Raw genomic sequence first — 53224 nt, 5'->3', positions numbered from 1 at the left:
GAACGACGCGCGCTCCGAGGAGAGGAACGCGACCACGTCGCCCAGCTCGCGCGGGTCGCCGATGCGGTCAAGCGGGATGTCGCTTGCCCAGTCGGCGACGCCCTCCTCGTAGCTGTCGTACTCGCCGCGGTCGAGCGCGTCCTCGACGAGTTCCTCGATGCGGGTCGTCTCGTGTGCGCCCGGGAGCACCGCGTTCGCGCGCACGTCGGGCGCCCACTCCCGCGAGACGGTCTTGACGAGGCCGATCACCGTCCGGCGGACGGCGTTCGAGAGCACGAGCCCGTCGATGGCCTCCCGAACCGAGGTCGAGGTGATGCACGTGACCGTCCCCGCGTCGCTGTCGGTCAGGTGCGGGCGCGCCTCCCGGAGCGTCCAGACGGCGCTCATGACGAGCGTGTCGAAGGCGCCGCGCCACTGGTCGTCGGACGTCCCGTCGAAGGTACCCGGCGGGACGCCGCCCGCGCTCGTGACGACGTGGTCGAGGCCGCCGAACTCGTCGACGGTCGCCTCCACGAGCGCGGCCACGTCGTCGCGGTCGGTCACGTCGGCCTCGACCGCGAGCACGTCGCCGGGCTCGTCCGCCAGCGCCGCCTCGGCCTCCTCGAGGCGTTCGGGCGTTCGACCGCAGATCACCACGTTGGCGCCCTCGGCCGCCAGCGACGCCGCCGAGGCGAAGCCGAGGCCGCTCGAGCTGGCCGTCACCAGCGCCGCGTTTCCGTCGAGTCGGAGATCCATACCTGCGGTTGCGGCCGTCCGGCACAAAAAGCCGCCAGAGGCGGCAGGACGTGCGGTCAGTCGGCGTTCGGCTGCTCCGAGCGTCGGACCCGGACGGTTCCGGCGCCGGTGATACCGACGAGGATCGGGTCGACGACCTCCCGACCCTGAACCGCGTCGCCGGCGTCGTCGCTCACGAGCTTCATCAGGTCCGGCGCGGTGTGGTTGACCTTCACGTCGGCCTCGTCGCAGGCGTCGTACACGCGGTCGGGCACGTCGTAGAGGTCGGTTCCGGCGGCGATCTCGATCCGGACGGGCGCGGACAGCGCCTCCGCGAACGCGACCGTCTCGCGCGCCTTCTCGACGTTGTCGCGGGCGGACGACTCGACGCTCGACACGTTCGCGCGGGAGGTCCCGAGCAGGTCGGCGATGTCGGCCTGCCTGACGTCGCGCTCGCGCAGCGCGAGCACCTCCGCCTGTCGACGGGTGAGGACGCTGCGGTCGGCGTCGAAGCCGGCGCGGTCGAGCAGTTCGGCGACGTCGACCGCGTCGACGCTCCCCTCAGTGGTCATGAGAGTCGATCGAACCCCGGTACACAAAAAGGATAGTACGGACTGTCCAGCCGCGACTTCCGGGGCGGGTCGGCGCTACGATCCCCAGAAGTTGTCGCGCGATCCGAGCCGTTCGCCCCGCTTGGCCTCGGTCTCCTCGTCGATCTCCGGGTTCTCCCCCTCGCCCTCGACGCCCCCGTCGCCCTCCTCCGGCTCGTCGGGGAGTCGCTCGACGACGTGTTTCGCCTTCGCGTGGTTGTGCTTCACCCGATCGATGCGGACGACCGCCCGAGCGGGCGGGAGCAGGCCGTCGACCATGACGATGAAGCCGTCGTCGGTGCGACCGACGCCCGCGCCGCTCTCGTGGATGTCGTCGACCTCGACGACGACTTCCTCGCCGGGTTTGACCGGCTGCTGCTTCAGATCCGAGATCGGCATGTCGTACTCGTTGCACCACTCGGCGCCGCCGCGGTCGCCGTAGTGCTGACAGCCCATCCCCTGGATCCGCTCGGAGAACCGGGGGCAGTCATCCGCAAGTGGACAGTCCGCCATGCGGAGTGATACCTCCGGCACGGTCTAAACGCTTCCGTCTGGTCGAGTCGATCGGACGCGAGGGATGCGGACGGACAGCGATCCAGCCGAAAGACGGCGACGGGGAGCTTTTGCTCGCTCCGCCCGTACCGCGACCGTGAACCGCCGCGCTCCAGAACTCGCGCTGTTGACCGGGGTGCTCCTCGCCGTGCCCATCGGCGCGTTCGCGCTGTGGGCGACGGGCGACCTGTCCCGGTCGCTTCTCACCGGAGTTGCCCTTCTGTACCCGTTCTCGGTGTACGCGATCTACCACGACGACGATCCGACCGCCGTGTTGCCGCCGCGGGCCGTGGCGGTCGCCGGCACACTGGTGGGTGCCGTGCTCGTCGCCGACGCGGCGGCGACCGGCGGAACCGCCGCCGCGACGCTGCGCGGCGCCCTCATGGGACTGCTCGTCGCCGCGCCGGCGTGGATATACGCCGTCACGTACGCGCCGGTCCGCACGCTACCGGACGGTCGGGCGCTCCTGCTCGCCGGCGCGGGAGGCGGCGTGGCGCTGCTGCTGGCCGGACTCCTCCTCGGGACGCCGTTCGGCGCGGCGGCGGCACTGGTGCTGTGGATCACGGGCGCGATCGCCGCCCGAGCCGCCGGGTTCGCCGCGACGCCGACCGCCAGGCTCGGCGCCGTCGCCGCCGGCGCCGTCCTCGGCGTCGCCGTCCTGTTCGCGGCGCTGTTCGCCGGGTCGGTGTCCCCGGCGGCGGTCCTCTCGGCGGTGGCGCTGGCGCTCGCGCCGGCGCTGTACTACGGACTCACGGTCGAGACGGCGTCGTTCGAGTGACCAAGCGCTCGGCGTCGTCCGGGCGTGGGTGCGACCGTGTCGCTATGCGGCGGCTCGGTCAGAGGAACTCGGCGACCTCGGAGTACCACATGTCGTGGTGGTCGACGCGGTCGACGCGCTCGGCGACGTCGACGGCGAGCGCGTGCCAGCAGCGCTCGCTCGGGTCGGAGGTGTCGAGGTTGTAGGTGGCGTCCCGGCAGTCACAGCCGCCGTCCTCGACGACGTGCTCGTCCCGATAGCCGACGACGACGGTGAAGTCGCGGTACCGCTTCACCCGTCCCTCCCCGACGGCCTCGATCGCCCGGCGACCGCGGTCGCCGTGGAGGGTGATGATCTCGGCGACGACGGGCGGTCGAAGCTCGCCGGCAGCCGCGAGCGCCGCGCGCCAGTCCTCCGCCGCGAGATCGGCGAGCGCGCCCGGTTCGAGGTCGGCCGCGTCCGCCGCGGTCGGTTCCTCCTCGTCGGTTGCGGCGGGGTCGGCGGCGGCGGCAGGGTCCCCGTCGGTTGAGTCGGGTCCCTCGCCGGTGGCGGCGGCCTCGGGTGTCGCGTCCGGGTCGCCGTCGCCTCGGGTCACGTGGCGCCGGTTGGCGTGGCCCCGGCAAAACGCTTCGGTCCCGCCGGGGGCCGGCGAACGGGATCGCCGTCGACTCGTGGGCGCGCGTCGATTCCGCGCCAGTTAACCCCGGGGGCGGCGCACGTCCGGCAACGATGGAGGTCACGGAGGGCGGCGTCACCGTCGAGGTCGAGGGCGCGCGCGACGGCGCGAGCGAGGGCCGCGCCGACGAGGTGTTCTACAACCCCGAGATGGAGTTGAACCGCGATATCACGGTCGCGACGCTCCGGGCCTACGCCGACCGCGAACCGCGCGCGGAGACGTACCTCGACGCGATGGCTGCCTCCGGCGTCCGTGCCACCCGCGCGGCCGCCGAGGGATGGGACGTGACCGCCGCCGACGTGGACGACGACGCCGTCGCGCTCGCGGGACGAAACCTCGCGCCCTACGACGGCGAGGCGGTCCAGCGCGACGCCAACGCGCTGCTGCACGAGGGGTTCTTCGACGTGGTCGACGTCGACCCGTACGGCTCGCCGATGCCGTTCGCCGACGCCGCGGTCGCGGGCACGCGAAACCTCCTGTGTGTCACCGCGACCGACACCGCGCCGCTGTGTGGCGCCCACTTCGAGTCGGGCGTCCGCCGGTACGACACGCTCCCTCGAAACACCGAGTACCACCCCGAAATGGGACTTCGCGTGCTGATCGGCGCGCTCGTGCGTCGGGCCGCCAGCCGGGACAAGGCCGCCGTTCCCATCTGTTCGCACGTCTCCCGGCACTACGCCCGGACCTACCTCGAACTGGAGGCCAACGCCACCGAGGCGACGGCGACCCTCGACTCGCTGGGGTTCGTCCACCACTGCGAGGACTGCCTCGAACGCGACCACGAGTTCGGTCGGCTCCCCGACGCGCCCGAGTCGTGCCCGTACTGCGGATCGAACCGGGTCCTCACCGCCGGACCGATCTGGCTGGGAGCGGTCGCCGACGCCGAGTTCGCCGGGCGGGTCGCCGGCGAGGTGACCGACGACATGGGCGAGGCGAAGCGCGCGCGGACGTTGCTCGACACCGTCGCCGACGAGTTGGACACGCCGACCCACTACGACCAGCACCGCCTGTGCAAACAGTGGAGCCGTCCCGCGGTCGGCATGGACGTGTTCGTCGACGCCCTGCGCGAGGCCGGCTTCGACGCCTCCCACGCCCACTACTCGGGGACCGCGTTCAAGACCGACGCGACGGTCGCCGAGATGCGCGAGGCGACCGCCGGTCTCGCGTGAGGCGGCCGAACGACCGCTCCGGTCCCGGTCGCCGCCCTCTTTGACCTCGGTCGACAACGCCGCCGACATGTCGAACGACGCCCGTGGCTCCGGGCCGGCCGGCGACGGAGGATCACAGGTCGACGGCGACGGTCCGATAGCGGTCGCGGGCGCCGTCGTCCGTGCCCTCCGCGCCGCGGACGCCACGTTCGTGGCGGGGAGCCTCGCGTACTACAGCGGCGTCGCGACCCTCCCGGTCGGGGTGCTGATCGTCGCGTTCCTCACCCGGGCCGGGGAAGGGGTGGTCGCCCCCGGAGCCGTCACCGCGGGGGGAGAGCTGCTGACGCCCCGGGGGCGAGCATTCCTCCGCGCCTCGCTCGCCGACGTGACGGAGCGACGCGGGATCGTCGTCGTCGCGGGAACGTTGGCCGCCTTCTCGGTCGTGCAGCTGTTTCGGGGGTTCGATCGCGCGTTCGCCGCCGTCTACGGGGTCGAGAAGCGGGGCGTGCGGTCGCGCGTCCACGACACGGCGTTCGCGATCGGCGTCGGCGGGCTGGGCGTCCTCGCGGTGCTGATCGCGGCGGGAGCCCTGTCGCTGTACACCAACGAGTCGATCGCCCGCGGGGGCGTCCCCGTCGCGGTGTTGCTGCTGTCGACGGTGGCGCTGTTCCCGCTGTTCTACTCGCTCCCGGCGACCCCGGTGTCGCGCACGGAGGTGATCCCGGGGACGCTCGTCGCCGCGGTGGGGTGGACGGTCACGGGCGCCGTACTCGGCGCGTACGCCGCCGCCGGCAGCGGCGTCGGGATCTACGGCGTCATCGGTGGGCTCGTCGTGCTCGTCGCGTGGTTCTACGCGGCGAACCTGCTCGTGCTCGTCGGAGCGGCGACGAACGCGGTGATCGCCGGACACGCCTGATCCGACGATCGCTCCAACGGGCCTCCCGTCCGGGTGGGGGAGTCGCGGGGCACCGATCACTCAGTTCTCACCGTCCCGACACGAACCATGCGTTTTTCTCTCGGTCGTGTGAACACCCTGGCGTGCAGGCAGAATCAGAACCGGCGGGAGCGACGGGGTCGCTCCGGCGAGCGGCGTCGTTCGTCCGCGAGGTCGCCGCGCGGACGAGCGACGGGAACGTCACCTTCCTCGCGGCGAGCGTGGCGTACTACGCGTTCGTCTCGCTGTTGCCGGCGGCCGTCCTGGCGCTGGTCGTCGCGGTGACGGTGGGCGGACAGCAGCTCGCCTCCGCGGTCGTCGACGCGAGCGGGGAGTTCCTCACCGCCACCGGGCAGGAACTGCTCGTGGCAGCGCTCGTCAACGGTCCCGGACAGGGGTCGGTGACGCTCATCAGCCTCCCGCTGACGCTGTGGGGCGCGTTGAAGGTGCTTCGCGGCCTCGACATCGCCTTCTCCCAGGTGTACGGGATCGAGGGCGCGGTCGGACTCGTGGACCAGCTCCGCGACTCGCTGGTGGTCGCCGCGAGCGTCGGCGGGAGCATCGGCGCGATGGTCCTGCTCGGGGCGGTCGTGGCGATCGTCGACGTCGGCGCCGTGACCGTCGTCGCGAGCGTCCTCGCGCTGCCGGCGCTCCTCACGGCCGCGTTCCTCCCGATGTACTACAACTTTCCCGACTCGGAGGTGACCGTCCGCGACGTACTCCCGGGCGCCGTCTTCGCGGGCGTCGGCTGGACCGTTCTCCGGGTGGTGTTTCAGGCGTACGTCGAGTTCAGCGCCGGCGGCGGCGGCGACGAGGGGGCAGTGTACGGCGTCCTCGGCGGCGTACTGCTGTTCGTGACGTTCCTCTACTTCGGCGCGACGCTGGTGCTGGTCGGCGCCGTCGTCAACGTCGTGCTCCGGGACGGCGGCTGGGGGAGCCGGAGGAGTGGCGGCGAGGACCCGGCGTCGACGGGACAGACCGGCAAGATAAAGGGACGGACACGCGTGCGAGGTGACGAATGAGCGGCGAGACCGCGAGCCCCGAGACGGCGGCGGACGGCGAGGAGGACGAGGGTCGTCCGGCGCCGGACATCGGGGAGTTGGACGAACGCGTCGCCGAGCTCCGCGCGGACCTCGACGCGATCGACGACCGGACCGTGGAGAAGCCGGCGTTGGAGGCCGAACTGAAGCGGTACGTCCGCCGACGGATGCGCCGGGGCCACGCCCGGGGATGGGGACCGTACCTGGTGCTGCTGTACGGCACCGTGATGACGCTGGGCGCGTTCTACTTCCTCCGGGAGTGGGTCGCGATCGCCGCGATGCTCGTGGTGTTCCTCTCGACGCTGGGGCTGTACACGCTGTTCCTCCTCGTCGGCGTCGGGTTGAACCTCGTGGAGGTGCCCGGACGCGCGCTCGACGTCGTCCGGGACCGGCGGTGAGGCGGGCGGATGTTCCGCACGATCACCGCCGGCGCGGCCGCGCTGCCCGACTGGGTGGTCGCCGTCGCCGCCCTCCTCACCCAACTGGGCGACGCGTGGTTCCTCTATCTCGGCCTCGCGCTGTTGTACTGGATCGGCGACGACCGGCTGGCCGCCAACCCCCGCCGCGTCGGCGCGACCGTCGTCGCCGTCGGCCTCGGCGCGCTCGCGGTGACCGTCGGCCTCAAGAGCCTCTTCGCGTTGCCGCGGCCGCCCGGCGCCGGCGAGGCGACCGCCCCGCTGTGGCTCCCTGAGCTGCTTCACGGCGTTTACGTCAACACCGCCACCGGCGACGGGTTCGGCTTCCCCTCCGGGCACGCGATCGGCGCGACGATGGTGTACGGCGCGCTCGCGACGTTCCTCGACGTGGGAACCCGTCGGAACCGCCGACGCGTCGCCGCGCTGCTGATCGGCGTCGTGGCGCTCACCCGGGTCGCGCTCGGCGTCCACTACCTCGCGGACGTCGTCGTCGGCATCGCCGTCGGGCTCGCGGGGCTGTGGCTGTTCCAGCGGGTCGCCCGGAGGGGGTTCCGTCCGAACCCCGACCGGGCGTTCTTCCTGTCGGCCGGGCTCGGCGCGGTGGCGCTGGTCGTCGCCGCGGTCGGCGGGCACGGCGGCGAGGTGCTCGAGGCCGGCATCGTCCTCGGCGGCGGGCTCGGCGGGTACGCGGTCTGGCGGGTTCGCGGGACGGACACGACGGCCGTCGGCCCCCTCGCTGCGGTCGTGGGCCTCGTGCTCATCGCCGTCGTGTTCGGCTCCGCCTACGCCGTCGCCTCGATCGGGCTCCCGTACGTGTTCGGCGTCGTTCCGGACACGACCCCGTTCCGCCTGCTGGCGGCCGTCCCCCTGTCGTTCGCGGGCGTCGCGCTCGTCGTCGCCTGGCCGACGGTCGTCGGGCGCGTTCGGGCGATGCGAGACGACGAGGCGAGCGCGGAGTCCATCGAGGACCTCATCAGCGAGGCGGAACCCGACGGCGACGGGGGAGAAACGGGCCGAACGGATCGGTCGGAGTGACCGACCGAATCGAGCGATTCGAGCGTTGAGCGAGAGGGGGGGGGGGGACGGGCGGCGGGGGTCGGATGACCTCAGAACGTCTCGAGGTAGCGGTCCAGCTCCCAGTCGGAGACGTCGACCCGGTAGTCGTCGTACTCGGCGGACTTCGCCTCGACGAACTTCTCGCCGACGTGGTCGCCGAGCGCGTCCTGCACGACCTCGTCCTCTTCGAGGGCGTCGAGCGCCTCGCCGAGGTTCGAGGGGAGCGTGGTGATGCCGTACTCCTCGCGCTTCTGCTCGTCGAACTCGTAGATGTTCTCGCGGACCGGGTCGTCGCAGTCGAGCCCGCGCTCGATGCCGTCGAGGCCGGCGTGGATGAGCGCCGCGAACGCGAGGTACGGGTTACACGAGGGGTCGGGGAAGCGCGCCTCGATACGGGAGGCAGCCGGCACGCGTGCGGCCGGCTTGCGGATGAGCGCCGAGCGGTTGCGGTCGGACCACGCGACGTACACTGGCGCCTCGTAGCCGGGGACGAGCCGTTTGTAGGAGTTCACCGTCGGATTCGTCACGGCCGCGAGCGCCTCGGCGTGGTCGAGGATCCCGGCTGTGAACTGCTTGGCCGTCTCCGAGAGGTCGAACTCGTCGTCCTCGTCGTGGAAGGCGTTCTCGCCGTCCTCGGTGAACAGCGAGATGTGCGTGTGCATCCCCGAGCCGTTGATCCGCGGGATGGGCTTGGGCATGAACGTCGCGTGGAGGTCGTGCTGGGCCGCGATCGCCCGGACCACCGTGCGGAACGTCGCGACGTTGTCGGCCGTCGAGAGGGCGTCGTCGTACTCGAAGTTGATCTCGTGTTGGCCCTGCGCGACCTCGTGGTGGGACGCCTCGATCTCGAAGCCCATGTCCTCGAGCCCGTAGATGATGTCGCGGCGCACGTCGCTCGCGAGGTCCTTCGGCGCGAGGTCGAAGTAGCCGCCGTGATCACCCGTCTCGGTCGTCGCCCGACCGTCCTCGTCCTCCTCGAAGAGGAAGAACTCCGGCTCGGGCGCGGCGTTGACCTCGTATCCCATCTCCTCGGCGCGGTCGAGCGCGTTCTTGAGTACGCGCCGGGGGTCGCCCTCGAACGGCTCGCCGGTCGAGGTGTCGATCACGTCGCAGATGAGGCGGGCGGCCCCGCCCTGGTCGTCCGCGCGGGTCCGCCACGGGAGCACCGCGAACGTCTCGGGGTCGGGCTTGAGGCGCATGTCGGACTCCTGGATCCGGACGAACCCGTTGATCGAGGAGCCGTCGAAGTAGATTCCCTCGGTGAACGCCTTCTCGGCCTGCGTCGCCGGGACGGAGACGTTCTTCACCGTCCCCAGGATGTCCGTGAACTGGAGGCGGAGGAAGTCGATCCCCTTCTCGTCGATCTCGTCGATAACGTCCTGCTCGACGGCGCTGAGCCCGCCGTCAGCCTTGGTGTTTCCGTCCGTCATGTTGTGACGTTTGACTCCATACACTCCCGGTATATAGGAGTTGACGGTCCATGCAATTTCCCCTTCCCTTCGCTCGTAGTGGACATCCGTCAAATTCTAAAGGGTGGCACCCGTGGTCGATTGTAATGACGTACGAAAACCTCGATGCCAAGCTCGTCAACGCGCTCCTCGGGAACGGTCGCGCCAGCCTCCGCTCGCTGGGGGAGGACCTCGACGTGTCGGTGACGACCGTCTCGAATCACCTTCGTGACCTCGAGGACGAGGGCGTGATCGAGGGGTACACACCGCGGGTGAACTACGGCCGACTCGGCTACGACGTGACGGCGATCGTTCAGTTGAAGGTCGAGGGGAGCGCGCTGCCGGAGATCGTCGATCGTCTGCGCGACCAGAAGCAGATGGTGTCCGTCTACGAGGTCACCGGCGACTACGACGTCATCGCGATCGGCAAGTTCCACGACACCGACGAGATGAACGAGGGGATCAAGGGTCTGCTCGCCGATCAGGACATCCGCGAGACGAACACCTCGGTCGTGCTCAACACGGTCGTGGAGAACGCGCAGTTCGACCTCGACGTCGAGGAGTGAACTGTCGTCCGCGGCGGGCCGCGAACGGTGAGAACGGTCGATAGCCGAACGCCGGGTTCAGGCCATGAGCTCGGTCACGTCTTCCATGTCCGTCTGACAGAACGGACAGCGGTACCGGGTCGAGAAGCCGCCGGACTGCGCCGTCGTCTTCGCCTCGAGTTCGTGCATTCCGATCTGACGGCCGCAGTCGGGACAGTTCACCTTGGGCACACCCGAGTGACATGGTCACACACTCATAAATCCCGGTACCGGCGTACAGAGAGAAATATATTAGTACATGCACTTCCGTGAAGGTTGTCGGCTCCGTCGGTCCGCAGTACCGCGAACGGCGTCGCCGACCGCGGACGCGGTACGTGCTATACGGACGCACTGACGGCTCCGGAGCGGACCCCCGTCGCCTCGGCTGGAGCGGTCGGAAGCGCGCCGCTGTCCTTCCGAGGACTCGTGCGCACGCTACGCTCGCTTACTCGTCCTTGCACTCTTCTTGGGCGGCTCGGGCAACGCGGACTCACTTCGTTCGACCGCGTTCACCTCGCCGCCGTCCTTCCGAGGACTCGTGCGCACGCTACGCTCGCTTACTCGTCCTCGCGATCCTCGAACGTGAACGTCCCGTCCCGCTGGACGACCTCGCCGTCGAGTTCGATCACGGAGTCCTCGCTCATGTCGACGATCATGTCGACGTGCTCGGCGGACTCGTTGACCTCGTTGCCCTCACCGACCGTCTCGGGGTACGCCGAACCGACGGCCATGTGGACGGTGTCGCCCATCTTCTCGTCGAACAGCATGTTGTACGTGAACCGGTCGATGGCGCGGTTCATCCCGATCCCGAGCTCGCCGAGGTAGCGGGCGTTCTCGTCTGTGTTGAACACGCCCGCGAGCACCGACTCGTTGCGCTCGGCGGAGAACTCCTCGACGCGACCGTCCTCGAAGGTGAGCCGGACGCCCTCGATCTCGCGGCCCTGGCGGTACAGCGGCAGGTCGAAGTACACCTCGCCGTTCACGCTGTCCTTCACGGGCGCGGTGAACACCTCGCCGCCCGGGAGGTTCGCCCGCCCGTCGTCGTTGAGGGCGGTGTTACCCGCGACCGACATCGTGAGGTCCGTCTCCTCGCCGGACCTGATGCGGACCTCCTCGGCGTCGTCGATCAGCTCGACCATCTGTTGCTGGAACTCCGCCTGCGCCTCCCAGTCGAGGCTCACCGCGTCGTACACGAAGTTCTCGTACTCCTCGGTGCTCATGCCCGCCAGCTGGGCGTGCCCGCTCGTCGGGAACTGGGTGAGACACCACGTCTTCGAGAGCCGCTCCCGCTGGACGGGCCGGCGCGCGCGGTTGTAGTCGGCGGTCGTCTCCGGGTCGATGTCGGCCTTCTCCGAGACGTTGCCGCCGCTGCGGGCGATGACGAACGCGTCGGCCGCCTCGTACAGCGCGAGCTCGTGGTCGGGCAGCTCGAAGTCGTCCTCGCGGGCACGGAGGTACGCACGGGTGGCGCGCTGGGAGTTGTTCAGGTAGACGGGGTTCGCGCCGATGTCGCCGGCGTACTCGTGGAGGGCGACCGCCAGGTCCTCGGCCTCGGCGGGGAGCTGGATGACGAGGTCGTCGCCCTCCTCGAGCTCGATGGAGTGGTCGACGATGGTCTCGGCGTGTTCGCGGATTCGCGGGTCCATGTCACGCGCTTGCCGTCCGGCCGAGTAGGGGTTTCGGTCGCCGACGGATCGACCGCGAGCCCCGCCGCGGTCACCTCACTCGGCGGGCTCGACCCGTTCCAGCACGATCCCGTCGGCGAACGCTCCCCGTTCGGCCGCCTTCTCTCGTCGCAACCGTGCTATCCGTTCGCGACCGCGGCGGTCGATGGCCGCGTCCAACGCCGCCGCGAGGTCCGCGAGTTCCGCGTCGACGGACTCCACGGGGTCGTCGGCCGCGTCGCGGGCCTCCACGGCCTCCTCGACGAGTTTGTTGAGCAGATAGCGGTCCAGTTCCGCACCCGAAACCGACCGGGTTACCGGCGTCTCGTCGGCCGCGCGGATCACGTCGGGGACCTCGTCGCGGACGAGCTTGTCGTACTCGCGAACCGGCTCCGCGTCGTCGTGTTCGTCGGGCACGCTCGAACCGGACCGGCCGCGGAGAGAAAGTCGGTTCGGTCGGGAGTCAGGGGCCGCCGTACCCCTGCTCGGTCGCCCACTCGCGGAGCTCGGCGTACACCGCCTCGCGGTCGTCGCGATCGCCCGACGCCAGCACGCGGTAGCGCTCGGCCTCGGGGTCCTCGACGACGGCGAAGGACCTCGTCTCGGTCGTGATCAACAGCGCCGGCACGACCTCGGTCCCGGAGCGCTGTGCGATCACCTCGTGGTGCGCCTCGACGATCCGGTCGGAGTCGGTGAGGCTCCGCACCGCCGCGGCGCCCATTGGGTACGGGAGCGCGTCGATCAGCGACATCGGGGACGGGTCAGGCCTCCAGCTTCTGCCGGAGTACGTCCGCCGCGTCGTCGAGCGCGTCGTCGAGCGCGTCCACGTCTGGGCCGCCCCCCTGCGCGAAGTCCGGCGGACCGCCGCCGCCCCCGCCGACGCGGCCCGCGAGTTCGCCGACGACCTCGCCGGCGTTCACGCCGACGTCGTCGGGGACGCCGACGACGAACGTCGCGGCGCCGCCGTCGCCGGAACCGAGCACGGCGATCCGGCCGTCCTCGACGTGGGCGTTGGCCGTCGCCCGGAGCTCGTCGCTGTCGGCGTCCATCCGCTGGACGACCGCGACGGCGTCGCCGACCGCGACCTCCTCGCCGCCCGCGGCGGCGCGAAGCTCCGCGAGCTCCTCCTTCAGGCGGTCGATCGTCTTGCCGCGCTGCTTCCACTCGGTGAAGAAGCGCTCGGCGGTCTCGGGCACCTCCTGAGGATCGACGCTGAGCACGTCGGCGGCGTCGTACAGCGCGTCCTCGATGCGGTGGGTCGCATCGAGGGCGGCCTCGCCGGCGGCGAACACGAGGCGCTCGACGCCGTCCTGCACGGGCTCGGTTTTCAACAGTTTGATCGCGCCGATGTCGCCCGTCCGGGCGACGTGGGTGCCGCCGCACGCCTGCACGTCGTCACCGACCCGGATCAGCCGGATCTGCTCGCCCGGGGGGATCCCCCCCTGATAGAGGTCGAAGCCGTGCTCGGACTCGGCCTCGTGGCGGTCGGGCCACTCCTGTTTCACCGGGACGTTTCGGCGCACGAGTTCGTTGGCGACCTGCTCGATCGCCTTCACCTGCTCGCGGGTGACGCGGTCGTAGTGGGCCACGTCGAGGCGGGACGACTGGAGCCCCTTCTGTGCGCCCGCCTGCCGGACGTGATCGCCGAGCACCTGCCGCGCGGCGTAGCCGACGATGTGGGTCGCGGTGTGGTGCCGCATCAGCCGCCGGCGACGCTCGCCGTCGACCTGTCCGGTCACGAACTCGCCCTTCCCGGGGTCGTCGTCGGTGCGGTGGAGCACCACGTCGCCGCGGAGCTGGACGTCCTCGACCTCGACGGTGGCGTCGTCCGTCGAGAGCGTTCCGCGGTCGGCGGGTTGGCCGCCGCCCTCGGGGTAGAACATCGTCTGATCGAGCACCACGTCGTAGCCGTCCTCGCGCTCGAACACGTCCAGCACGACGGCCTCGAACTCCGTCCGTTCCTGGTCGTCGTAGTAGAGCCGCTCCGTCGTCGGGAGGTCGTCGATCCGCTCGTCGCCCGACTCCTCGCGGTCGAACGCCTGTGCCGAGTCGTGTCGGGAGGCGACGAGCCCGTAGAAGTCGTCGGGCACCTCGACGGTCGCGCCCCGCTCGGCGGCGATCTCCTCGACCATGTCCGGCTGGATGCCGTGGGAGTCGTACAGCTCGATCAGTTCCTCGACCGGGATCGGCTCGCCGGTGCCGGCGTACTCGTCGGCCAGCGACTCGACCTTGCGGCCGCCCCGTTCGAGCGTCTCGCGGTACTTCTCGACCTCGGTGCGCACCATGTCGCGGATCGTGTCGCGGTTCTCGTAGCCGAGGCGGTCGGCCTGCATGTCCACCAGCTCGTCGAGGGGGGCGTCGACGCCGACCTCGTCGACGAGGCGCTTCGTCCGCCGGAGCACCATCCGTGCGAGGTAGCCCGTCCCGACGTTCGAGGGAACGATCTCGTCGCCGAACATGTACGCGAGCGTCCGGCAGTGGTCCGCGATGGCGTAGATGTCCTCGAGCGGCTCCAGCAGCGCGGTCAGCTCGGCGGCGTCGACGCCGAGCTTGTCCGCGATGTTGTCGCGGGCGGCCTCGACGTCCTCCGCCTCGTCGATGTCGAGGTGGCCCGCCAGCGTCGAGGCTCGGCGGACCAGCTCCTCCTCCTCGTCCGTGAGGTCGATCCCGGCGTTGTCCTTCAGGAACTCGATCGTGTCCGGGTAGATGGCCTCGTAGACGGTCGGCGTCCCCTGGCTCATCCAGGTCCACCGCTCCAGTCCGTACCCCGTGTCCACGATGTACGTGTCCATCTCGGAGTAGGTGTTGCCGTCCTTCAGCTCGTAGTCGCCGTCGGGGTCCTGCTCCAGCGACATGAAGACGAGCGTCGCCAGCTCGGCCCCCTTGTAGATGACCTCGATGGCGGGCCCGGCGTTGCCGCCGCCGACCCACGGGTCCTCGATGTAGGTGATCTCCGAGAGGTCCGCCCCCATCTCCTCGAACAGCCCGTCACACAGGCGGACGGTCTCGTCCTTCCAGTACACCTCCCCGGAGTAGGCGTACTCGTCGCCGACCTCCTCCTTCGCGTTGAACGCGTGGTGGGCCATCATCTCGAAGGCCATCGTGTGGCGGCCGGTCTTGCCCACGTTGTCGATGTCCTGCATCCGGATACACGGCTGACTGACCGTGAGCGGGTTCGCCGGCGGCGGCGTCTCCCCGGAGGTGACGAGCGGCTGGAAGTCGTAGATGGACGCCTGCGTTAACAGTACGTCGTCGCGCCAGCGGTTCGCCGCCACGGGGTACGGCTCGATGCGTTCGTGGTCGTGGTCCTCGAAGTACGAGAGGAACGCCTCGCGCATCTCCTCGAGGGTGTACGCCTCGTCGAAGCCGGGGTCGCCGATGAACGAGTAGTCCTCGCAGGGCGGCTCGCCGCACAGCTCCCGCTCGTCGTCGCGGGTCCAGAAGTGGTCCCCGCAGGAGGAGCACTCCCGTCGGGAGAACCCCTCCTCCTCGAAGTAGTCGAGGCGATACTCCGCGGTAAGGTCGCTCATTACCACGTTGTGCCCCGTCGCCGCGCAAAAGGGTTCCGGGCCGCGCTCGCCGCCGGTCTCGACCCCGTTACTGTTATGTGAGGAAGGGACAACATCGAGTACCAATGGCGGATCCTGTCGCGGAGCCGTCGATCGCCGTCGTCGTCGTGACGGCGACCGACGCGACGGTTCCCGACGGACTGCTCGATTCGCTCGGTCGCGCGTTCGACGGCGGCGTCGAGGCCGTCGACGCCGCCGGGCTCGTCGAACGGCTCGACGATGACCGACCGCCGGACGCGGTCGTGTTGGTCGGCGACCTCCCCCCGTCGGCGGAGGTAGCGGAGGTGCTGTCGACGACGAGGGCGTCGGTCGTCGCGTACGCGGAGCGCGCGCCGGATCCGGACCTGCAGTACGTCGACGGCCACGTCTCGCGGGCGGCCGACGCCGATCGGCTCGCCGTGGAGATCGACCGCGCACGCACCGGCGAGACGCGTCGACAGCTTCGGGCGGCGCGCCGGCGGATGACCGAGTTGCACGCCGGAACCGCCGACATCGCGGCCGCCGAGGGCGTCTCGGAGCTGTTCGACCGGACGATCGAGGTGGCGCGACGCGTGCTCGAGTTCGACCACTGCGCGATCGCCGTCCACGAGGACGGCGAGATGGTCGTCCGCGCCCGCTCGGAGAACGCCGACTGGCTCCGGACGCGTGTCGACGTCGAGGAGTCGGTCGGCGGGCGTGCGTTCACGCGCGGCGAGACCGTACACGTCGACGACATCTCGACGCGGGACATCTACGACCCCGACGCCACCGGGTCGGGGATATCCGTCCCGTTCGGCAGCGACGCCGTCTTTCAGGCGATCTCGCGGACCCCGTACGCGTTCGACGAAACCGATCGCGAGCTGGCGGAGCTGTTGGCGACGCACGTCGGGCAGGCGTACGAGCGCCTGCGAGCCCAGGCGAACCTGATGCGCCGCGAACGGGTGATGACGGAGCTTCACGAGGCGGCGCCCCGGCTCGTCGACGCCGACAGCGAGGACGAGCTGTACGAGCTGGTCGTCGAGATCGCCGAACGAGTGCTCGCGTTCGATCGGTCGTGCGTGTACACGGCCGACAGCGAACGGTTCACGATACGCGCAACGACCGACGACAGCCTCCCGAAGGAGCTCTCGCGCGGCTTCGGCGCCATGGAGGTGAGCCACGTCGAGGACCGATCGTTCGTCTTCGACGACGTCTCCGACCACGAGTTCGCGGAGTCGCACGACGGGACGGCGCGTGGGCTCATCTCGGTCCCGTTCGCCGCCGACGCCGTGTTTCAGGCCGTCACCGAGCACGTTGGCGCGTTCGACGACGGCGACCTGGAGTTCGCGGAGCTGCTCACGTCGTACGCGACGGCGACGCGCGAACGGATCCGATCGGAGCGGGCGCTCCGGAACGCACGGCGCGTGACCGAACAGCTTCACGAGGCGACCGCCGACCTCGCGGCCGCCGACGACGAGCGGACCCTGATCGAGCGCGCGATCCGCGCCTCCGAGGAGGTGCTCGAGTTCGACAAGTCGACGATCACGCTCAGGGAGGGAGACAAGCTCGTGCCCAAGGCCGACTCCACGGGCAGCCCACACGACGGCTCCCGGCCGATGGAGCTCGACGAGGGGATCGCCGGTCGGACGTTCCAGACCGGCGAGTCGGTGCTCGTGAGCGACGTGGCGGACGACGACGACGCGGCCCCGGCGCGATCGGAGTACCGATCCGGGCTGTCGGTGCCGATCGGCGATCTCGGCGTGTTTCAGGCCGTCGCAACCGTCCCCGACTCGTTCACCCGTGACGACCTCAACCACGCGGAGCTGTTGATGTCACACGTGGCGGTGTCGCTGCAGCGGGTTCGGGCGCAGGCCGACCTCCGCGCCGAGCACGACCGGCTGTCGGCGCTGTTCGAGAACATCCCCGACGCGGCCCTGTCGTTCGAGTTGGTGGACGGCGAGCCGGTCGTTCGGGAGATCAACTCCGCGTTCGCCGACACGTTCGGCTACGGGGACGAGGTCGTCGGCGAGTCCATCGACGATTTCATCGTTCCCGAGGGGGAGGAGGCGGAGATTCGGGCGGCCGAGTTCAACGAACGGCTCCACGCGGGGGAGAGCCTCCGGAGCGAGTGTCGCCGCGCGACCGCGGACGGCCTGCGCGACTTCCTGATGTACGTCGTTCCGCTGGAGTTGGGCAGCGAGAACGTCGGCGGGTACGCCATCTACTCCGACATCACCGAGCGAAAGGAGCGGGAGCGGGCGCTCCGCCGGCAGAACGAGCGGCTCGACGAGTTCGCCAGCGTCGTCTCACACGACCTCCGCAACCCGCTGTCCGTCGCCGAGGGGTACCTCGAACTCGTCCGGGAGACGGGCGAGCTCGAGCACCTCGACACCGTCTCCGACGCCGTCGAGCGGATGCGCGCGCTGGTCGACGACCTGCTCAGGCTGGCCCGCGAGGGACGCGTCGTCGGCGACACCGAGTCGGTGGACGTGTCGGTCGTCGCCCGCGCGGCGTGGGGGATCGTCGAGACCGGCGACGCGACGCTCGCGGTCGACGACGACCTCGCCGTCGAGGCCGACGGGGACCGCCTCCGTGAACTGTTCGAGAACCTGTTCCGCAACAGCATCGAGCACGGCGGGGACGCGCCGGCCGTCCGCGTGGAGGCGACGCCGACGGGGTTCGCCGTCGCCGACGACGGGCCGGGGATCCCGGCCGACAGCCGCGAGGAGGTGTTCGAGGTCGGCGTCTCCACCATCGATGACGGCACCGGGTTCGGGCTCGCGATCGTTCGCCGTATCGCCGAGGCCCACGGCTGGTCGGTGACGGCGACGACCGGCGAGGACGGGGGTGCACGGTTCGAGTTCGTCACCGGCGACGGATAGCCCTCGGTCGGTCCCCCGACCGGAGCGAGTGTCGCGACGGGGACGGAGCGCTCGACCGCAGTTGCTCGGCCATCCGACGGCGCCCGCGGCTCAGTTCAACGCGATGAAGCGGTAGTTCAACACCGCGGCGAAGCAGACCCAGGCGAGGTACGGGAGCAGGAGCGCCGCCGCGCGGCGGTCGACGCGGGCGAACGCGACGACCGTGCCGGCGAGCAGGACCGCGAGGACGACGACGATCGCCAGCGCCGCCGCGATCCGTTGAAACGCGAAGAACGTCGGCGTCCACGCGACGTTGACCGCGAACTGGAGGACGAACGCGCCGAGCGCGAGCCGGCGCGCTCGCGACGGCTCCGCGCGGACGAGGAGCCACACAGCGACGGCCGAGAGCGTGAACAGCCCCGTCCACACGACGCCGAACAGCCACGACGGCGGGTATATCGCGGGCTTGGTCAGCGCCGCGAACCACGCCGAGTCCGGGCCGCCGACGACGGCCGGAACCGCGCCGGCGACATTGACCGCGAGAACCAGCGCGACGAGCCCGAGGAACCCGTCGAGGCGCTCGTCGAGCCCAGAGATCGGACCGCCGGAGCCGCCGGAGCCGCGGGTCGTCGAGGTGTCGGCCATGCACCTCCGTCCGTCGTCCGGCGGCATAAAACGGTCAGCCAACGAACCGGTTCGTCGGCGGTCGGCCGATTTCGCCCCGATCCCGTCTGCCGTCGACCTCGTTCTCCGCGGTCGACCCCTTCAGGCCTCGGCGACGACCGACTCGATTCGGTCGAGCCCCTCCGCCACGTCGCCCTCGTCCACGTCGAGGTGGGTACACAGCCGGCAGGTGTACTCGCCGAAGGCGTGGAACTTCACGTCGCGCTCCTTGCAGGCGGCCGAGAGTTCCTCGCCCGTCAGCCCGGCGGCCTCGCTGTCCACCATCACGATGTTGGTGTCCGGCTCGGGCGCGGACAGCCCCTCGATGTCGTTCAGCCCCGCCGCGAGGCGGGCGGCGTTGGCGTGGTCCTCCGCGAGCCGGTCGACGTTCTCCAGCGCGCGCAGGCCGGGCGCGGCGATCATCCCCGCCTGCCGCATGGCGCCGCCGAACAGCTTCCGGGTTCGGCGGGCGCGCTCGATGAACTCCTCGCTCCCCGCGAGCACCGACCCGACGGGCGCGCCCAGCCCCTTCGAGAGGCAGAACATGACCGAGTCCACGTGCTCGGTCATCGCCGCGGGGTCGGTGTCGAGCGCGACGCAGGCGTTGAGGAAGCGCGCGCCGTCGAGGTGGACCGGAACGTCCAGTTCGTGGGCGGCGGCGGCCGCCTCGTCGATGTCGGCTTTGGGGACGGCGACGCCGCCGCGGGAGTTGTGCGTGTTCTCCAGACACAGCAGGCCCGTGCCGGGGCGGTGGAGATCCTCCTCGACGTAGCCCTCGCGAACCTGCTCGGGCGTCGGAACACAGCGGTCGCCGCAGTCGAGGATCCGCGGCTGTACCTGCGAGAGCTGCGGGATGCCGCCCAGCTCCCACTTGTACACGTGCGCCTGTTCGTCACACAGCAGTTCCTGCCCGCGGTCGGTGTGCGTGCGGATCGCGATCTGGTTGCCCATCGTTCCCGAGGGGACGTACAGCGCGTCCTCGAAGCCGGCGAGGTCTGCCGCGCGGGCCTCCAACTCGTTGACCGTCGGGTCGTCGGCGTACACGTCGTCGCCGACGGCGGCGTCGCGGGCGGCGTCGCGCATCTCGTCGCTGGGGCGGGTCACCGTGTCCGACCGGAAGTCGATCATACGCGAACCGTCCGCCCGACGAGAGAAATAGGGAGCGGTCGGGGAAGGCGAGCGCGACCCGCTGGACGGCCGCCGATCCCGTCTCCCCGACGGTCGAGGGGACGTCCGAGGGATTCACGGCCCGTGGTCGCGAACAACCGACCAGTGCCTCACGCAGCGAACGGAGACGTTGACCTGTACTACGAAGTCGACGGCGAGGGCGGCGACCGCGACGTCGACGCCGTCGCGTTCTGCGGCGAGATCGGCTACGGACCGTGGCAGTGGGGCTGGCAGCACGCCGCCGTCGCCGGCCCGTACCGGGCGGTCGTCCCCGCGACCCGCGGCACCGGCGACTCCGACGCGCCGCCGGGACCGTACGCGGTCGGTCACCTCGCCGCGGACCTGGACGCCGTACTCGCCGACGCGGGGATCCGCGCGGCCCACGTCGTCGGCGTCGGCCTCGGCGGGATGGTCGCGCTGCACGCGGCGCTGCACTCCCGACGCGTTCGGAAGCTCGCGCTCGTCGGCACCGCCGCCTACGGCTCCGGGATCGATCCGGACTCCCTGTGGGCGGATCCCGCCGACCCGGCGGCGTTGGAGTCGTCGCTGCGGGCGGCCGTGACCGACGAGTTCCTCGACTTCCAGCCGTCCGTCGTCTCGCGGATCGTCGAGTGGCGCGCCGCCGAGGACGCAGACCGCGACGCCTGGGAGGCCGCGCGGGCGGCCGTTCGCGAGTTCGACGTCGCCGACCGACTGTACGAGGTGTCCAACGAGGCGCTCGTGCTCCACGGGAGCGAGGACGCGGTGTGTCCGCCGACGAAGGGGGAGGAGCTCGCCGAGGGGTTGCCGCGCGGGGAGTTCGTCGAGGTCGACGGCGCGGGCCATCTCGCCAACGTGGAGGCGAGCCGGGAGGTGAACGATCGCGTTCTGGCGTTCCTCGAGGGCGAGGAGTGACTCGTCGGCCGCGTCGCACCCCCGCACTCCACCGCGTCCACGCCTCCCCGGTCCCGAACCCCGGAGGAACTCGGCGATGACACAAACCATTTTAACGAGAGCGCCTCAGCACGTTCAATGACAGGCCTTCGGTTGGCTCTTCTCAACGCCGCCCACGACGGCGCGAACACCGCCCGTAACTTCCGGCGGGAGCTCGACGCCGACCTCGTCGAGTTCGACGCGAACGCACAGCAGCTCCCCGACGACTTCGACTTCGACGGCGTGGTGATCACCGGCTCGCGCTCCTCCGTGTACTGGGACGAGGAGTGGATCCCGCCGCTGGTCGAGTGGACCGCCGAGGCGGCCGAGCACGGCCTGCCCATCCTCGGCGTCTGCTACGGCCATCAGGTGCTCGCCGAGGCGCTCGGCGGCCGCGTCGGCGGGATGGACGACTTCGAGATCGGCTACAACGAGGTCACCCACCACGGCGACGACGAACTGTTCGACGGCATCGACCGCGAGTTCACCGTCTTCACCACCCACGGAGACACGGTCGTCGAGCTCCCGCCGGGCGCGGAGCTGCTCGCGGAGAACGAGTTCGGCGTGCACGCGTTCCGCAAGGGCAACTGTTGGGGCGTACAGTTCCACCCCGAGTACGACATCGAGACCGCCCAGACGGTGAGCGAGGGGAAACGCGACCGCATCGGCGACGACCGGGTCGACGAGGTGCTCTCCGAGATCACTCCCGAGCGCTACGAGGCCGCCTGCCAGTCGAAGACGCTGTTCGACAACTTCACCGCGCACTGCCGCCGCGTCCGCGATGCGGCGTCGGGCGACGGCGTCGAGGCGTGAGCCCCCGTCGGTCGCGGTCACGCTGTCGAAACCCCTATGGCTCGCACCGTCGCATCCGCGGGTATGGCAGTTGTCGACACGCTGATCGACGCCGTCGCCGCGAACCCGGGGCTGACGATCATCCTCGTGGTGCTGCTCGCGCTGGTGTTCGGCGCGTACCTGTTCATCCGCCGGATCGTCGTCAACGTCGCCGAGGGCTACGATCAGGGGCGACAGTGAACGCGTCCGCGGCGGCTCGGGGTGCCGCCGCCCGACGCCGGACCCAACAACGACTTACCCGCGGGGCCTGACGCCCGGGTATGGTCGCAGCCGGCACCCTCGCTACGCTCCTCGTCGCCGCCCTCGCCTCGCTGTTCATGGCGTGGGCCATCGGCGCCGGATCGTCGGGATCGACGCCGTTCGCCCCCGCGGTCGGCGCCAACGCCATCTCGGTGATGCGCGCGGGCCTGATCGTCGGCGTGCTCGGGTTCCTCGGGGCCGTGCTGCAGGGCGCGAACGTCACCGAGGCGGTCGGGAACGACCTCGTCGCGGGGGTGTCGATCACCGCCGCCGCGGCGATCGTCGGGCTGCTCACCGCCGCCGTGCTCGTCGCGATCGGCGTGTTCGCCGGCTACCCGATCGCCACCGCGTTCACCGTCACCGGCGCCGTCGTCGGCGTCGGCCTCGCGCTCGGGGGCGACCCCGCGTGGGGGAAGTACCGCGAGATCGTGGCGCTGTGGGTCGCGACCCCGTTCGTCGGCGGCGGCATCGCCTACGCCACGGCGCGACTTCTGCGCGCGGACCGCGTTCCCGAGCGGATCGCCGTACCGACGCTCGCGGGCCTCGTCGCCGCCCTCGTCGCCAACATCGGCTTCACCGTGCTCGGCCCGCCGGGCGTTCAGCGCTCGCTCGCGGGCGCCGTCGCCGACGCGCTTCCGGCCGTCGGCGTCGGCGGCGTCGACCTCGGCTGGGTCGCCGTCACGGTGGCGTTCGCGATCCTCGTCGCGCTCGCGCTGTTTCGCGACATGACGCTCGACGAGGCCCGCGGACAGCGTCGGTTCCTGCTCGTGCTCGGGGGGCTCGTCGCCTTCTCCGCCGGCGGCTCGCAGGTCGGGCTCGCGATCGGCCCGCTCGTACCGCTGATCGGCGGCGAGGGGTCGGCCGTACAGATCCCGCTGATCGCCGTACTCATCGGCGGCGGGATCGGTCTGCTCGCTGGCTCGTGGACGGGCGCCCCGCGGATGATCAAGGCGCTCGCGCAGGACTACTCCTCGCTGGGGCCGCGGCGCTCCATCGCCGCGCTCATTCCCAGTTTCGCGATCGCACAGACCGCGGTCGCGTTCGGGATCCCGGTCTCGTTCAACGAGATCATCGTCTCCGCGATCATCGGGTCCGGGTACGCGGCCGGCGGCGCCGGCGTGAGCACACGGAAGATGGCGTACACCGTGCTGGCGTGGATCGGGTCGCTGGCGCTGGCACTCGGGATCGGCTACGGCGCGTTCACCGCCGTCGACGCGGTGATTTGAGTCGGGCGAGGCTATACATCGACCACGAGTCCGTCGTGTGCGAACGTCACGTCCTCGTAGTCGGCGCCGCCGGCCAGTTCGGTCAGTTGGGCGTGACTCCACCCGTAGTGGTGGCCGATGTGGCTGAGGAACGCCGCGTCCGGGTCGACCCGACGAACTCTGTCGAGGATCTCCGGATGCGAGAGGTCACCCTCACCGGGCGTGGGATCGCGGTGTCGGTCCCCGTCCGGAGTCCGGGTGAGATACCCCGACTCGAACACGACCGCGTCGAGATCCGCGGGGAGTGACGCCGCCGGGAGGCCACGGGCGTCGTCGGCGACGACCGCGAGCGTCGCGTCGCCGTCGTCGAACAGGAACCCGGTCGCGTCCTCGATCCCCGATCCCGGCTCCAGCGGGTACGGAAGCGCGTCGACCCGCCACCCGTCGGTCCGGAGCGGGCCCGCCTCGTCCCCGTCGAGCAGGTGGAGGTCCACAACCCCCGTATCGACGTAGTGGCCGACGACCCCGACGCTCTCGCGGGCGCGCTCGTACACCGGGCGGGTGGTGACGAGCGTCGGCGCGGTCCGCGCCTTCGCCTCGGAGACCGTCTCCCCGGGTCCGGGATCGGCCGGCCGCATCCCGAGCACGCGGAGTCCGCCCGCGTGGTCGGCGTGCCAGTGGGTCAGGAAACAGTACTCCAGCGATCGGATTCCCGACTCGGACAGCGTTCTCGGCGCGAACTCGGAGGCGTCGACCAGCCCGGCGATCCCGGGGAGGAACAGCTCGGAGCCTCGGCGGGCCACCGGCGGCCCCGTCCGCCTCGCCTCCCGACACAGCCGACAGTCGCAGGTCGGCAGCGGGATCGGCTGGCTCCCGCCGGTACCGAGGAACCGAACGCGCATACCGTCGAATGGTCCGACCGGGACAAAAGCGCTTCCGCCCCCCATCACCCGAGACGGACGCGACTCAGTTCTCCGCCTCGGCGCCGACCTCGGCCTCCTCGTCGTCCGTCGCGAAGTACTCCTCGGTGACGGTGACGCGGGCCCGCATGATCCGGGTGTTGTCGACCTCCTCGATGCGGATCTTCACGCCCTCGTAGTCGATCTCCTCACCCTCCTCGACGAGCCGACCGGCGCGGTTGAACACGAAGCCCGCGAGCGTCTCGAACTCCTGTCCCTCCGGCAGGTCGATCTCGAGCACCTCGTTCACCTCGTCGATGTTCACCTCGCCGCGCACGAGGACGGTGTCGTCGTCGACGAACTCGAACGGCTCCTCCTCGTCGCCCTCGAGGATCTCGCCGACGATCTCCTCGACCATGTCCTCCAGGGTGAGGATCCCCTCGGTGGTGCCGAACTCGTCGATGACGACGACCATCTGCATCCGAGTGTCCTGCATCTCCTCGAGCAGCTCGTCGGCGTTCTTCGACTCGGGGACGTGCAGCGTCGGCTGCACGACGCTCGCGAGGTCGTTGTCCCCCTCGCCGTAGTAGCGAGCGCGGACGAGGTCGCGGATGTTCACGACGCCGATGATGTTGTCCAGGTTGCCCTCGTACACCGGGACGCGCTCGTGGTCGGCCTGCACGCACGTCTCGATCGCCTCGTCGATGGAGGCGTCCTTCGGCACCGCGTTCACGTCGAGCCGCGGCGTCATCACCTCCTTCGCGATCGTCTGGTTGAACCGGAAGATGCGGTCGAGCATCTCCCGCTCCTCCTCCTCGATGACGCCCTCGCGTTCCCCGGTCTGGATCATGTTCTGGATCTCGTCGCGGGTGACGTACGAGGTCTCGATGGCCGACCGACCGCCGGTCACCTTGTTGACGACACGGGTGAGGTAGTCGAAGACGACGATGAGCGGGAAGAGGACGTACTCGGAGAGCTTCAGCGGCTTGGCGATCCGCAGCGCCCACGACTCGGTGTTCTCGACCGCGTAGCTCTTGGGCGCCGACTCGCCGAACAGGAGCACGAGCGCGGTGATCCCGAACGTCGCCGCGACGACCGCCTGCCCCTGGCTCATGTAGATGGCGAACAGGCCCGTCGCGATGGAGGACATCGCGATGTTGACGATGTTGTTGCCGACGAGGATCGTCACCAGCAGGCGGTGGGGGTCGGACTTCAGCTCCTTGACGACCTCCGCGCCGATGCGACCGTCCTCGACGAGCTGTTCGACCCGGTGACTCGCCAGCGAGAACATCGCGATCTCCGAGGAGGAGAAGAACGCCGACAGGCCGATGAGCACGACTATCGCGAGGACGCCACCGACGGTGATCGTGGCGTCGTTGATCGGCACGGCGTTCGCGAGCCCGCCGAACTGCGCGGGCGTGACTACTGGAGCGGATACCGGCGACAAACCCATGCGATACGACGGCTTGACGGTCCCCCGAATTAAGCGTTGTCCTCGGGCGGCGCGGCGGCGTCCGCTCTCGGCTCGACCCTGTCCGCCCCACGCGAGTGTCAGGGCGCCGCGAGCGGCCACGGCGGCACGGACGACGGGAGTGCCGCGGGCGAAGACGTTACCAAACTCGCCGTCGTAGTCGTATCCATGACAACACCCGAGATCACGCTGTATCGGCTTCAGGCGTGTCCCTACTGCGAGCGCGTCGTTCGAAAGCTCAAGGAGCACGGGCTGGAGTACGAGTCGCGGTTCGTCGAGCCGATGCACTCGGACCGGAACGCGGTCGCACGGCTCACCGGCAAGCGTTCGGTGCCCGCGATCCGCGACGAGAACACCGGCGTGACGATGTCGGAGTCCGGCAACATCGTGGAGTACCTCGACAACACCTACGGCGACGCCGCTGCGGGAGGTGCCTGAATGGTCGACTTCGACGTCGTCGAGCTCCCCGAGGCGGATCACGTCGCCGTCGGCGAGGACGCGCCCGACTTCACCCGCCCGCTCGTCGGCGACGAGTACTGGAGCGACACTGCCCTGTCGGACCTCGACGGGCCGATCGCGCTCGTGTTCTTCCCGATGGACGGCGCGTTCCCCGCCACGTACGTCTGGAACGAGATCCGCGACCGCGGGTGGGGCCACGGCGACACCGACGACGTGACCGTCGTCGGCGTCTCCGTCTCCACTCCGTACGAGCACAAGACGTTCATCGAGGAGCGCGAGATGGACTACGAACTGTTCTCCGACCCCTCAGCCGAGGTCGCCGAACAGTACGGCGCGATCCACGACCTCGACGGGATGACGGGGATCCGCGAGCACCGTCCCGCGGTGTTCCTCCTCGACGAGGACCACACGGTCGAGTACGCGTGGGTCGCCGCCGAGTGGCCGGAGTTCCCGGACTACGACGAGGTCGAAGCGCAGATCGAGCGCCTGTAAGGCTCCAATGAACGCCGACGGACCGAATCACGAGCCGGATCGCGAGTCGGACCACGAGCTGACGGACGACGACATCGAGCACGCCGCCGAGGCGATCCGTTCGGGCGAGTCCGTCGTCTATCCGACGGAGACCGTGTACGGCCTCGGCGCCGACGCGACGGACCCGGCCGCCGTCGAGCGCGTGTTCGCGCTGAAGGATCGCCCGCGGGACAAGCCGCTGTCGGTCGGGTTCGGGAGCGTCGACGCGGCGCTGTCGCTGGTTCCCGCGAGCGACCGCGCCGCCCGGTTCACGCGGGGGTTCCTTCCCGGTCCCGTGACCGTCGTCGTCGACCGCGGCGACACGCTGGCGGCGGAACTCACCGACGGCGAGCCGCGGGTCGGGATCCGCGTGCCGGACCACGGGACCGCACGCGCCCTCGCGGATGTGGCCGGACCGATCACCGCGACGAGCGCGAACCGCTCGGGCGCCGGGAGCGTCCGCCGGGTCGCCGAGCTCGATTCCCGGATCCGCGACGGCTGTTCGGTCGTGCTCGACGGCGGCGAGACGGCGGGCGGCGAGAGCACCGTCGTCGATCCCGACCGCGGGGTCATCCACCGGGCGGGTCCGCTGGTCGACGAGATCCGCGAGTGGCTGGCGAGCGAGCCCTGAGTCGGGCGGGGCGCTCGCTCCGGAGCTACAGCCCGATCAGGCTCCGGAGACTCCGTGTTTTCACCCCACAGTTCGACCGATGACGGCAGTCGCGACACTTCGCGCTGCTCGATAGCCTCGCCGGGGGACCGTCCAGCTCCCGAACCGACCGGAGCACCCGTCGGTACGTCCCGGAGCGGCGCACGGACAGCGACACGTCCCTGACGACGCCGTGGGTCGGGTACTCGACGATCGCCCGCCGGATCCGTCGCCCCTCCTGCCACGAGAGCGCGTGCATCGCCGCGACCGCCTTCACCGACTGCGGTTCCCACACTCCCCGCTCGGGCGGGTCACCCGGCGAGACGATCACCGGAACCGGGGGATCGCCGGTCGGGTTCTCGTCGTCGTCGCGCGGTGCGTCCGCGCCGGTCTCGCCGATCACCTTGTGCGCGACGCCGCGGGCGTCCTTCCCGTCGAGGAGGACATGCGTGTCGGTCGGATCCGACAGCGACTCCCAGTCCGCTCGGTCGGCCAGCCGAGCGAGCGCCGCGCGGTACTCCTCGGGCGGGCGATCGATCGGTTCGGCCGCCAGGGCCGCGTCGTCCAGGTCCCGCAACTCGGGATAGCGAAAGGCGAGGTCGATCCGGGCGGTCGCCTCCGGCGGCGGCTCGCGGTCGTCCTCGCGCCGGTCGTAGTACAGTTGGCGCGGGCAGTACGTCGCCGTCGCGAGGTCCGTGAACGACACCTTGTCCCGGGACACGTGAGTGGTGGTTCCGTGTTCGTATTTGAACGTTCGCCGTGGGAAAGAGAACAAGTGGAATGCGGAGGCAGTGCGGAGGCAGTGCAGTCACGGTGCCGTCGCGGAGTCACCTGCGATCCTACCGCGAGCGAGCCAGCCGATAGGCTGGCGAGCGAGCGGCCGTTTGGCATGAACGGGTTTTCGCCGAGCGGTTCCCGCAGGCCGCCGAAGGCGGCCGAGGAAACCCGAGGCGAAAAGAGGTTCCTCAGAAGGAAACGTTCGTCTCGATGTCTTCGGCCGCCTCCCTGAGCCCGTCCTCGCGGGCGTCCTCGGTGTGGCCGCCCTTGAGGTCCTGCTCCGCCAGCAGGTCGGCGAACTCGTCGCGGAAGCGGTCGTTCGCCCGGGTCGACTCCAGGTTCGTGGCGACGACCGTCGAGTAGTGCTCGACGGTCGTCTCGTCGACGCCGAGCTCGGCGGCCCGATCGGCCATCGGCACGTCATCGACGTGCATCGAGCGGAGCCGCGAGAGGTCGAACGGCGCCTCGCGGTCGCCGTCGCGGACGAGATGGAGGTCCATCCGCGCGTCGAAGACCGTCCCCTCGTCGACGTCGAGGTCGGCGGCGATGGCGGCGTCGTCGGCGCCCCGGAAGTACAGCCGGACGACCCGGACGAGGTCCTCGTCGGAGCGGTCGGAGTCGAACTCGAAGCGCTCGCGCATCCGCGCGACGAGGTCGGCGAGCCGCTCGGCGGCGTCGCTCTCGTCCGCGAGCGAGCCGTGCCCCTCCTCCTGACGCTCGGTGACGGTGTCGCCGCCCGTCGTGTCGAGGAAGATTTCGCGGAGTTCCTCCGTCTTCTCGTCCATAGACTGAAACGATGACCGTCGTCGGACAAAAGGGTGTTGCCGGCGACGGCCCGCGCAACCGTGCTGACGGGAGCGGAGGAGGCTCGACGCCCGGAGCGGGCAGGTGCGGACGGTATCAGGGGCGGGTGCTGACAGTCGTCGTGGACCGTCATGGACGTCGGTGTGAGAAGATTTAATCGGAGGCGGCGACGGGCTATCGACATGCAAGCCGACGTGACGCGCGAGACCTTCTGGACGATCGGTCCCGTCGGGAAGGCCGCGTTCTACTACCTCGCGGCGGTCGCGATCGGGGTGTTCCTCTACGGCACGTACGCGCGGTTCGCGCGCTACGCCGCCGGTGAGGACGACTGGTTCGACCGCCTCGACGACCTCCCGGGACGGGTACTGCGGGCGGCCCGGATCGTGGCGTCGAACCGCAACCAGTTCGACCGCGACCTGTACGCGGGCGTGATGCACGCGTTCATCTTGTGGGGCTTTCTCACGCTCCTCATCGGGACGACCATCCTCGGCATCGACCTCGACTTCTGGCGACCCGTCACCGGCGAGTCGTTCTTCGTCGGCGACTTCTACCTCTCGTACTCGTTCGTGATGGACGCGATGGGGCTGCTGTTCGTCGTCGGCGTCGGTATGGCCATCTACCGACGCTACACCGAACGCGACGGTCGCCTCTGGGGCAAGCACACCTCGTTGGAGGACGACGCGTTCGTCTGGACGCTGTTGGCGCTGGGCGTCGGCGGCTACGTGCTGGAGGCGTTCCGCATCGTCGGCTCCGCCGAGTTCGCCGCATACGAGCAGGTGTCGTTCGTCGGCTTCTTCCTCGCGGGCCTGTTCGCCGAGGCGGGCGTCACCGTCGGGATGGCCGAGACGCTGTACCACTGGACGTGGTGGAGCCACGCGCTGCTGGCGTTCGCGTTCATCGCGCTGATCCCGTACGCCAAGCCGTTCCACATGATCTCCTCGTTCGCGAACGTCGTCACCCGCGACGAGAAGGCCGGGGTAAGGCTTCCGGGCGTTCCCGAGGACGCCGGTCCCGACGAGATCGGCTACGGCTCCATCGACGACTTCTCGTGGCGCCACATCCTCGATCACGACGCCTGCACGAAGTGCGGCCGCTGCTCCTCGGTGTGTCCGGCGAAGGCCTCCGGCCGGAACCTGGACCCGCGCGACGTGATCCTCGACCTCAAGCGCTACCGCGAGTCCCTCGACGCCGGCGAGACCGAGGAGGTCGAGATCGTCGCGGACGGCGGCGACTCCGTCATCGCCGCCGAGTCGATGGAGTCGTGCATGTCCTGTATGGCCTGCATGGACGCCTGTCCCGTCGACATCGAGCACGTCTCGGAGTTCACGCAGATGAACCGTCGACTCACCGAGACGGGCCAGATGGACGAGATGGTGCAGGACGCGATGATGAACGTGTTCCAGAACGGCAACACGTTCGGCGACCCCGCCCGCAAGCGGCCCGACTGGGCGGACGACCTCGACTTCGAGGTGCCCGACGCCCGCGAGGAGGACGTGGAGTTCCTCTGGTACGTCGGCGAGTACCCCAGCTACGACGAACGCAACCAGCGCGTCGCCCGGTCGCTGGCGACGCTGTTCGAGCGCGCGAACGTCTCCTACGGCATCCTCTACGAGGACGAGCAGCACGACGGCAACGACGTGCGCCGCGTCGGCGAGGAGGGCCTCTTCGAGATGCTCGTCGAGGACAACACCGAGGCGTTCGAATCGGCGACCTTCGAGAAGGTCGTCACCACCGACCCACACTCGATGAACACCTTCCGCAACGAGTACCCCGAGGTCAGCGAGTTCGACGACCCCGTCTTCCACTATACGGAGGTCGTCGAGACCCTCGTCGATCGGGGTCGCCTCGGGCTGGACGGCACGGAGCTGGACTACACGGCGACGTACCACGACCCGTGTCACCTCGGCCGGATGAACGACGTGTACGAGGCGCCGCGGGACCTGATCCGCGCGACGGGGGTCGACCTCCACGAGATGCCGCGCAACCGCTCGGACTCGTTCTGCTGCGGGGGCGGCGGCGGCGGCCTCTGGATGGACCACGACGAGGAGTCCAAGCCCAGCGAGGAGCGCCTGCGCGAGGCGCTGGAGGACACCGACGCCGGCGACGCCGTCGAGAAGTTCGTCGTCGCCTGTCCGATGTGCGGGACGATGTACGAGGACGGCCGCAAGACCGGGAACTTCGAGGACGACATCGAGATCGTCGACATCGCGGAACTGCTGTGTGAGGCGCTGGCGGCGAAGGAGGGCGTCGCCGTCGACGCGCCGGCGGACGCCGACGGGGACACGTCGTCGGCGGCGGCCGACTGACGGGATAAAAAGCAAGTTCGCTCCACGATCTGCTGATTACGGCAAAGAACCAAGTTCGTGGAAGTCGTATCCGTGTTATGCGCGTTGATGCCGCTGACGGACGGATTTACCTCCCGAAATCGCTCCGTGAGGAGTTCGGCGACCGATTCGAGTTGGTGGAGCGTGAGGGTCGGCTTCTCCTGATCCCGGTCGCGGACGATCCGCTCGCGGCACTCCGTGAGGAATTCCGGAACGTCGAGGGGACGGCGGAGGAGCTCGCCGCAGCCGCCGAGGAAGAAGCGATCGAGGAGGCCGGTCGGTGAGCTACGTCGAGACGGATTTCCTGCTCGCGCTGATCAAGGAGGACGACTGGCTCTCGGCTGCCGCTGAGGAGTACTACCGAGAACACGGCGAGGAGCTCTGGACATCGACACACACGTTAGTCGAACTGATGCTCGTTGCATACCGGGAGGAACGGAACGTCGAGCGCGTCGTCGCGAACGCGGCCGCACTCGTCGAGGTTCGGGGTGATACCGATCCCGTTCTCGCCGCCGCCAACGCCGTTGAGGAGGACGGGCTGACGCCGTTCGACGCGCTCCATCTCATTGCTGCCGACGGCGACCGGATCGTCTCCTCCGATGGGAGCTACGATGACGTGACCGAGCGGGTCGCGCTGGAGGACTTGGAGGAGTAGTCGATAGAACGATCCGAACGCCGACGTGACGGGCTCACGACCGCGACGCGTCGACGTCGATCGCGTCGACCGGGCAGATGTCCACACAGAGCATACAGTCGATACACTGGTCCTCGCGGGTCGGCTCGACCTTCGTCTCGCTCTCGGGGTGGTCGGGCGTGTCGACCCAGTCGAACACGTCGACCGGGCAGTTCTCCAGACACGCGCCGTCGGCGATGCAGATGTCGTAGTCGACGGCGACGTGGGCGCCGTGGATACCCAGCTTCTCCGGCGGATCGACCGGCCCCCACACGTCGAGACCGTTCTCCTCGCCGACGTGCTCGCGGTTGTCGTCGAAGTTCGGATCGATTCCCATTATCGATGCTTACCGCGACACGTACAAAAACGCCGGCATCCGGGGACCGCGGGAACGTCGCGGACACGGTCGCGACGGGCGACGGCGAACGCGTGCGCGACGGGCGATACGATTACGGTCGACCCGAGCGACGTCCCCGCGTGAATCGCGTCAACGCCGACGAACTCGACTGGGAGGGGACCGACCGCGGCGAGTCGGTCGGCTGGCGGCGAAAGCGGCTGGCCGCGGCCGCCGACGGCGAGGATCTGGGCTGTAGCCTCTACGAACTCCCGGCGGGCAAGCGCGCGTGGCCGTATCACTACCACGCGGGCAACGCGGAGGCGATCTACGTCCTGTCGGGGGAGGGGACCCTGCGCCACGCCGACGGGACGAGCCCGCTGCGCGCGGGCGACTACGTCTCGCTCCCGCCCGGTGAGGACGGCGCCCACCGCGTCGTCAACGACTCCGAGGGTGCCCTCCGATACCTCGCGGTCTCGACGATGCGCGAGCCGGAGGTGCTCGTGTACCCGGACTCCGACAAGGTGGGCGCGATGGCGGGCGCGCCGCCGGGCGACGGGGACGAGCGCGACGTGGACGCGTACTTCCGCCGCGGCGACGCCGTCGACTACTGGGAGGGCGAGGAGGAATAGCGGACGTGAGGGTCGGCCCGCCCGAAGCCACATGTCCGTCGAGCCCGTAGATCCGGGTATGTCGGTCCCTCGCCTCGTGTACGACGACGACTGCGGGTTCTGCACCTTCTGCGTCTCACACGCGCTGGAGCTTGGCGAGTTCGATGCCGTCGGCTTCTCGGAGTTGGCCGACCACGACGATCTCCGCGCGCGCCTTCCCGACGACTACGAGGAGTGTATGCACCTCGTCACCGACGCCGCGGTGTACTCCTGCGGCGAGGCGCTCGAACAGGTCGCGAAGCGCACCGGCGCGACCGGCTGGTGGCTCACCGCGGCGGCGAAGGGGCTTCCGAAGTACCCGGAGGCTCGCGAGACGATGTATCGGTGGGCCGCCGACCGGCGGGCACTGTGGGGGAAGTTCGCGCGGCGCGACTCGCTGTCGAACGAGAGCGGCTCGACGTAGCGCCTCAGGGCTCCGGAATCTCGGGAGTACGGGTCCGCCGCAGCGCCGCCCGACCGGGGGCCAAGTCTCTCGGGGGCGCACGCCGGAGGTACGCCTCGAGCGCTCCCCGGACGACCGCGACCTCCTCGGCGTCGAACCGCTCGCGTCCGTCCTCGATCGCCGTCAGCGCGTCGAGTTCCGGGTATCCCTCGGCGGTGCCGTCCGCCTCGACCGCCCGCTGGACCCGGTCGAGGAGCGCGGCGTGGACCACCCACGCCTCCTCGCGGGGGAACGCGAGCGTCCGCCACCCGCCCTCGACCGGTTCGACCATCTCGGTTGGCGCCTCAGAGTCCACCTACTTAGCTATGGTCATCGTTCGCACACCGCCACCACGACGGGCGCGGGATTGGTCCCCCTCGACGCGTCGCCTCGCGACGAGAAGGCCGACAGCCGGTCGCTGGCCGGGCTGACGACGTAACTCGCCCGCTATCGCATTACGAGAAGGCCGACAGCCCGGTCAGGTCCTCCCCGAGGATGAGCGAGTGGATGTCGTGCGTTCCCTCGTAGGTGTACACCGTCTCCAGGTTGCTCATGTGCCGCATCGGCGAGTAGTCCGTCGTGATCCCGTTGCCGCCGAGCATCTCGCGGGCGACGCGCGCCTGGTCGCGGGCCATCCGGACGTTGTTGCGCTTGGCCATCGACACCTGCTGGGGCCGCAGGTCGCCGCGCTCCTTCAGGTCCGCGAGGCGATACGCGAGCAGTTGGGCGAGGGTGATCTGCGTCGCCATCTCCGCGAGTTTCTCCTGTTGGATCTGGAAGCGGGCGATGGGGCCCCCGAACTGCTCGCGGCCGGTCTGGTACTCGCGAGCCGTCTCGAAACAGTCGCGGGCGGCGCCGACGGCGCCCCAGGCGATGCCGAACCGGGCCTGCGTGAGACACGACAGCGGCCCCTTCATCCCCTCGACCTCCGGCAGGACGTTCTCCTCGGGGACGCGCACGTCGTCGAGGACGATGCCGCCGGTGACGGAGGCGCGCATCGAGAGCTTCTCGTCGATCTTCGGCGTCTCGACCCCGTCGCGGTCGGTCTCGACGAGGAAGCCACGGACGGGCGACCCCTCCTCCGAGGTGAGCTTCGCCCACACCACCGCCACGTCGGCGATGGGGGAGTTGGTGATCCACGTCTTCTCGCCGTTCAGGACGAACCCGTCGGCGTCGCGCTCGGCGCGCGTCTCCATCCCCGACGGGTTCGAGCCGTGCTCCGGCTCGGTCAGCCCGAAGCAGCCGACGGCCTCACCCTGCCCGAGGGCCGGGAGCCACTCCTCCTTCTGGGCCTCGCTGCCGAACGCGTGGATCGGATACATCACGAGCGCTCCCTGCACGCTGGCCATCGAACGCAGGCCGGAGTCACACGCCTCCAGTTCCTGCATCAACAGCCCGTACGCGCGCTCGGAGACGTTCGGGGAGCCGTATCCCTCGAGGTTCGGCGCGTAGAATCCCAGCTCCCCCATCTCGGGGATGAGTTCCGTGGGGAAGGTCCCGGCCTCGTAGTGGTCGGCGATGTCGGGGTCGACCTCCTCGGCGACGAACTCCCGGGCCGTGTCCCGGATCAGTTTCTCCTCCGCCGAGAGGTCCGCCTCCAGACCGACGTAATCGAGCATACGAACACTCGGTGACACGTCGACAAAGGGGTGTCGGGATCTTTCGGATCGACGATGAGTGATGTGATCGGGCCGACCCGGACGAGAGCGGAGCGGGAGACGAGCGAACGCCGTCGGGTCGGTACCGATGGCTACGACGCCGATTTGTCCCTCCACGAGGCACTTGCCGGTCGCGTTCGAAGCCGGAGCCATGCCACGGGCGTCACGTCGTTCCGCGTTCACCTACGCGGCGTGTCTGCTGTGCGTGCTCTGGACGGTTGCCGGGGTGGCGGCCGCGACGACAGCGACGACACCGCCGGCGGCGCCGATAGCGCCGGCCGCGACGGACGATCCCGGCCCGGGCGACGATGTCCGGATCGAGGGGACGGTCACCGGCGTCGACGGGGAACCGGCCGCCGACGCGGCGGTGATCGTCGGCGAGTCCGGAACCTTGCGTGAGCTGTCGACCGACGAGCTCCGCGCGCTTGCGGCCGCCGATCCGCCGAACGTGACCGTGGCCCGGGTCGGCGACGACGGCGGGTTCGCGGCGACCGTCGACTGGGATCGCGCCGACGCCGCTGTCGCGGTGAGCGACCGGGGGGTCAGCGAGCTTCGGATCCTCGGCCACGAGAACGCGACGCTCGCGCTTCGTCCGCACGAGCGGCGGCCACGGACCGTCTTCGCGCACCTCGGCGCGATCGGTCACGGCGAGCGACGCGGGGACCTGTACCTCAGTCTCGTCAACAACGACGAGACGGCGGTCCGAACGCTCTCCGTCCGCGTCACGTCGCTGCCCGAGCGGTGGTCGATCGCGGCCGTACGTGGCGACGGTCGGTTCCACCCGGCGAACCGGACGATCGAGTGGTCGTCGGTGGCGCCCGGCGAGGAGGTCGACACGACGGTCGTCGTGGCGACCCCGGCGACCCCCTCGCCGGGGGCGTACTCGGTGGGGCTTCGGGCCGCCAGTGCGACCCACCCGGTCGCGATCGAGAACGAGACCGTCGAGGTGCGGCCGGCCGAGACGCCGGGTCCGACGACCGCGCCGCCGCGGACCGAAGGCGCGGACGCGACGAACGCGACCGAACGCGAGCCATCGACGGCGACGGTCACGGCGTCCGATCGATCCGGAACCGCCGACGCCGCGGGGACGACCGCGACGGGCGACGGCTTCGGAGTCGCGACGGCGGTCGTCGCAACCGCGACTGTCGCGGCGGTCGCCGTCGCGTTCGGACGTCGACGCCGGGAGTGACGGGCCGTTCGAGGCAACGAGATCGCTCGGTTCCGCGACCGCCGCGAGCGCACGGAAAGCTTACCAACACCACCGCGAAAGAGGAACGACGAATGGCCGACATGCCCTCCTCCATCCCGGGGATCGGCGGGCCGTGGTCCCGCGGCGACGACGACGACCGCGACCCGCGAGTGATCGGCGTCGACGGCGACGACGCCGACGACGTCCTCGCGGCGCTCTCCTCGGACACCGCCCGCGCGATCCTCTCCGCCCTCCACGACAGCCCCGGCCCCGCAAGCGACGTCTCCGACCGCGTCGACACGTCGCTGCAGAACACCCAGTACCACCTGAAGCGCCTGCGCGATGCGGGCGTCGTCGAGGTGGTCGACACCGCCTACTCCCAGAAGGGCCGCGAGATGGACGTGTACGCCCCCGCCGACGGGCCGCTCGTGCTCGTCGCCGGTCCCGAGTCCGAGGCGTCCGGCATCCGCGCGACGCTCAGCCGCCTGCTCGGCGGGATCGGCGCCGTCGGCCTCGGCGCCGTCGTCGTCGAGACCGTCCTCGACGGCCCGTTCGCGCCCACCGTCGGGTTCGGCTCGGCCGGCGGCGCGGACGGCGCCGACGGGGGGTCCGGCGGCGATAGCACCGACGTGAGCGTCGAGTCGACGAACGCGACGGCCACCGAGGCAGCCGCCGACGACGCGGCGACGCCGACGCCGACCGAGGCCGCCGACGACGGCGGGATGGGGATCCAGGAGGCGACCGAGACCGCCGCGGAGACATCGACCCCCGCGCCGACGGCGACGCCGGCGCCCGAATCGACCGCGACCGAGCTGGCACGCGACACGACGTACGCCGTCGCCGGCGACGCCGGCCCGACGCTGGTCGACCAGCTCGCCGCCTCGCCGGGGTTCCTGTTCCTGTGCGGCGGGCTGCTCGCGCTCGCGGTCGTCGCGGTGGCCGCCCGCCGTCGCGGCGGCACGTGACCCGTCGCGTCCGTCCGCCTGTCACCCGTCCTCCGCTCACCTGTCCTCCGTTCGTCCGTTCATTCGTCCGGCCGCTCGCCCGTCCGCGCCGCCACCGCGGTGACTAAAAACGGCGTTTGACCATAGAGAAAGTACTTGACACGAGCGCCGGTACGATCCGGTACGGTTCCCGGTGGCGCGCCGGCCCTCCGTTCGCGGTTCCCCGTCGGCCCTCCAACCGCCGCGCCCGAGCCACGACCTGCCACCGTCTCCCCGACACCCCCGACCGGGTGCGCGGGCGGCCGGCGGCCCGGGAACCCGGTCCCCGTTGACGCGACCGCACCGTCGTCGACGCGATCCGCGCCGTCGACGCGACCCGAACGAGGGAGACGGGTCGATCGTGTTCCTCGCCGTGTTCTCGACGACCCTCTCGGCCACCGTACGCGGCTCTAGCACCCGATCCGGGCGATCTCACGGCGACCGTACCGGGACGGAGAACCGCTCGAACGCCTCGCCGTCGGGGGTCACGAGCTCCCCGGCGAGCCCCTCGTCGGTTCGGGTTACCTCGCCGTGTGCCGGCCGGTTTCCCCTCGGCTGGGCGTAGCTCCCCGGATTGAGCAGCGGCACGTCCCCGGAGTCGTCGAACTCGGGACGGTGGCTGTGGCCGAAGACGACGAGGTCCGCGTCGCGCTCGCGGCCGAACATGACGAGGCCTGTCGCGCCGCTTCGCGACCGGTGCCGAACCGCGACGGTCGCGCCCTCGTAGCCGACGACGCGGTCGCGGGGCAGTCGCTCGCGCAGCGCGGCGTCGTCGTTGTTGCCGGTGACGCCGTACAGCGTCGACGCCTCGCGCTGGAGGTCGTCGAGCACCGCCTCGCGGTAGAAGTCGCCGGCGTGGATCACGGCGTCCGCCTCCCGGACCGCGTCGAGGGTCCGTCCCCGGAGGCGGTGGCCGTCGGTGGCGTGCGTGTCGGAGAGGATCACGAGCATACCGACTGGGTCGTGACGGTCGCTACTAACGGTTCGGGAGTTCGAAGTCGGCGGCGTCCACGCCGCCCGTCGAGGCGTCGATGACGACGACGATGTCGACGGGGCGACGACGCCCGGCTCAGGACGACCGGTCCGTCGTGCTCCATGGGGTTGATTACCGTCGGCCGAGACCGGTAGACAATGGCTGGAGGAAGCAGGTCCGTCGTCATCGCCGCGCTGATCGCCAACGGCGCCATCGCGGTGCTGAAGTTCTTCGGCTTCCTGCTCACCGGGTCGCCGTCGATGCTCTCGGAGACGTACCACTCGATATCCGACACCGGAAACCAGGTGTTCCTCCTCATCGGCATCCGCTACTCGAACCGGGAGGCGAACCGGGCGCACCCGTTCGGCTACGGCAAGGCGCAGTTCTTCTACGCGTTCCTCGTCTCCGTGCTCCTGTTCGGTATCGCCGGCTGGGAGTCGCTGAACCACGGGTACGAGGCGATCATGCACCCCGCCCACGGCGGCGAACGGGCGGACGTAGTGCTCGCGGGGATCAACTTCACCGAGCTGGTGCCGGTCGATCCGTTCTGGATCAACGTCGTCGTCCTCCTCGGCGCCATCCTGTTCGAGATCTACGCGTTCGCGAAGGCGCGGGCGGAGCTGAACCGACAGATCGACACCTACGGCTGGGCCGGGCTCCGCGAGGCGTTCTCGAAGACCAGCGACGTGACCACGCTCACCGCGTTCACCGAGGACGCCATCGCGCTGGCCGGCGCCGTCATCGCGCTCGTAGGCATCTCGCTCGCGCGGTTCCTGGAGATGCCGATCTTCGACGCGATCGCCTCGGTCGTCATCGGCGCGCTCCTGATGTTCTTCGCGGTCGCGCTGGCGTGGGAGAACAAGCGGCTCATCCTCGGCGAGTCGCTGGCGGCGGACGTGGAGGCCGACCTCGAGGCGGCGATCGCCGACCACGACGGCGTCGTCCACATCGACGGGTTCCGGACGGTGTTCGTCGGCCCGGGCGAGGTGCTCGTCACCGCCGACGTGAGCTTCGAGGGCGACGCGGCCACCCGCGACGTGGACGCGGACATCACGCAGATCGAGGCGACCCTCCGCGAGATGGACGACCGCGTCGGGATCGTCTACATCGAGCCGGAGGTGTGAGGTCGCCGCTCGCGGGCGGACTCGACCACGACACGAACGTGAACGGTCGCTCGCCGCCTGCTATCTCGTCGCCTACTCGTTCGCCAGCGCAAGCGACGCCAACAGCGCCTCCAGCTGCACCTGTTCGTTGGCGCCCTCGGTGATGCGGAAGTCGGCGTCGCCGATGCGCTCCATCAGCCGCACCGCCTCCGGGTCCGAGAGGCCGAACTCCCACACCGACCGGTGGAGCTGGTCGATGATGTCGCCGCCGGCCATCCCCGTCTCGGTGAGCAGCGTGTCGAGCGTCGCCCGCGACTTCGAGAAGTCGCCCGCGAGCGCGTCCTCGACCATCGCCTCGATCTCCTCCGGACGGGCGGTCGCGGTGATCTCGTAGACCGCCTGCTCGTCGACGATCTCGCCCGTGGTCGCGGCCGCCTGCAGGGAGTTGATCGCGCGGCGCATGTCGCCGTTGGCGGCGTACACAAGCGCGTCGAGCCCGTCGTCGGTGATCTCGATGTCCTGATCGGCGGCGATGTCGCGGACCTGCGCCTCGACGGCCTCGTCGGAGAGCGGCGAGAAGCGGAACACCGCACACCGCGACTGGATCGGGTCGATGATCTTCGAGGAGTAGTTACACGAGAGGATGAACCGCGTGTTGTCGGAGAACTGCTCCATGGTCCGCCGCAGCGCCGACTGCGCGTCGTCGGTCAGCGAGTCGGCCTCGTCGAGGAAGATGATCCGGTAGTCGTGGCCGCCGAACGACGAGCGCGCGAAGTTCTTGATCCGGTCGCGAACCACGTCGATGCCGCGCTGGTCGGAAGCGTTGAGCTCGAGGAAGTTCGTCCGCCAGTCGTCGCCGTAGATCGTCTTGGCGATGGCGACCGCCGAGGTGGTTTTTCCCACACCTGCCGGTCCTGCAAAGAGGAGGTGCGGCAGGTCGTCCTGCTCGATGTAGCTGCGGAGCCGGGAGACGATCTGCTCGTGTCCGTACACGTCCTCCAGCGTCTGCGGGCGGTACTTCTCGATCCAGACCTCCCGCCCGGGGGAGGACTCGGCGGCCTCGCCGTCGTCGGCCTCGCTCATGGACGGTGGTCGGCGGCCCGGGGGGATAAACGCCCCGAGATATCGACCCGGCGATCCACGACTGGATGGAGGCCCACGATCGGACGGGAGTCCACGACCGGACTCCCCGTCCACACGCGACGGCAACGCTGAAAGCCGCGCGGCGGCGACTGCGGGCATGGACGTGACCTGCGAGGTCGTCGGCGAGGGCACCGAGACCCTCTCGCTCGACGACGACGCGACCTATGCCGACGTGTGCCGGGCGACCGGCTACTCTCCCCACGAGGTGACGGTGCTCGTGGACGGGAGCCCCGTCCCGGAGGACGCCCCCGTCGAGTCGAGCGAGGTCAAGGTGCTCAGGCTGATCAAGGGCGGATGACCGGCGGCGACGACGGCGAATCGAAGCGAGGCGCGGACGGCGACACCGCCCCCGACGCCGGCACCGTCTCGGATGCCGACGTGTCGATCCGGACCGCCCGCGACGACGAGACGGACGCCGTCAGGCACCTCCTCGACGCGGCGATGTTGACCGTTCCGGCGAACCTCCCGGAGCGCGTCGGCGGCGGCGACGTGCTGGTCGCAGTGGCGAAGGAGATCGGAACCGAATCGACCGACGTGGTCGGTGCGCTCGTGCTCGACGGCGGCCATGTCGACGCCGTCGCGGTGCGTAAGCACCGGCGGGCCGACGGCGTCGGCACCGCGCTCGTCGCGGCGGCGGCCGAACGGACCGATGCGCCGCTGACTGCGACGTTCCGGGCCCAAGTGAGACTGTTCTACGAGGCGCTCGGGTTCGAGGTGGAGGAACGCGACGACCGTCTGTTCGGAACGCTCCCGGCGGACGCGGACGTGACGCGGTGACCGCCGCGGTCAGCCCAGGTCAGCCCTGATCAGATCACGTCCGACAGCGGCGCGACCGCGAACGGCGTCACCATCTCTTCGGGCGTCAGCCCGCCGTGCCAGCCGACGTAGCCGAGCTTCCCCGGCTCGTCGCCGCGCCAGACGGCCTTCCGTCGGTGGACGAACACCACGTCGCCGCAGCGCCGGCGGAAGCGGTCGGAGGCGCCGCGGTCGCCGAACAGCCCCTGGTCGAGGGCCTCCTCCCGGGTGAACGCCCGTCCCTCGAAGGTCCGGTCGAGGTAGTCGACCACCTCCTCGGTCGTCCCCGGCCGCAGGTGGAGGTGGACGTTGCGCGCGCCGCCGACCGGCGGGAGCGGAACGCCGCCCGCCGTGCGTTCGTCGCTTCCGGCGTCGTCGGCGCCGTCCCCTCCCTCGCTCCCCCCCGTGAGCGGGTACCCGGCCGGAGCGCCGGTCTCGTAGCGGCGCATGCGCTCGGTGAGGAACTCGTGCTCCCAGATGTCGACGTTGGTCTCGGGGTCGGTGTCGACGTGGCCGTGGTCCGCGGTGAGCACGAACAGCGTCGAGTCGGCGACGTCGTCCGGAACGTCTGCCAGCGCCGTCGAGACGGCGTCGGAGACCGCTTGCAGCGTCTCCCGGTAGTGGTCGGATTCGGTGCCGGCCTCGTGGGCCGCGCCGTCCACGTCCGAGAGGTACGCGTAGCAGTAGGTTCCGGGGTCGGACTCGGAAAGCGCCTCGGTCAACAGCGTCCGGAAGCCGTCGAGGTCCTCGTACCCGCGTGAGTCGGCGCCGGCGAGGGCGTGTGCGGAGTAGGCGCCCGTCGCCGCCTTCATCGGCTGAACGGTGACCGAGTCGACGCCCGCGGCCGACATGGGCTCGTATATCGACCCGCCTGCGAAGAGGTCCGCCGCGTCGACGCCGTACGCCTCGTCGGCCGGCTCGCCGGACTTCGACGTGAACGGCAGGGTCTGGATCACGCGGTCGACCTCGGGGAGGTACATATCCCACCCGATCACGCCGTGTTCCGCCGGCGTCAGCCCGGTGTGGACGGTCGTGATCGCCGCCGCGGTCTCCGAGGGGTAGACGGACGTGAGCGGGGTCACGCGCGCGGTTTCCGCGAGGTCGGCGACCCAGTCGGGCGCACGTCCGGCGGCGACCTCGCGGCGCCACTGTTCGAAGCCGAAGCCGTCGACGAGCACGTGACAGACGCGGTCGTAGTCGGTGTCATCCTCGGGCGACGTGCCGGCGAGGCTGGGTACGTCCGCGACGACATCGTCCGGGAGCGGGTCGCCCGGAAGGTCGACGCCGAGCACCCCGCCGAGGGTCGCGGGGACGTCGGCGAAGCAGTACCGGCCGTAGTCGGGGAGGAGGGAGCCGTCGCGCTCGCGGTCGTCGCGGATGCGGGCGGCGACCTCGTCGTCGAACATGGCAGTCGAGGCGGCGGCCGCACACTCAAGCCTGTGGGTCCCGGCGGAGTATCGGCGTGGACGTGGGAGCGGGGAGCGACACGAGGCGCGAGACGGCGAACCGGTGCGGGGCGAGAACGGGGTCCGAGCCTCAGACCAGGGGCTCGACCAGCTCACGGCCGTCCGCGAGGATGGCCGCCGTGTCCGCCTCGGAGCCGGACTCGGCGTACACGCGCATCTTCGGCTCGGTCCCGGAGGGGCGGACGAGCAGCCACGAGCCGTCCGCGAGCAGGAGCTTGAAACCGTCCACCGTCACCACGTCGGCCACCGATTCGCCGGCGACCTCGTCGGGGATGTGATCGGCGAGGTCGTCGATGACGCGTTCCTTCTCGCTGTCGGGGCAGTCGACGCTCACCTTGTCGGCGACGATGCGGCCGTGTTCGTCCTCGAGGCGGTCGACGCGGTCGTCGTACGACTCCTCGCTGGCGGCGACCGCCGCCAGTAGCGCCATCAGGACGCCGTCCTTCTCGCGGACGTGCCCGCGGACGGAGAAGCCGCCGGACTCCTCGCCGCCCATCAGGGCGTCGTGCTCGCCCATCGCCTGCGCGACCCACTTGAACCCGACCGCGGTCTCGTACACCGCCTCGCCGTGCGCCTCGGCGATGCGGTCGATGAGGAACGTCGTCGAGACGGTGCGGATCGCGGGCCCCGAGTCGTCCTCGAGGAGGTGGTCGTACGTCGCCGCGAAGAAGAGGTTCTCGTCGAGGTGGCCGCGCTCGGGCGTCACGATCGCCAAGCGGTCGGCGTCCCCGTCGTTGGCTATCCCCAAGTCCGCGCCGCCCTCGGTGACGCGCTCGGCCAGTTCCTCCAAGTTCTTGGCCGACGGCTCCGGCGACCCGCCGCCGAACTCGGGGTCGCGCTCACAGCGGATCCGCTCGACCGCCGCGCCCGCCGATTCGAGGAGCGCGTCGGTGACGCCGCGGCCGCTGCCGTGCATCGCGTCGTACGCGACCGTCAGCCCCGAGAGGTCGAGCGCCCCATCCCCGCGGGCGACGAGGTCGCGGGCGTGTTCGGCGTGGGGCGTCACGAGGTCGACGCGGTCGATCGCTCCCTCGTCGGGGGTTCCGGCGGCCGCGAGATCGGGCTCACGGAGGTTCGCCTCGATGCGCTCGGTGACCTCGGGAAGCGCGGGCGCGCCGTCCTCGGGGATGAACTTCACGCCGTTGTACTCGGGCGGGTTGTGCGAGGCCGTCACCATCATCGCGCCGGCGGCGTCGCGCTCGACGATGGCGTGCGCGACCAGCGGTGTCGGGCAGTCGCGCTCCGGGAGGAGCACGTCGAAGCCGTTGCCCGCGAGCACCTCGGCGAGCGACTCGGCGAACCCCTCCGAGGTCGGGCGGGCGTCGTAGCCGACGAGCACGGGGCGGTCCGTCGCGTCCGCCGCAGCGGCGTCCGCCTCGCTCTCCGCGAGAGTGTCCGCGACCGCCTGTCCGACGATGCGGACGCGTCGGTCGGTGAACGTGTCGAGGGTGGCGCGCCAGCCGTCGGTTCCGAACGAGATCTCGTCCATGCGCGACGCGTCGGCGCCGGGTGGCAAAAACCCGGGTGCCCGGCGGCGCTCGTGGGGGACCCGCCCGGGCGCCGAACCGACGCCACGACCCCGTCAGTCTCCCGCCGCGACCCGACGGGGTTTTCACTCGTTCCCGTGAATCGCCCGGCATGTCGGAGACGCCCACCGTCGTCGCCGTGAACGGCTCGCGGCGCGACGGGAGCTACGGCCGGGCGACGCTGCAGTACGCCCTCGACGCGGCCGCCGAGTACGGCGCCGAGCCGGACTTCATCGATCTCGGCGACCCCGAGCTCGACGTGCCCCTCTATCACCCGGACGTGGACGCCGCCGACGCCGGCGACGTGCCCGACCTGCTCGCACGGATGCGCCGCGCCGACGGCGTGCTGCTGTGCTCGCCGGTGTACCACGACTCGTACTCCTCGGCGTTCCGCTCGTTCCACGACTGGTGCAGCTTCGACGAGTACGAGGACACCGTCGTCGGGCTGTTCACCGTCGCCGGCGGCGGCTCATACGGCGGCACGCTCGAACACATGCGCGCGACGATCCGTGGCGTCCACGGGTGGGTCGCGCCCCTGCAAGTCGGGATCCGCGGCGCTCGGAACAAGTTCGAGCCGTGGGACGACGACGAGCGACCTCCCGAGGACGCGACCGGGGCGGAGTTGCGCTACGAGTTCGTCGACGATGGCTTACGCGAGCGCACCGAGAAGCTGGGCCGCCGGATCGCCCACTACGCGGGACACACGGACGAGTTCCTCGACGTGCCCGAGTAGGGAGCGGACGACTTATTCGCCCGTCGTGTGGAGGCGGACGCATGTGGCGCAGGAGAGCGGTCTCGGCCGCGGTCGCCTCCGTCGTCGCGACCCTCGCCGGCTGTAGCCGCGGTATCGGCGGACAGCCCGACTCGGTCCCCGTCGAGGTCACGAACGCGAGCGACGCCGTCCGCGAGTACGGCCTGACGGTGACGACGGCCGGTGCCGAGGACCCCCTGCTCTCGATGGAGGAGTCGCTGGAACCGGGAGACCGAAGCACCGGCGAGTTCGAGGTCGCGGAACCGAACGCGACGTACACCGTCCGGGTCACGATGGGCGGCGAGGCGTGGTCGGAGTCGATCGACGGGAGCGGGCTTCGAGCCGTCGACGTGGAGATCGAGGGGCCGACGACGGTGACCGTCGTCGCGAGCGCGACGTAACCGGGGCAGACGCGAGCGCGGTCAGTCGACCAGCGACTCCTTCTCTCGGCGCGATCGCTGTTTGATGTCGTACTCCCGGCTCATCGCCCCCGACTTCGAGTCGAACGCCTCGACGTGGACCAACTCGACGGGCGTTCGCCCGCGGGTGTACTTCGCACCGTCGCCGGCGTCGTGTTCGGCGACGCGACGAGCCACGTCGGTCGTGTAGCCGGTGTACAGCGACCCGTCTGCACACTCGAGGACGTACACGTAGTGGTCGGCCGCCGGGACGGCGACGCCGTCGACACGGTCCGGGCCGTCGCCACGCTGGGAGTCGTCGACGCGGTCGGAGTCCCCCCGTTCGGAGTCATCGCCGCCGGCGTCGACAGTCGGGTCGCGATCGCTCACGGGACGGGGTTCGGGACGCGGGCGAAAAACTGACGCGATGCTGCACGGGGCCGTCTGTCCCGGGTCCCGCGGGGGAACGGGAGACGGATGGGTGGTGGCCGTCGCGGCGCGGCGAGGTGGTCGCGGCGCGGTTCAGTCGTCTGCGCGGGTCCGCTCTCGTGCCGCTTCGGCGATGCCCGCGTTCGCGGAGCAGGACGGGCACGCGTTCAGGTTCCCGCGTTCGTCGCCGAACACGCGGGCGAAGCGGTCGGATACGTGCGACCCGCAGTGGTCGCAGCGTGGCATGTGGTCGTCCGGCATCCACCGCTGCCGGTAACACGCATAGGGCTGCAAGACACATATACCCTTTCACGGCACACACCGCGGGTAGCGGCGTGTAACGGCGTCGAATCGACCGGTCAGCGATCCGGCTCGTCGGGGCGACCGTCGACGCCGAGCGCGATCAGTCCGGCCTGCGTTCCCGCGACGAAGCCGGCGTCGACGTTCACCACCGACAGCACGGTACACGACTGGAGCAGGCCGAGCAGCGCGGCGACGCCGTCGCCGCCGACGCCGTACCCCGTCGAGGTGGGCAGGCCGATCACGGGCGCGCCGACCAGTCCCGCGACGAGCGTCGGGAGCGTCGCCTCCCGCCCGGCGGCGACGACGAGCACGTCGGCCGACCGGAGCGTCTCGATCTCGTCGAGGACGCGCGTGAGGTTCGCGACGCCCACGTCCTCGACCGTCTCGACGCGGGTCCCGGCCTCGCCGGCGACGACGGCGGCCTCCCGGGCGGCGGGCGCGTCGGCGGTGCCCCCGGAGACGACGACCACGTCGGCGTCGACCGCGGGCGGGTCGTAGTCGGCGGCGTGGACGACGACGGTGCGTGCGCGGGCGTCCCGTTCGACCGTCGCGTCGGGGTGCTCCCGCTCCATGTAGGTCCGCACCTGCTCGGCGGTGTCGTCGTCCGCCCGCGTGACGAGTGCCCGCCCCGTCGAGTCGACGGCCGCGTCGGCCATCGCCGCCACCTCCGCGGGGGTCTTCCCCTCCGCGAGTATCCCCTCGGGGATCCCGCGACGGTGCTCGCGGGCGGCGTCGAAGCGCCCGGCCTCCGTGGTCGCGTAGCCGCGCAGCTCCGCCTCCGCCTGTGCGGGTGTGAGGTCGCCGGCGGCGACCGCCTCCAGCGTTTCGCGCATGCCCGATACTGGGCGGCGGAGCGACTCGAACCCTCCGACCGGGGACAGTATATAAACTCGGAGTCGGAAACCCCCGTGAACGGCCGCGAGGGGCCCCGCCTCGCGGGTTAACTTGGGAAACCTTATAAGGAGGCGTCGGGAAAGGCCGGTTGCATGGCAGACCTCATCGTCAAGGCAGCCGTCAAGGAGTACCTCGAGGAGAAGAACGTCGCGTCCGATTTCTACGACGCGCTCGACGGCGAAGTCGAGGAGCTGCTCGAGGACGCCGCCCGCCGCGCCGAGGAGAACGACCGGAAGACGGTCCAGCCGCGCGACCTGTAAACTCGGCCACCCTTCCTCCACTTCTTTCAGCGACCGCGTAGCCGCGGCGCCGTCGCGCTCGGCGGTCCCACGGCACCGAATCGACGGTCACCTGCGAGGGGGTTCACGGCGACCGCCGAGTCACATCGTTACGGCGACCGCCGAGTCGCGTCGCCGTCGTCGTCGCCAACGAACACCGCGTCGGCCATTCCGACGAACAGGCCGTGTTCGACGACGCCCGGGGCCGCCGACAGGGTCCCCGCCAGCGACCTGGCCTCACCGACGGCGCCGAAGTCGCAGTCGAGCACGAGGTTCCCGTTGTCTGTGACCACGGGACCGTCCTTGCGTTCTGCGGACCGCAGTTCCGGGTCGCCGCCGGCGTCGCGGACCGCCCGCTCGACGCGGGCGAGCGCGTCCGGCAGGACCTCGACGGGGACCGGATAGTCGAGCGGCTCGGCGAGCTTCGAGCCGTCGGCGACGACGAGGAAACGGTCGGCGGCGGACGCGACCACCTTCTCGCGGGCGTGGGCGGCACCCCCGCCCTTCACGAGGGCGTTCGCTCCGAGGGCAACCTGATCGGCGCCGTCGATCGCGAGGTCGACGCGGGCGACGTCCGACAGCGACAGCAACGGGATCCCGACTTCCTTGGCGAGCGCACGCGACTGATAGGAGGTGGCGACGCCCTCGACGTCGAGCCCGTCGTCGACCCGATCCCCGAGGTCTCGGATCGCGTGTGCCGCCGTCGAGCCGGTGCCGAGGCCGACCACGTCGCCGTCGCGCACCTCGGCGGCGGCCGCCTCGCCGGCCGCCCGCTTCGCTGCCTCCGTCCCCGCGGTGTTCTTCATGGTCGAGTGCTCCGCGGGCGGGCGCAAAACGCTTGCCCGTCGGACCGAGCCGGGGTGTCCGGCCCGGCATGCCGCGAACGCACGGCCGTGACGGACGGGTGAGGACGAAGACGTTAGGAGCGCCGGCGACGAGGACAGGGTATGCGAATCGAGTACGACCGCGACACCTGCGTCGGAATGTTCCAGTGCGTGGCCGAGTGGGACGCCTTCGAGAAGGACATGGACGCCGGGAAGGCGACGCTCGTCGACGCCGAGAAGACCGACGAGGACGTGTTCTCGCTGGAGGTTCCCGACGGCGAGGAACTGGACGCGAAGTTCGCCGCGCGCACCTGCCCGGTCGACGCGATCCGGCTGTACGACGACGACGGCGAGCAGCTGATCTGACTGGATCGCGGCCGCGACCCCTCGGTCCCGTGGCGACACACGAGGGGCGTCCGGTGCGCTCCTCCGAGTGTGCGCTCTCACGAGTGATTCGCGCGGCCGCGGCCTTATCACGCTCCGATCCGTCGCTCGGGTATGACTCGGGAGCGTCCGGAACGCGGCAACGCGGGTGGACGCCGATGACGCTTACGTACCTGGGCGTGCACGCGGTGTTCGTGCTTCCGGTACTGGCGCTGTTGCTGTGGCGACGGCCGGCGCTGCCGGCCGAACGCCGTCGGACCGCGCGCGCCGGCCTGCTGCTCATGGGGACCGTGGCGTTCGCGTACACGACGCCGTGGGACAACCTCCTCATCGAGCGCGGGGCGTGGACGTACGGCGAGGGCCGAACCCTCGCACACGTCTGGGCGGCACCGGTCGGCGAGTACCTCTTCTTCGCGCTGCAGACCGCGCTGGTCGGCTTGTGGCTCTACCGCGTCGACTTCGACCCGACGCCCGTCGAGGGCGACATGGCCCGCGCACCACGAGCGCTCGGCGCGCTCGCGTGGCTGAGCCTCGCCGCCGTCGGCGGCTGGCTCGTGCTCGCGGGGCCGACGCGGTTCCTCTATCTCGGGGCGATCCTCGCGTGGGCGTGTCCGGTGCTGGCGCTCCAGTGGGGCGTCGGCGGCGCGTTCCTCCTTCGCCGTCTCCGCCCGGTCGCCGTCGCCGTCGGCGTCCCGACGCTGTACCTGTGGGTCGTCGACCGCGTCGCGATCGCCGACGGCGTGTGGGCCGTCGCCGCCGAGACCTCGACGGGCGTCCACCTCCTCGGGCTCCCGGTCGAGGAGGCCGTGTTCTTCCTCGTCGCCAGCGCCCTCGTCGTCAACGGGCTCGTGCTGTTCGAGTGGGCCCTGTTGCGCTTCCGCTCGGAGTCCGCGGGAGACACGGAGAGCGATCGCCCACGGACCCTCGACGACGGTACCGGCTCCACACCCGGAACCGCCCTCGGTACCGACGACGGCGCCGACGCCGTCGCGACTGACGACGATCCGACCCCCATCGCCGACTGATGTCGGTGTCGGATCGCTCCCGGTCCGGAACAGCGCTCGCCGCCGCCCTGCGCCGCTGGGGCGTCCACGCGCCGTGGGTCGGGTTGGCGCTCGCGGTCCCGTTCGGGCTGCTCGCGTCGTCGCTCCCGCCCGCGGTCCGGTACGCGCCGTTTCTCGCGTCCGTGCTGCTGTTCGGGTTTCCGCACGGCGCCGTCGACCACCTCGTTCCGGCGCGCCTCACGGGGATCGGCCTGGGGCGGTCCGTGGGAGCCGTCGTCGCGGTCTACGCGCTCCTGGGCGTCGGCTACGGCCTCTGGTGGCTGCTCGCCCCGACCTCCGCGTTCGTCGCGTTCATCGTGATCACGTGGGTTCACTGGGGGCAGGGCGACGTGTACGCGCTCCTCGTGCTCGCGGCGGCCGAGCACCTTCCCACCCGGGCCGAACGCGCGCTGTCGCTCGTCGTCCGCGGCGGCCTCCCGATGCTCGTTCCGCTGGTCGGCCACCCGGAGGCGTACCGTCGGGTCGCGGGCGCGCTCGTCGGGCTGTTCGCCGGCGACGCGGCCGCCCTCGACGCGGCGTTCAGCCCCGCCGTTCGCGCCGGGGTCGCAGTCGGGTTCGGCGCCGTCACCCTGCTCGCGCTCGCGGCGGGCGCGTACCGGGTCCGCCGCGGCGACGCCGCCCGGCGGCCGTGGCTCGTCGACGCCGGCGAGACCGTGGGTCTGTGGGCGTACTTCCTGCTCGTGCCGCCGATCCTCGCCATCGGGCTGTACTTCTGTCTCTGGCACGCGGTCCGCCACGTCGCCCGACTGGAGCTGCTCGACCCGGACGCGCGCACGGCGCTCTCCGAGGGCGATCTGACCGGGACGCTCCGGCGGTTCGCCCGGGACGCCACGCCCGCGACTCTCGGCGGCCTGCTCGTCGTCGCCGGCGTGTGGGCGCTCGCGCCGCGCCCCTCGGCCGGACCGGAGGGCCTGCTCGCGGTGTACCTCGTCGCCATCGCGGTGTTGACACTGCCGCACGTTGCAGTCGTCACGTGGATGGACGCGCGGCAGGGCGTCTGGTGAGCGTCGAACGAGCGCGCTTCGGGAACCCACAACAAGAAGCGCACCTCCACGCCCGAGCGACTGAGAACGCGAGAAACAATTATCAAGGACTCCCGTGATCGCTCAATCGATGCCAGTATCCGAGCGCTGTCACATCACGGAGTGGGCCGCGCTCCTCGAGGAGTCCGTGCCCGAGACGGCGTGCGACGAGCGTCGCCTCGAGTTTCGGCCGCGCGAGGAGCGCTGAACCGCCCGTTCGGGTCGGGAGCCGTTCGGTTTCACTTTCGCCGCGGTTCGCGAAGGTTTACCCCCCGTGAGGCGCAAGTGTGAGCGATGGCCGAGGCCGCCGCGGAGACCGAGTACGTCGATCATCCCCTGCTCGTCGAGGGGTTCATCGAGGACCGCCGCTACCAGACGGAGCTGGCGGCGACCGCCCGCGAGGGCCACACGCTCGTGTGCCTCCCGACCGGCCTCGGGAAGACGACCGTCTCGCTGCTCGTCACCGCCCACCGGCTGTACGAGACCGGGGGGAAGGCGCTGTTCCTCGCGCCGACGAAACCGCTGGTGCAGCAGCACGCCGACTTCTACCGCGAGGCGCTGGACATCGCCGACGAGGAGATCGTCGTGTTCACCGGGGAGGTACGCCCGGACGACCGCGCCGAGCTGTGGGAGGACGCGAGCGTCGTCATCGCCACGCCGCAGGTCGTCGAGAACGACCTCGTCGGCAACCGCATCTCGCTTTCGGACGTGACACACCTGACGTTCGACGAGTGTCACCGCGCGAGCGGCGACTACGCGTACGTCTACATCGCCGAGCGCTACCACGCCGACGCCGAGCGGCCGCTCGTCACCGGGATGTCCGCCTCGCCCGGCGGCGACCGCGAGGAGATCGCGGCCGTCTGTGAGAACCTCGGCATCGACCAGGTGGAGGTGATGACCGAGGACGACGCCGACGTGGGCGAGTACACCCACGACACCGACGTGCAGTGGGAACGGATCGACCTCCCGGATCCGATCGTCGAGATCCGTGACGCGCTCAACGAGGTGATCACGGACAGGCTGGAGAGTCTGAAGGAGTTGGGCGTCACGAACACCACCCAGCCGGACGTCTCCCAGAAGGACCTCAACAGGATGCGCGGGGAGCTCCAGCGCATGATGGACGGCGGCGACTCCGACGCCTACACCGGGATGTCCGTCCACGCGGAGGTGATGAAGCTCCGCCGCGCCGTCGAACTCGTCGAGACGCAGAGCGTCGAGGCGCTGCGCCGCTACTTCGAGCGCCAGCGCAACGCCGCGCGCTCGTCGGGCGCCTCGAAGGCGAGCCAGCGGCTCGTCTCCGAGCCCAAGGTGAGAGAGGCGATGCGCAAGGCCGAGTCGTTCGACGACCTCCACCCGAAGTTCCGGCGCACGCGGGTCCTGCTCGCGCAGACGCTCGGCATCGGCGGCGGCGAGCGCGTCATCGTGTTCACCGAGTCCAGGGACACCGCCGAGGCGCTGACGGAGTTCCTCTCGGCCTCCTTCGACACCCGGCGGTTCGTCGGGCAGGGCGACAAGGAGGGCTCCGACGGCATGACCCAGAAGCAACAGCAGGAGACGCTCGACGACTTCCGCGCCGGCGAGTTCGAGGTGCTCGTCTCCACCAGCGTCGCCGAGGAGGGGCTGGACGTGCCGGAGGTCGATCTGGTCCTCTTCTTCGAGCCGGTCCCGACCGCGATCCGCTCCATCCAGCGGAAGGGCCGGACCGGCCGGCAGGCGGAGGGCGAGGTGGTCGTCCTCCTCGCCAACGACACGCGCGACGAGGCGTTCTTCTGGATCTCGCGGCGACGCGAGCAGGAGATGGAGGACGAGCTTCGGAAGCTGAAGGGCGTCGCCGACGAGTTGACGGACGAACTCGACGACGGCCAGTCCGGGTTGGAGGAGTTCGAGGGCGGGGCCGAGGGAAGCGCCGAGGACGGAAGCGGCGACGACGGCGCCGGCGGGGACGGAGACGGCGATCCCGACTCCGCGACCGCCTCGACGTCCGCGGCGGCGGCCGCGAACGGCCAGCCCGGGTTGACGGACTTCCAGCCGCCCGAGGACGACGACGACGCCGAGGCGGAGACGGACGCCGCCGACGGCACCGACGCCGGCGGCGACACGACCGAGCGCGACGACGAGGCGACGGCGGACGACGCCGGCGAGGACGACGACGACGCCGAAGCGGACGACGGCGTCGTCGCCACCGCCGGCACCGACGCCGACGGCACCGAGATCGTCGTCGACCAGCGCGAGCTCGAGTCGACCATCGCGCGCGACCTCTCCACCCGCGAGGGGATCACCACCCGACTGGAGACGCTGGCTGTCGGCGACTACGTGCTCTCCGACCGCGTCGCCGTCGAGCGCAAGTCTGTCGCGGACTTCCTCGACACGCTCGTCGGCGGCGACCGTTCGATGTTCGAGCAGGTGAGAGACACCGCCCGCGCGTACGCCCGACCCGTCGTGATCATCGAGGGCGAGGACCTCTACGGCGAGCGCAACGTCCACCCGAACGCGGTCCGCGGCGCCCTGTCGTCGCTGGCGATCGACTTCGACGCGAGCGTCCTCCGGACCGAGGACGAGGCCGACACCGCGGACCTGCTGGAGGTGATCGCCCGGCGCGAGCAGGAGGAGAACGACCGCGAGGTGTCCGCACACGGCGAGAAGGGCGCGAAGACGCTCGCCGAACAACAGGAGTACGTCGTCTCGTCGATCGCCGACATCGGCCCCGTCACCTCGCGGGCGCTGCTGGAGCACTTCGACACCGTCGAGGCCGTGATGTGCGCCCGCGAGGAGGACCTGCTGGAGGTGTCCGGAGTCGGGCAGGTGACCGCCGAACGGATCCGCGAGGTCGTCGGGAGCGACTACCCCGAGTGAACTGAACGATCCCCGAGTTCGATCGTCGTCAGCGACGCAGCGCCGCCAGCGCCTCGGCCGCCTCTCGGGCGGCCTCGAGGTGCGCGGTCGCCGTCCGGGGATCGGTCGCCTCGCGAGCGGCCTCGGCGTGGCGCCGGAGCGTCGTCGCCAGCGCGTCGCCGGCGGCGGCGAGCGCGTCGTCTCCGGCGTC

At 70.6% G+C, this 53224-nt stretch carries 58 protein-coding genes and 1 pseudogene (1 of these 59 cut by a window edge); 32 read left to right on the top strand and 27 right to left on the bottom strand.

The features are described 5' to 3' along the window. From GRX01_RS10290 to GRX01_RS10280, 3 genes are all read right to left on the bottom strand, one after another. Positions 1–735, bottom strand: the 5' portion of a protein-coding gene (locus GRX01_RS10290) for an SDR family oxidoreductase (RefSeq protein WP_159666732.1). Its footprint begins 48 nt before the window's first position; only the first 735 of its 783 coding nucleotides appear in the window; it begins with the start codon at positions 733–735; its stop codon lies off the left edge, out of view. Positions 736–791: 56 nt separating this feature from the next. Next, the gene (locus GRX01_RS10285) at positions 792–1286 is read right to left on the bottom strand and encodes a Tfx family DNA-binding protein (RefSeq protein WP_159666730.1); all 495 of its coding nucleotides are present in this window, start codon (positions 1284–1286) and stop codon (positions 792–794) included. Between the two features lie 75 nt (positions 1287–1361). After that, positions 1362–1817, bottom strand: coding sequence for a TRAM domain-containing protein (locus tag GRX01_RS10280; protein WP_159666728.1), 456 nt, complete (start codon positions 1815–1817; stop codon positions 1362–1364). Between the two features lie 136 nt (positions 1818–1953). Between GRX01_RS10280 and GRX01_RS10275 the strand changes: the two genes are divergently transcribed. Continuing rightward, positions 1954–2634 (top strand): hypothetical protein, encoded by a 681-nt coding sequence (locus GRX01_RS10275; RefSeq protein WP_159666726.1) that lies wholly within the window; start codon positions 1954–1956, stop codon positions 2632–2634. A gap of 58 nt (positions 2635–2692) precedes the next feature. Here the strand turns inward: GRX01_RS10275 and GRX01_RS19495 are convergent. Then, positions 2693–3028: pseudogene (locus GRX01_RS19495) on the bottom strand (hypothetical protein); the annotation flags it as partial. A 314-nt stretch (positions 3029–3342) separates the two neighbouring features. On the opposite strand from GRX01_RS19495, the gene GRX01_RS10265 reads away from it, so the two are divergent. The 5 genes from GRX01_RS10265 (at position 3343) to GRX01_RS10245 (ending at position 7862) form a co-directional block, all read left to right on the top strand. Continuing rightward, positions 3343–4458 carry a tRNA (guanine(26)-N(2))-dimethyltransferase gene (locus GRX01_RS10265; protein ID WP_159666724.1) on the top strand — a complete coding sequence of 372 codons (1116 nt, stop codon included), beginning with the start codon at positions 3343–3345 and terminating at the stop codon, positions 4456–4458. 67 nt (positions 4459–4525) lie between these two features. Beyond that, complete coding sequence (locus GRX01_RS10260) at positions 4526–5353, top strand: YihY/virulence factor BrkB family protein (RefSeq protein ID WP_159666722.1); 828 nt, start codon at positions 4526–4528, stop codon at positions 5351–5353. A 122-nt stretch (positions 5354–5475) separates the two neighbouring features. Next, positions 5476–6393 carry a YhjD/YihY/BrkB family envelope integrity protein gene (locus tag GRX01_RS10255; RefSeq protein ID WP_159666720.1) on the top strand — a complete coding sequence of 306 codons (918 nt, stop codon included), beginning with the start codon at positions 5476–5478 and terminating at the stop codon, positions 6391–6393. Continuing rightward, the gene (locus GRX01_RS10250) at positions 6390–6809 is read left to right on the top strand and encodes a hypothetical protein (protein WP_159666718.1); all 420 of its coding nucleotides are present in this window, start codon (positions 6390–6392) and stop codon (positions 6807–6809) included. Before GRX01_RS10255 ends, GRX01_RS10250 begins: the two co-directional genes overlap by 4 nt. A gap of 9 nt (positions 6810–6818) precedes the next feature. Next, positions 6819–7862, top strand: coding sequence for a phosphatase PAP2 family protein (locus tag GRX01_RS10245; protein ID WP_159666715.1), 1044 nt, complete (start codon positions 6819–6821; stop codon positions 7860–7862). Positions 7863–7933: 71 nt separating this feature from the next. Here GRX01_RS10245 and glnA read toward each other — a convergent pair whose 3' ends face one another. Continuing rightward, the gene (glnA, locus tag GRX01_RS10240; RefSeq protein ID WP_159666713.1) at positions 7934–9313 is read right to left on the bottom strand and encodes a type I glutamate--ammonia ligase; all 1380 of its coding nucleotides are present in this window, start codon (positions 9311–9313) and stop codon (positions 7934–7936) included. Between the two features lie 125 nt (positions 9314–9438). Between glnA and lrp the strand changes: the two genes are divergently transcribed. Next, positions 9439–9897, top strand: a complete 459-nt coding sequence (gene lrp, locus GRX01_RS10235) for an HTH-type transcriptional regulator Lrp (RefSeq protein WP_159666710.1) — start codon at positions 9439–9441, stop codon at positions 9895–9897. A gap of 57 nt (positions 9898–9954) precedes the next feature. Here the strand turns inward: lrp and GRX01_RS10230 are convergent, their stop codons facing one another. The 5 genes from GRX01_RS10230 to alaS form a co-directional block, all read right to left on the bottom strand. Then, complete coding sequence (locus GRX01_RS10230; protein WP_159666707.1) at positions 9955–10107, bottom strand: hypothetical protein; 153 nt, start codon at positions 10105–10107, stop codon at positions 9955–9957. A gap of 365 nt (positions 10108–10472) precedes the next feature. Beyond that, complete coding sequence (locus GRX01_RS10225) at positions 10473–11561, bottom strand: aminopeptidase (RefSeq protein WP_159666705.1); 1089 nt, start codon at positions 11559–11561, stop codon at positions 10473–10475. A 75-nt stretch (positions 11562–11636) separates the two neighbouring features. Continuing rightward, positions 11637–11996, bottom strand: a complete 360-nt coding sequence (locus GRX01_RS10220) for a hypothetical protein (RefSeq protein ID WP_321168017.1) — start codon at positions 11994–11996, stop codon at positions 11637–11639. 46 nt (positions 11997–12042) lie between these two features. Beyond that, on the bottom strand, positions 12043–12330 hold the full coding sequence (locus tag GRX01_RS10215; protein ID WP_159666702.1) for a hypothetical protein: 288 nt from the start codon (positions 12328–12330) through the stop codon (positions 12043–12045). 10 nt (positions 12331–12340) lie between these two features. Further along, positions 12341–15109, bottom strand: a complete 2769-nt coding sequence (gene alaS / locus GRX01_RS10210; RefSeq protein ID WP_159666700.1) for an alanine--tRNA ligase — start codon at positions 15107–15109, stop codon at positions 12341–12343. Positions 15110–15213: 104 nt separating this feature from the next. Here alaS and GRX01_RS10205 point away from each other — a divergent pair, with 104 nt between their 5' ends. Further along, a complete protein-coding gene (locus tag GRX01_RS10205) occupies positions 15214–17988 on the top strand; it encodes a sensor histidine kinase (RefSeq protein ID WP_159666697.1) in 2775 nt (924 codons plus the stop codon). A gap of 90 nt (positions 17989–18078) precedes the next feature. Here the strand turns inward: GRX01_RS10205 and GRX01_RS10200 are convergent, their stop codons facing one another. Continuing rightward, positions 18079–18612, bottom strand: a complete 534-nt coding sequence (locus tag GRX01_RS10200) for a TspO/MBR family protein (RefSeq protein WP_159666695.1) — start codon at positions 18610–18612, stop codon at positions 18079–18081. A 120-nt stretch (positions 18613–18732) separates the two neighbouring features. Further along, positions 18733–19758, bottom strand: coding sequence for a threonine aldolase family protein (locus GRX01_RS10195; RefSeq protein WP_159666693.1), 1026 nt, complete (start codon positions 19756–19758; stop codon positions 18733–18735). Between the two features lie 144 nt (positions 19759–19902). Between GRX01_RS10195 and GRX01_RS10190 the strand changes: the two genes are divergently transcribed. The 4 genes from GRX01_RS10190 (at position 19903) to GRX01_RS10175 (ending at position 23027) form a co-directional block, all read left to right on the top strand. Then, positions 19903–20691: an alpha/beta fold hydrolase gene (locus GRX01_RS10190; RefSeq protein WP_321168016.1), complete on the top strand. Its 789-nt coding sequence runs from the start codon at positions 19903–19905 to the stop codon at positions 20689–20691. A 117-nt stretch (positions 20692–20808) separates the two neighbouring features. Then, the gene (locus tag GRX01_RS10185; RefSeq protein WP_159666690.1) at positions 20809–21522 is read left to right on the top strand and encodes a type 1 glutamine amidotransferase; all 714 of its coding nucleotides are present in this window, start codon (positions 20809–20811) and stop codon (positions 21520–21522) included. Between the two features lie 63 nt (positions 21523–21585). Next, on the top strand, positions 21586–21741 hold the full coding sequence (locus GRX01_RS10180; RefSeq protein ID WP_201289569.1) for a DUF7859 family protein: 156 nt from the start codon (positions 21586–21588) through the stop codon (positions 21739–21741). A gap of 80 nt (positions 21742–21821) precedes the next feature. Next, positions 21822–23027 carry an inorganic phosphate transporter gene (locus GRX01_RS10175; RefSeq protein ID WP_159666686.1) on the top strand — a complete coding sequence of 402 codons (1206 nt, stop codon included), beginning with the start codon at positions 21822–21824 and terminating at the stop codon, positions 23025–23027. An 11-nt stretch (positions 23028–23038) separates the two neighbouring features. Here the strand turns inward: GRX01_RS10175 and GRX01_RS10170 are convergent, their stop codons facing one another. Together GRX01_RS10170 and GRX01_RS10165 are read right to left on the bottom strand one after the other, a co-directional pair. Beyond that, positions 23039–23908 carry an MBL fold metallo-hydrolase gene (locus GRX01_RS10170; protein ID WP_159666683.1) on the bottom strand — a complete coding sequence of 290 codons (870 nt, stop codon included), beginning with the start codon at positions 23906–23908 and terminating at the stop codon, positions 23039–23041. Positions 23909–23972: 64 nt separating this feature from the next. Continuing rightward, positions 23973–25358, bottom strand: a complete 1386-nt coding sequence (locus GRX01_RS10165) for a hemolysin family protein (RefSeq protein WP_159666680.1) — start codon at positions 25356–25358, stop codon at positions 23973–23975. Between the two features lie 186 nt (positions 25359–25544). Here GRX01_RS10165 and GRX01_RS10160 point away from each other — a divergent pair, with 186 nt between their 5' ends. From GRX01_RS10160 to GRX01_RS10150, 3 genes are read left to right on the top strand one after another with little or no spacing between them, the layout of a single operon-like run. Further along, complete coding sequence (locus tag GRX01_RS10160) at positions 25545–25814, top strand: glutaredoxin family protein (protein WP_159666677.1); 270 nt, start codon at positions 25545–25547, stop codon at positions 25812–25814. Beyond that, positions 25815–26327: a redoxin domain-containing protein gene (locus tag GRX01_RS10155; protein WP_159666674.1), complete on the top strand. Its 513-nt coding sequence runs from the start codon at positions 25815–25817 to the stop codon at positions 26325–26327. 7 nt (positions 26328–26334) lie between these two features. Next, a complete protein-coding gene (locus tag GRX01_RS10150; protein ID WP_159666671.1) occupies positions 26335–26976 on the top strand; it encodes an L-threonylcarbamoyladenylate synthase in 642 nt (213 codons plus the stop codon). Positions 26977–27001: 25 nt separating this feature from the next. Here GRX01_RS10150 and GRX01_RS10145 read toward each other — a convergent pair whose 3' ends face one another. Beyond that, positions 27002–27715: a CRISPR-associated protein Cas4 gene (locus GRX01_RS10145; RefSeq protein WP_321168015.1), complete on the bottom strand. Its 714-nt coding sequence runs from the start codon at positions 27713–27715 to the stop codon at positions 27002–27004. A 244-nt stretch (positions 27716–27959) separates the two neighbouring features. Further along, positions 27960–28556, bottom strand: a complete 597-nt coding sequence (locus GRX01_RS10140; protein ID WP_159666668.1) for a conditioned medium-induced protein 4 — start codon at positions 28554–28556, stop codon at positions 27960–27962. Positions 28557–28757: 201 nt separating this feature from the next. On the opposite strand from GRX01_RS10140, the gene GRX01_RS10135 reads away from it, so the two are divergent. The 3 genes from GRX01_RS10135 to GRX01_RS10125 all read left to right on the top strand — a co-directional run bounded on the left by GRX01_RS10135 (position 28758) and on the right by GRX01_RS10125 (position 31554). Next, positions 28758–30881 (top strand): heterodisulfide reductase-related iron-sulfur binding cluster, encoded by a 2124-nt coding sequence (locus GRX01_RS10135; protein WP_159666665.1) that lies wholly within the window; start codon positions 28758–28760, stop codon positions 30879–30881. A 77-nt stretch (positions 30882–30958) separates the two neighbouring features. Then, the gene (locus GRX01_RS10130) at positions 30959–31183 is read left to right on the top strand and encodes an AbrB/MazE/SpoVT family DNA-binding domain-containing protein (RefSeq protein ID WP_159666662.1); all 225 of its coding nucleotides are present in this window, start codon (positions 30959–30961) and stop codon (positions 31181–31183) included. Further along, positions 31180–31554, top strand: a complete 375-nt coding sequence (locus GRX01_RS10125) for a type II toxin-antitoxin system VapC family toxin (RefSeq protein WP_321168014.1) — start codon at positions 31180–31182, stop codon at positions 31552–31554. The genes GRX01_RS10130 and GRX01_RS10125 overlap by 4 nt, the downstream gene beginning before the upstream one ends. 34 nt (positions 31555–31588) lie before the next feature. Here GRX01_RS10125 and GRX01_RS10120 read toward each other — a convergent pair whose 3' ends face one another. Continuing rightward, a complete protein-coding gene (locus GRX01_RS10120) occupies positions 31589–31909 on the bottom strand; it encodes a 4Fe-4S dicluster domain-containing protein (RefSeq protein WP_159666659.1) in 321 nt (106 codons plus the stop codon). A gap of 140 nt (positions 31910–32049) precedes the next feature. Between GRX01_RS10120 and GRX01_RS10115 the strand changes: the two genes are divergently transcribed. Next, entirely contained in the window at positions 32050–32538 is a 489-nt protein-coding gene (locus tag GRX01_RS10115) for a cupin domain-containing protein (RefSeq protein WP_321168013.1), read from the top strand. 58 nt (positions 32539–32596) lie between these two features. After that, positions 32597–32980 (top strand): thiol-disulfide oxidoreductase DCC family protein, encoded by a 384-nt coding sequence (locus tag GRX01_RS10110; RefSeq protein ID WP_159666653.1) that lies wholly within the window; start codon positions 32597–32599, stop codon positions 32978–32980. Between the two features lie 4 nt (positions 32981–32984). Here the strand turns inward: GRX01_RS10110 and GRX01_RS10105 are convergent, their stop codons facing one another. Further along, positions 32985–33290, bottom strand: coding sequence for a DUF7853 family protein (locus tag GRX01_RS10105; RefSeq protein ID WP_159666650.1), 306 nt, complete (start codon positions 33288–33290; stop codon positions 32985–32987). A 163-nt stretch (positions 33291–33453) separates the two neighbouring features. Beyond that, positions 33454–34617, bottom strand: a complete 1164-nt coding sequence (locus tag GRX01_RS10100) for an acyl-CoA dehydrogenase family protein (protein ID WP_159666647.1) — start codon at positions 34615–34617, stop codon at positions 33454–33456. A 190-nt stretch (positions 34618–34807) separates the two neighbouring features. Between GRX01_RS10100 and GRX01_RS10095 the strand changes: the two genes are divergently transcribed. Next, positions 34808–35845, top strand: coding sequence for a hypothetical protein (locus tag GRX01_RS10095; RefSeq protein WP_159666644.1), 1038 nt, complete (start codon positions 34808–34810; stop codon positions 35843–35845). A 92-nt stretch (positions 35846–35937) separates the two neighbouring features. Continuing rightward, the gene (locus tag GRX01_RS10090) at positions 35938–36810 is read left to right on the top strand and encodes an ArsR/SmtB family transcription factor (protein WP_233740982.1); all 873 of its coding nucleotides are present in this window, start codon (positions 35938–35940) and stop codon (positions 36808–36810) included. 450 nt (positions 36811–37260) lie between these two features. Here GRX01_RS10090 and GRX01_RS10085 read toward each other — a convergent pair whose 3' ends face one another. After that, positions 37261–37779: a metallophosphoesterase gene (locus tag GRX01_RS10085; protein ID WP_159666641.1), complete on the bottom strand. Its 519-nt coding sequence runs from the start codon at positions 37777–37779 to the stop codon at positions 37261–37263. 180 nt (positions 37780–37959) lie between these two features. Here GRX01_RS10085 and GRX01_RS10080 point away from each other — a divergent pair, with 180 nt between their 5' ends. Next, positions 37960–38925 (top strand): cation diffusion facilitator family transporter, encoded by a 966-nt coding sequence (locus GRX01_RS10080; protein ID WP_159666638.1) that lies wholly within the window; start codon positions 37960–37962, stop codon positions 38923–38925. 72 nt (positions 38926–38997) lie between these two features. On the opposite strand, the gene GRX01_RS10075 is transcribed toward GRX01_RS10080, so the two are convergent. Further along, on the bottom strand, positions 38998–39987 hold the full coding sequence (locus GRX01_RS10075; RefSeq protein WP_159666635.1) for a replication factor C small subunit: 990 nt from the start codon (positions 39985–39987) through the stop codon (positions 38998–39000). Positions 39988–40144: 157 nt separating this feature from the next. Here GRX01_RS10075 and samp2 point away from each other — a divergent pair, with 157 nt between their 5' ends. Together samp2 and GRX01_RS10065 are read left to right on the top strand one after the other, a co-directional pair. Beyond that, positions 40145–40345, top strand: coding sequence for a ubiquitin-like small modifier protein SAMP2 (gene samp2 / locus GRX01_RS10070; protein WP_159666632.1), 201 nt, complete (start codon positions 40145–40147; stop codon positions 40343–40345). Next, on the top strand, positions 40342–40824 hold the full coding sequence (locus GRX01_RS10065) for a GNAT family N-acetyltransferase (RefSeq protein ID WP_159666629.1): 483 nt from the start codon (positions 40342–40344) through the stop codon (positions 40822–40824). Before samp2 ends, GRX01_RS10065 begins: the two co-directional genes overlap by 4 nt. A 29-nt stretch (positions 40825–40853) precedes the next feature. Here GRX01_RS10065 and GRX01_RS10060 read toward each other — a convergent pair whose 3' ends face one another. After that, positions 40854–42248, bottom strand: coding sequence for an alkaline phosphatase family protein (locus GRX01_RS10060; protein ID WP_159666626.1), 1395 nt, complete (start codon positions 42246–42248; stop codon positions 40854–40856). A 130-nt stretch (positions 42249–42378) separates the two neighbouring features. Continuing rightward, entirely contained in the window at positions 42379–43797 is a 1419-nt protein-coding gene (locus GRX01_RS10055) for a phosphoglucomutase/phosphomannomutase family protein (protein ID WP_159666623.1), read from the bottom strand. 149 nt (positions 43798–43946) lie between these two features. On the opposite strand from GRX01_RS10055, the gene GRX01_RS10050 reads away from it, so the two are divergent. Further along, positions 43947–44567 (top strand): NADPH-dependent FMN reductase, encoded by a 621-nt coding sequence (locus tag GRX01_RS10050; protein ID WP_159666620.1) that lies wholly within the window; start codon positions 43947–43949, stop codon positions 44565–44567. 41 nt (positions 44568–44608) lie between these two features. Continuing rightward, positions 44609–44986: a hypothetical protein gene (locus tag GRX01_RS10045; RefSeq protein ID WP_159666617.1), complete on the top strand. Its 378-nt coding sequence runs from the start codon at positions 44609–44611 to the stop codon at positions 44984–44986. Positions 44987–45007: 21 nt separating this feature from the next. On the opposite strand, the gene GRX01_RS10040 is transcribed toward GRX01_RS10045, so the two are convergent. The 3 genes from GRX01_RS10040 to larB form a co-directional block, all read right to left on the bottom strand. Next, the gene (locus GRX01_RS10040; protein ID WP_321168052.1) at positions 45008–45235 is read right to left on the bottom strand and encodes a GIY-YIG nuclease family protein; all 228 of its coding nucleotides are present in this window, start codon (positions 45233–45235) and stop codon (positions 45008–45010) included. A gap of 270 nt (positions 45236–45505) precedes the next feature. Then, positions 45506–45658 carry a DUF7563 family protein gene (locus tag GRX01_RS18840; protein ID WP_201289568.1) on the bottom strand — a complete coding sequence of 51 codons (153 nt, stop codon included), beginning with the start codon at positions 45656–45658 and terminating at the stop codon, positions 45506–45508. A gap of 113 nt (positions 45659–45771) precedes the next feature. Continuing rightward, positions 45772–46548 (bottom strand): nickel pincer cofactor biosynthesis protein LarB, encoded by a 777-nt coding sequence (larB, locus tag GRX01_RS10035; RefSeq protein WP_159666614.1) that lies wholly within the window; start codon positions 46546–46548, stop codon positions 45772–45774. Positions 46549–46701: 153 nt separating this feature from the next. On the opposite strand from larB, the gene GRX01_RS10030 reads away from it, so the two are divergent. Then, positions 46702–46869: a DUF1931 domain-containing protein gene (locus GRX01_RS10030; protein ID WP_073308856.1), complete on the top strand. Its 168-nt coding sequence runs from the start codon at positions 46702–46704 to the stop codon at positions 46867–46869. Between the two features lie 128 nt (positions 46870–46997). Here GRX01_RS10030 and rpiA read toward each other — a convergent pair whose 3' ends face one another. Next, positions 46998–47693: a ribose-5-phosphate isomerase RpiA gene (rpiA, locus tag GRX01_RS10025; protein WP_159666611.1), complete on the bottom strand. Its 696-nt coding sequence runs from the start codon at positions 47691–47693 to the stop codon at positions 46998–47000. 141 nt (positions 47694–47834) lie between these two features. On the opposite strand from rpiA, the gene GRX01_RS10020 reads away from it, so the two are divergent. The 4 genes from GRX01_RS10020 (at position 47835) to GRX01_RS10005 (ending at position 53034) form a co-directional block, all read left to right on the top strand. After that, entirely contained in the window at positions 47835–48077 is a 243-nt protein-coding gene (locus GRX01_RS10020) for a ferredoxin (RefSeq protein WP_159666608.1), read from the top strand. A 176-nt stretch (positions 48078–48253) separates the two neighbouring features. Beyond that, positions 48254–49120, top strand: a complete 867-nt coding sequence (locus GRX01_RS10015; RefSeq protein WP_159666605.1) for a lycopene cyclase domain-containing protein — start codon at positions 48254–48256, stop codon at positions 49118–49120. Then, positions 49120–50163 carry a Brp/Blh family beta-carotene 15,15'-dioxygenase gene (locus tag GRX01_RS10010; RefSeq protein WP_159666602.1) on the top strand — a complete coding sequence of 348 codons (1044 nt, stop codon included), beginning with the start codon at positions 49120–49122 and terminating at the stop codon, positions 50161–50163. Before GRX01_RS10015 ends, GRX01_RS10010 begins: the two co-directional genes overlap by 1 nt. A 312-nt stretch (positions 50164–50475) precedes the next feature. After that, on the top strand, positions 50476–53034 hold the full coding sequence (locus tag GRX01_RS10005) for a DEAD/DEAH box helicase (protein ID WP_159666599.1): 2559 nt from the start codon (positions 50476–50478) through the stop codon (positions 53032–53034). Positions 53035–53224 lie beyond the last annotated feature (190 nt).

It is taken from the genome of Halobaculum saliterrae, assembly GCF_009831625.1.
In the GTDB taxonomy this organism is placed as follows: Archaea; Halobacteriota; Halobacteria; order Halobacteriales; family Haloferacaceae; genus Halobaculum; species Halobaculum saliterrae.
This window is presented reverse-complemented; position numbering and strand designations above follow the sequence as displayed.

Excerpts from the sequence above, each read along its gene's own strand:
- GRX01_RS10075 (WP_159666635.1), bottom strand. The coding sequence starts at position 39,987 with ATGAGCGAGGCCGACGACGGCGAGGCCGCCGAGTCCTCCCCCGGGCGG.
- GRX01_RS10085 (WP_159666641.1), bottom strand. The coding sequence starts at position 37,779 with ATGCTCGTGATCCTCTCCGACACGCACGCCACCGACGGCCACCGCCTC.
- GRX01_RS10080 (WP_159666638.1), top strand. The coding sequence starts at position 37,960 with ATGGCTGGAGGAAGCAGGTCCGTCGTCATCGCCGCGCTGATCGCCAAC.
- GRX01_RS10215 (WP_159666702.1), bottom strand. The coding sequence starts at position 12,330 with ATGTCGCTGATCGACGCGCTCCCGTACCCAATGGGCGCCGCGGCGGTG.
- GRX01_RS10165 (WP_159666680.1), bottom strand. The coding sequence starts at position 25,358 with ATGGGTTTGTCGCCGGTATCCGCTCCAGTAGTCACGCCCGCGCAGTTC.
- GRX01_RS10020 (WP_159666608.1), top strand. The coding sequence starts at position 47,835 with ATGCGAATCGAGTACGACCGCGACACCTGCGTCGGAATGTTCCAGTGC.
- GRX01_RS10110 (WP_159666653.1), top strand. The coding sequence starts at position 32,597 with ATGTCGGTCCCTCGCCTCGTGTACGACGACGACTGCGGGTTCTGCACC.
- GRX01_RS10195 (WP_159666693.1), bottom strand. The coding sequence starts at position 19,758 with ATGATCGACTTCCGGTCGGACACGGTGACCCGCCCCAGCGACGAGATG.
- GRX01_RS10250 (WP_159666718.1), top strand. The coding sequence starts at position 6,390 with ATGAGCGGCGAGACCGCGAGCCCCGAGACGGCGGCGGACGGCGAGGAG.
- GRX01_RS10265 (WP_159666724.1), top strand. The coding sequence starts at position 3,343 with ATGGAGGTCACGGAGGGCGGCGTCACCGTCGAGGTCGAGGGCGCGCGC.
- GRX01_RS10280 (WP_159666728.1), bottom strand. The coding sequence starts at position 1,817 with ATGGCGGACTGTCCACTTGCGGATGACTGCCCCCGGTTCTCCGAGCGG.
- GRX01_RS10015 (WP_159666605.1), top strand. The coding sequence starts at position 48,254 with ATGACGCTTACGTACCTGGGCGTGCACGCGGTGTTCGTGCTTCCGGTA.
- GRX01_RS10045 (WP_159666617.1), top strand. The coding sequence starts at position 44,609 with ATGTGGCGCAGGAGAGCGGTCTCGGCCGCGGTCGCCTCCGTCGTCGCG.
- alaS (WP_159666700.1), bottom strand. The coding sequence starts at position 15,109 with ATGAGCGACCTTACCGCGGAGTATCGCCTCGACTACTTCGAGGAGGAG.
- GRX01_RS10155 (WP_159666674.1), top strand. The coding sequence starts at position 25,815 with ATGGTCGACTTCGACGTCGTCGAGCTCCCCGAGGCGGATCACGTCGCC.
- GRX01_RS10160 (WP_159666677.1), top strand. The coding sequence starts at position 25,545 with ATGACAACACCCGAGATCACGCTGTATCGGCTTCAGGCGTGTCCCTAC.
- GRX01_RS10005 (WP_159666599.1), top strand. The coding sequence starts at position 50,476 with ATGGCCGAGGCCGCCGCGGAGACCGAGTACGTCGATCATCCCCTGCTC.
- GRX01_RS10010 (WP_159666602.1), top strand. The coding sequence starts at position 49,120 with ATGTCGGTGTCGGATCGCTCCCGGTCCGGAACAGCGCTCGCCGCCGCC.
- glnA (WP_159666713.1), bottom strand. The coding sequence starts at position 9,313 with ATGACGGACGGAAACACCAAGGCTGACGGCGGGCTCAGCGCCGTCGAG.
- larB (WP_159666614.1), bottom strand. The coding sequence starts at position 46,548 with ATGCGCGAAACGCTGGAGGCGGTCGCCGCCGGCGACCTCACACCCGCA.
- GRX01_RS10105 (WP_159666650.1), bottom strand. The coding sequence starts at position 33,290 with ATGGTCGAACCGGTCGAGGGCGGGTGGCGGACGCTCGCGTTCCCCCGC.
- GRX01_RS10120 (WP_159666659.1), bottom strand. The coding sequence starts at position 31,909 with ATGGGAATCGATCCGAACTTCGACGACAACCGCGAGCACGTCGGCGAG.
- GRX01_RS10090 (WP_233740982.1), top strand. The coding sequence starts at position 35,938 with ATGGCCGACATGCCCTCCTCCATCCCGGGGATCGGCGGGCCGTGGTCC.
- GRX01_RS10150 (WP_159666671.1), top strand. The coding sequence starts at position 26,335 with ATGAACGCCGACGGACCGAATCACGAGCCGGATCGCGAGTCGGACCAC.
- GRX01_RS10095 (WP_159666644.1), top strand. The coding sequence starts at position 34,808 with ATGCCACGGGCGTCACGTCGTTCCGCGTTCACCTACGCGGCGTGTCTG.
- GRX01_RS10260 (WP_159666722.1), top strand. The coding sequence starts at position 4,526 with ATGTCGAACGACGCCCGTGGCTCCGGGCCGGCCGGCGACGGAGGATCA.
- GRX01_RS10170 (WP_159666683.1), bottom strand. The coding sequence starts at position 23,908 with ATGCGCGTTCGGTTCCTCGGTACCGGCGGGAGCCAGCCGATCCCGCTG.
- GRX01_RS10065 (WP_159666629.1), top strand. The coding sequence starts at position 40,342 with ATGACCGGCGGCGACGACGGCGAATCGAAGCGAGGCGCGGACGGCGAC.
- lrp (WP_159666710.1), top strand. The coding sequence starts at position 9,439 with ATGACGTACGAAAACCTCGATGCCAAGCTCGTCAACGCGCTCCTCGGG.
- GRX01_RS10225 (WP_159666705.1), bottom strand. The coding sequence starts at position 11,561 with ATGGACCCGCGAATCCGCGAACACGCCGAGACCATCGTCGACCACTCC.
- GRX01_RS18840 (WP_201289568.1), bottom strand. The coding sequence starts at position 45,658 with ATGCCACGCTGCGACCACTGCGGGTCGCACGTATCCGACCGCTTCGCC.
- GRX01_RS10205 (WP_159666697.1), top strand. The coding sequence starts at position 15,214 with ATGGCGGATCCTGTCGCGGAGCCGTCGATCGCCGTCGTCGTCGTGACG.
- GRX01_RS10050 (WP_159666620.1), top strand. The coding sequence starts at position 43,947 with ATGTCGGAGACGCCCACCGTCGTCGCCGTGAACGGCTCGCGGCGCGAC.
- samp2 (WP_159666632.1), top strand. The coding sequence starts at position 40,145 with ATGGACGTGACCTGCGAGGTCGTCGGCGAGGGCACCGAGACCCTCTCG.
- GRX01_RS10245 (WP_159666715.1), top strand. The coding sequence starts at position 6,819 with ATGTTCCGCACGATCACCGCCGGCGCGGCCGCGCTGCCCGACTGGGTG.
- GRX01_RS10285 (WP_159666730.1), bottom strand. The coding sequence starts at position 1,286 with ATGACCACTGAGGGGAGCGTCGACGCGGTCGACGTCGCCGAACTGCTC.
- GRX01_RS10030 (WP_073308856.1), top strand. The coding sequence starts at position 46,702 with ATGGCAGACCTCATCGTCAAGGCAGCCGTCAAGGAGTACCTCGAGGAG.
- GRX01_RS10200 (WP_159666695.1), bottom strand. The coding sequence starts at position 18,612 with ATGGCCGACACCTCGACGACCCGCGGCTCCGGCGGCTCCGGCGGTCCG.
- GRX01_RS10185 (WP_159666690.1), top strand. The coding sequence starts at position 20,809 with ATGACAGGCCTTCGGTTGGCTCTTCTCAACGCCGCCCACGACGGCGCG.
- GRX01_RS10060 (WP_159666626.1), bottom strand. The coding sequence starts at position 42,248 with ATGTTCGACGACGAGGTCGCCGCCCGCATCCGCGACGACCGCGAGCGC.
- GRX01_RS10055 (WP_159666623.1), bottom strand. The coding sequence starts at position 43,797 with ATGGACGAGATCTCGTTCGGAACCGACGGCTGGCGCGCCACCCTCGAC.
- GRX01_RS10100 (WP_159666647.1), bottom strand. The coding sequence starts at position 34,617 with ATGCTCGATTACGTCGGTCTGGAGGCGGACCTCTCGGCGGAGGAGAAA.
- GRX01_RS10175 (WP_159666686.1), top strand. The coding sequence starts at position 21,822 with ATGGTCGCAGCCGGCACCCTCGCTACGCTCCTCGTCGCCGCCCTCGCC.
- GRX01_RS10130 (WP_159666662.1), top strand. The coding sequence starts at position 30,959 with ATGCGCGTTGATGCCGCTGACGGACGGATTTACCTCCCGAAATCGCTC.
- GRX01_RS10140 (WP_159666668.1), bottom strand. The coding sequence starts at position 28,556 with ATGGACGAGAAGACGGAGGAACTCCGCGAAATCTTCCTCGACACGACG.
- GRX01_RS10180 (WP_201289569.1), top strand. The coding sequence starts at position 21,586 with ATGGCAGTTGTCGACACGCTGATCGACGCCGTCGCCGCGAACCCGGGG.
- GRX01_RS10135 (WP_159666665.1), top strand. The coding sequence starts at position 28,758 with ATGCAAGCCGACGTGACGCGCGAGACCTTCTGGACGATCGGTCCCGTC.
- rpiA (WP_159666611.1), bottom strand. The coding sequence starts at position 47,693 with ATGAAGAACACCGCGGGGACGGAGGCAGCGAAGCGGGCGGCCGGCGAG.